Source organism: uncultured Bacteroides sp. (genome assembly GCF_910585845.1).
In the GTDB taxonomy this organism is placed as follows: Bacteria; Bacteroidota; Bacteroidia; order Bacteroidales; family Bacteroidaceae; genus Bacteroides.
In genome coordinates this window covers 1-57,671 of sequence record NZ_CAJUHF010000021.1, presented here as the reverse complement: position 1 = coordinate 57,671, position 57,671 = coordinate 1, and the positions used below count along the sequence as shown (strand labels likewise).

Sequence of the window (57,671 nt, the reverse complement as noted above, 5' to 3'; positions counted from 1 at the left end):
CATATTTATACTTTATTACTTACTATTAAGTCTTTAACATCAATATCAAGTAATTCTGAAATCCTCACAAGCGTATCAAGAGAAGGCTGCATCTTGCTGGAACACCATCAGAAAACCGTAGCTTCATTTTTACCGACCTGTTCAGCAAGCCATTTACCTGTTTTGCTGTTTTCAACTAATGCAACTTTTATCCTGTTTATCTTCTGTGATTCCATTTCACTTGCTTTGCTTGCTTATTTCAATACTTTGATGTTTGATACAAAGTTAATGCTTTCTATTAATATAGTCAAATGAATTCAGACCTTTAAAGAGAAGAAAAACAGAGGAATAGAACAAATCTTCCTTTTTAGTAGTACAAATATGTACTACTCTGAGTACTTATAAATATAATCAGTGACTTATTAAGTATAAAATAAAGCTGCTCTCGTGCAAAATCAGCTACCCTCCAAAAACAAAAATCAGATAGAAATCTTGTGATAACTATCTGATTTTCTTAAGAGCGGAAGACGGGGCTCAAACCCGCGACCCTCAGCTTGGAAGGCTAATGCTCTATCAACTGAGCTACTTCCGCAAATTTAGTGGGCAAAGATGGATTCGAACCACCGAAGGCGTAAGCCAGCAGATTTACAGTCTGCCCCATTTGGCCACTCTGGTATTTGCCCTTTTGCTCTCGAGAACTACTTCAAATCTCTCATTGAGTAGGTTTGTTTCTCAATTGCGTTGCAAAGGTACAACTATTTTTGGAAACTCCAAGCAAAATCGATCATTTTTATTGCAGTAATTGCACATTCATCACCTTTATTGCCTAATTTGCCCCCAGCGCGATCCTCGGCTTGCTCCATCGTATTGGTGGTAATCAGACCGTAAATGACTGGTATATTGCCTGTTGCGTTCAATTGGGAGATTCCTTGGGTGGCTCCCATGCAAACATAGTCAAAATGTGGCGTATCGCCCTTAATTACGCAGCCAATTGCAATAACTGCATCCACATTGCTGTATTCTATGAATTGGTTGGCACCAAAAATGAGTTCAAAACTTCCGGGGACAGTCTTTACTATGATATTTTCTTCTTTCGCACCATGCTTCTTCAACGTGTTCATTGCTCCATCTAAGAGTTTACCGGTGATGTTGAAGTTCCATTCGGAGACTACAATACCAAACTTCATCTCTTTGGCGTCGGGAACGGAATTAAAATCGTATTCTGAAAGGTTATGATAAGCTGTTGCCATAATTATATAAAGTTGATAAATTAACGAATTAAAAAGTTGAAATGGGGAAATCCCGAAAAAAGAAACGGATTACACGGACTACACGGTGGATAGTTCTGCCCGCGTAAAATCAGTGTAATCCGTTCCTCTGATATACTAGATATAAATTCTGATATACTATATATAAATAAGGTATATTATTTCTTCAGCAATTTAGCTTGTTCGATGTATTTGTCGATGTCCATAGCCTGGTATGAACGGAAATACTTATCCTTGATTTTGCTGTATGCTTTGATGGCATCGTCATATTTGCCCAGCTTGACAAGGATTTCTCCCGCCTGTTGCAGGTAGATGGGGCTAAGGGAGTTGTTGTCTGCATCGTCGGCTGCGCTCAGCAACATGGAGGCTGCTTTGTCCAGCTGACCCAGTTCGGCGTAGCAATTACCCATGGCGCCTTTCATGGCGGGGGCTACGATCTGGTCTTTTCCGTTGAAGCTGTCGAGGGCTTTCACTGCATTGTCATATTGTCCCAGGTGAGCGTAGCAAAGACCCATGTATGCTTTTGCCAGGTTGGCAGCTTTGGTTCCGCTATATTCATCGGCTACTTTAGCAAAACCTGCAAAGCCGATGCTGTCGCCATTCAGTGCTTGCTCGTAAAGATCTGCTTCAAAGTATTCCTGTCCTTTGAACAATGCAGCCTGCGCTTTTTCTTCGCGTGGTTCTACATAAAGGTTCTTGTACATCACTATACCGGCTACAACGATGATTACTGCTGCTACTGCGCTGATAATTCTCTTTTTGTTGTTGATAAGAAATGCCTCCGATTGTGTTAATGCTTCTTCCACATTCAGGGCTTCGTTAGCTTGCTTTTGTTCTGCCATTTTTATATATTCTTTTTGTTATTATTCTTAATTTAGCCATTTCGACCCGCAAAAATAACTTTTTTATGGGTACCAGCGAAATTTAGCGGCATCTTTTTTTCTATTACGGGGAAAAAGTCAAGAATTTCTGTTTCTGTCCGGCAGATACCTTCTTCTTCGTTATCAATTTGGAAAGTGTATGGTGTTACGTTGGGAAGGGGGATCTCTCATTGAAGAAAAGAGGATCTCTCGTTGAGGAAAAGTGATTGTGTCTTAGAGAAAACTTCATCTCGCGGCACGAGATACAAATCTCAGCACGCGAGATGCCCATCTCAGCAGCCGAGATGTATATCTCGTGCCGCGAGATGAAGTTTTCTCAGTGAAGGATACTCTTTTTGTCAGTGAGTGAAACTTCTTTTTTCGGTGAGTGAAACGCCTTTGTCAGTAAGGGGGACGGTTCTTGGGGCAGTGGGGTATCGGTAGACAGGCTATAGGAAAGGCTTTATGACTGAAGATGGGGCGGGTTATTTCATTCAAATCACTAAAATTTGGCGGGCTTATTTTGTTCTGCTTTCGGTTTGGCTTATCTTTGTGACTGAAATTTGTGTTGCTATATGATACTGAAACGTATATCCATACTCAACTATAAGAACTTGGAGCAGGTGGAACTCTCCTTTTCGCCTAAGCTGAACTGCTTCTTCGGGCAGAACGGCATGGGGAAGACGAATTTGCTGGATGCCGTTTATTTCTTGTCGTTCTGTAAGAGTGCGGGCAATCCGATTGACTCTCAGAACATCCGCCACGAGCAGAACTTCTTTATGATTCAAGGGCTTTATGAGGCTCCCGACGGTACGCCGGAAGAGATTTACTGCGGCATGAAGCGCAGGCAGAAGAAGCAGTTCAAGCGGAACAAGAAGGAATATACCCGCCTGTCCGACCATATCGGTTTCCTGCCCCTGGTGATGGTCTCTCCGGCAGATTCGGAACTGATAGCAGGAGGTAGTGACGAGCGGCGGCGCTTTATGGATGTGGTGATTTCGCAGTATGACAAGGAGTATCTGGAGGCATTGATACGCTACAACAAGGCGTTGCAACAACGGAACACGCTGCTGAAAAGCGAGACTCCGGTGGAGGAGGAGTTGTTTCTTATCTGGGAAGAGATGATGGCTCAGGCGGGAGAGATTGTTTTCCGCAAGCGTGAGGTGTTCATCAATGAGTTCATCCCTATTTTCCAGTCCTTTTATTCCTTCATATCGCAGGATAAGGAGCAGGTGGGGCTGACTTACGACTCGCATGCCCGTGGTGCTTCTCTGCTGGAAGTGATACGGGAGAGCCGCGTGCGCGACCAGATAATGGGCTATTCCTTGCGTGGCATTCATAAAGACGAACTGAATATGCTGTTGGGCGATTTTCCGATAAAGAGGGAGGGCTCCCAAGGACAGAACAAGACGTATCTCGTTGCCTTGAAACTTGCACAGTTTGATTTCCTGAAGCGGACGGGGGCTACTGTCCCGCTGCTTCTGCTGGATGATATCTTCGACAAACTGGATGCTTCGCGGGTGGAGCAGATCATCAAGCTGGTGGCTGGTGACAACTTCGGGCAGATATTCATAACCGATACCAACCGCGAGCACTTGGACCGCATCCTCCATAAGGTGGGCAGCGATTACAAGATGTTCCGAGTGGAGCAGGGTGCCGTAACGGAATGGGAGGAGGATGAAGTATGAAGCGTAATAATGCAGAACAGATAGGCGTGCTGATCCGCAATTTCCTGCGGCAGGAGAGTCTGGAGTCTCCGCTCAATGAGAGGCGGCTTATCTCTTCGTGGTCCGAAATACTGGGGCCTACCATAGCATCGTACACCCGCGAACTCTATATCCGCAACCAGGTGCTGTATGTGCATCTGACGTCCGCCGCCTTGCGTCAGGAGCTGATGATGGGGCGTGATTTGCTGGTGCGCAATCTGAACCGCCATGTGGGGGCGCAAGTCATTACCAACATCATTTTCCGATAGGGAGGCGGAGCAGATATTCCCCTCCGGTTGCAGTTCTTTCCTTAGTTTACTGCTTCGTGGCGTGCGGGCAACGGACGGTATGGAGGTGATAATTCATTTTCATTTGAGGGTTATGATTGTATCCATGCGGATGTCGAACGGTTCCGCAGGTACTTCGTCTACTAATTGAAACGGAAAACAGATGCCGGCTTTGAATGCCGTAAGCTGAGGAAGGAGTCGGTCGTAGTAACCTTTTCCCCGTCCCAGGCGGTTGCCCGTGGCGTCGAACGCTACACCGGGAATGACAGCAAGGTCTATTGCTGCATAGTCGGTGAAGAGTTCTCCGGTAGGTTCTTCAATATCGTATGCTCCTCTTTTCAGGTCTTCGGGGGTGGTGTAGATGCGCAGTTCCAAGGTATCGCCTGTGACAACCGGAAGCAAGATCTGCTTCTCGCGGCTCCACTTTCTGATAAATGCATGTGTATTCACTTCGTCTTTCAGCGAATAATAGAGGAGGACGATGTGCGCCGCCCTGAAAACCGGATGGGCTTCCAGGGCGGCAAGTATTTCAGCGGACTGAGATTGATGCGTAGTGGTCATTTCGTGCAGTTTCTTTAACTGCACCATACGCTTCCGCAGTTCTTTTTTCTTTTCCTTCATCTTTCGGTTCTTCTTTCAATGTCTCTTCCGGAACTTTGGGGAATGCTTCTCCATTCTTCAGGATTTCCAAGGCTTTTTGTACAGTGGCATCACTTTGATTGATATACTTGATGTAGGGTTCCCTGCCTAATATATTGTAGATAATGTTACCATATAAGTTTCTTTCCAATAGTTTGTAGGACTTGTTTATCAGTATATTGCGCCTTTTTACGCCTTTGCTGTCGGCAAAGCGTATGAACTGTTCCACGATGCCTTGCTGCCGGAGGTACTTCAGCATGTCCACTTCGTTGTCCAGTTCGTTCAGCTTGCTCCGGTTGCGATCGGAATATTGGAAGCTGAACTGTATGGTCAGGCCCTTGTTGAGCACTTCGATCAGGTAAGAGGAAGTTCCCGTCGTATCCTGCGGAACGAATACGTCGGGCATGATTCCGCCGCCGCCATAGACAGGGCGTCCCAGACGGGTGGAGTAGCGCAGGCTTTCGTCCAGCTTGATGCTGTCTTTCGAGAAGAACTCGCCATGTTCGTAGCGGGTGATCCAATCCATTTCGTATTTAGAGTCCTTTCCGTTCTTGTAGGGGCGCTGGATGCAACGTCCGGACGGTGTATAGTAGCGGGCTATGGTCAGGCGGATTGCCGAGCCATCGCTGAAGTCGATGGGTTGCTGCACCAAGCCTTTACCAAAGGAACGGCGTCCGACGATCGTTCCGCGGTCGTTGTCCTGAATGGCACCTGCAAAGATTTCGCTGGCGGATGCCGAACCTTCGTCGGTCAGTACCACCAAAGGCATCTTCTGGCAACTGCCTGTCCCGTTGGCGTAGTCTTCCGTGCGCGGATACTTGCGGCCTTGCGCGTAGACGATAAGCTGGCCCTCCGGCAGGAACTCGTTCACCATGCGTACAGCCGCTTCCATATAACCGCCTGTGTTTTCGCGCAAGTCGATAATGACTCCTTCGCATTTCTGATGGCTGAGTTGGGCTATCGCATTCAGTAATTCCACGTGAGTGGTGCGTCCGAACTTACTGATTTGGATGTATCCGTAATTGTCGTTGAGCATATATGCCGCGTCAATGGTGTTCTGCGGGATGTCTCCACGGGTAATCACGAAGTCCAGCAGTTCCTTCTCCGTAGCACGCTTGACGCTGAGTTTCACTTTTGTTCCCTTGGGGCCTTTCAGGGTGCGCATTGCTTTGGTGTTGTTCAGTCCTTTTCCTACAAAGAGACTGTCGTCCACCATGACAATGCGGTCGCCTGCCATCAGTCCTACTTTTTCGGACGGGCCACCTTGGACGACGCTGTTCACATGAATCGTATCTTCCTGGATGGTGAATTGGATGCCGATTCCACTGAAACTACCTTCCAGCTCAGAAGTCACCTCTTCCAGATTTTGTGCGGGGATATAGGTGGAGTGGGGGTCTAATTCTGCCAATATCTGCGGCATGGCTTTTTCCACAAGGTCTGTCATGTTGACGGTGTCTACATACTGGTCTTCGATAACCCGCAGCAAGGCGTTCAGCTTGTTGGAAGACCCGTTGATGATGCCCAGCGTGTTTCCGGCAAAATGCCTGGTGTAAAATGTCCCGATCAGGATTCCCATTACTACACTGATAGCAATGATAAGCGGGGTGAAGCGGGAAGAGTTTTTTGTACTCATGTTTTTAATGGTTGTTAGTTATGGACTACGAGCTACGAATGGTGGCTGCGTGTTCCTGCGTTTTTGTTTATTGTTTGTTTGTTTGTTTCTTTCTTTCTTTTCTTCTTTGTCTGTCGGCACAGGGCTTTACTGATTGTCTGCTGCTGGCTGACCGTTTGACGCTGCTATGTACACGACTTCGACGCCTGCGCGCGTCAACAGTTCGATACCGTCTTCCAAGCGGTATTTTTCGGAGTATACCACCCGCTTGATGCCTGCCTGGATAATCAGCTTGGCACATTCTATGCAGGGTGAAGCCGTGACATACATGGTGGCACCGTCGCTACTGTTGTTGGAACGGGCTATCTTGGTGATGGCATTGGCTTCGGCATGCAACACGTATGGTTTGGTGACGTTGTTGTCATCCTCGCATATATTCTCAAAACCGGCGGGCGTACCGTTGTACCCGTCGGAAATGATCATCTTGTCCTTGACGATGAGGGCGCCCACTTGGCGGCGTTTGCAATAGGAATTTTCCGCCCAAATGCTTGCCATGCGTATATAACGTTTGTCCAGCGCCTCTTGTTTTTCTTTATTAGAACTTTCCATGATGCTGTATTCTTAGTTACCGGAATTGCGTTGTGGAGCAAAAGAGATGAACATGGTGTTTGCTCCTTCCTTATAATAAATATATAGGTTCTTGTTGTCTCCGCCATATCTGTGGGCTTTCTTAAGCCCTTCGACGAATGCCTTGCCTAAATATTTGTCGTTGTCGTTTCCGGCGTTTTTTATCTCTAATGTCAGTTTGCGATTCTCTCCGTTGGCATTCCATCCACCACTGATCTTGGCGGAGGTTGCCCGTCCGGTGAATGTGCCTCCGGCGTTGGATCCGCCTAAAGAGGCGCCGTCAAAATTTAATGTATAATTCTCTCCTCTGATGGTCTCGAAACTCTTGATCCGTGCATTCTGATCTCCTTGCCAGAAGTCGTACATTTTATTCTGTCCTTCTACTGCAATATAGGTCATATACCACGTCTCTCCGGTGAAGATGTTGATCACGTCGTCCGACTGGTCGCATGCGCTCCATACGGGGGTGAGTAAAGTCACTATAAGTAAGTGGACATATATCTTTATTCTTCTCATTTTCTTATTCCATTTCTGATTAATAATGCATCGATAGTCGGTTCTTGTCCCCGGAAACGTTTGTAGAGCACCATCGGGTGTTCCGTACCTCCTTTGGAGAGAATGTTTTCGCGGAATGAGGCAGCCACTTCAGAGTTGAATATCCCTTTCTGTTTGAACAGAGAGAAGGCATCGGCATCCAGGACTTCCGCCCATTTGTAGCTGTAATATCCGGCTGAATACCCGCCGGCAAAGATGTGTGAGAACTGGGTGCTCATGCAAGCCTCTTCTACTGTCGGCAGAATCTGTGCCTTCGCCCATGCTTTCTTCTCAAACTCTTTCACATCGCCGTCGAACGGGGTGGTACGGGTGTACCAAGCCATGTCCAGCAGTCCGAAACTGAGTTGGCGCAGGCAGGCGTAGGCTACATTGAAGTTTGAAGAGTCTATGATGCGTTGCACCAATTCATCCGGTATCAGTTCGCCTGTCTGATAATGTCTGGCGAAGGTATGCAGAAATTCCTTCTCAGTAGCAAAGTTCTCCATGAACTGGGAAGGCAGTTCGACGAAATCCCAATATACGTTGGTGCCGCTCAGGCTTTCGTAGGTTGAGTTGGCAAACATGCCGTGCAGGCTGTGGCCGAATTCGTGCAGGAAAGTCTCCAGTTCACTGAAGGTCAGTAGGGCGGGCTTCTCTTTGGTCGGCTTGGTGAAGTTCATGACGATGGATACGTGCGGGCGGCTGTTTTCACCGGTCGCCTCGTCTATCCATTGGTCTTTGTACGAAGTCATCCATGCTCCTGAGCGTTTTCCTTCTCTGGGATGGAAATCAGTGTAGAGCACAGCAAGGAATTTGCCGTCTTTGTCGAACACGTCGTATGCGTTGACATCCTTGTGATAGACGGGAATGTCCGTGTTCTCTTTGAAGGTGATGCCATAGAGGCGGGTAGCCAGTCCGAAAACTCCCTCTTTCACCCGACTCAGTTCGAGGTAGGGGCGGAGCATTTCGTCATCTATCTGGAATTTCTGGTCTTTCAGTTTATGGGAGTAGTACGACCAGTCCCACGGCATGACCGTGAAATCATTGTCCTGCATTCGGCGTGCCAGTGCTTCCACTTCGGCATACTCCTGTTTGGCAGTCGGGGTATAGGCATCCAGCAGTTGGTTCAGCAGTTTGTATACTGCGTCGCTGTTTTCGGCCATACGTTCTTTCAGGTTATACTCGGCAAAGTTGCTGTAGCCCATCAATTGCGCAAGGCTCAGGCGGGTGTTGGCCAACTTCTTCACGATTTCCAGATTGTCGGTTGCGTCGTTGTGGCTACATTTTGTGTTGTATGCCATGTAAAGTTGGCGACGTAAGTCGCGGTTGTCGGCATACATCATGAACGGGCCGTAGCTGGGAGCCTGCAAGGTGAACACCCAACCTTCCACGCCTTTTTCCTGGGCAGTTTCGGCGGCTGCGTCGATGATGCTTTGGGGCAGACCGGCGAGTTGCGCCTTGTCTGTTAGAACCAGTTTATAGTCATTGGTCTCTTTCAGGTTGTTTTCTCCGAATTGGAGGGTCAGAAGGCTGAGTTCTGTGGTCAAGGCACGGTATTTCTCCTTGTCTTCTCCCTCAAGGTTCGCTCCGCTACGGATAAAACTGTTGTAGATGTCCTCCAGCAGCTTTGTCTGTTCACCGGTCAGGTTCAACTGTTCTTTCTGCTGGTAGACTGTCTTGATTCTGGCAAACAACTTTTCGTTCAGGGTGACGTTGTTGCTGTGCTCGCTCAGTAATGGCATGATCGTTTTTGCCAGTTCCTGCATGTCGTCGTTTGTTTCAGCACTGAGCAAGTTGCCGAATACGGTACTGACATGATTCAGCAACCGGCCTGATTTCTCGTAGGCTGCTATGGTATTGGCGAAGGTCGGGGCGGCAGGATTGTTGATAATCGCTTCAATTTCTGCATCGTGACGGTTGATCCCTTCGCGGATGGCGGGTTCGTAATGTTCGTTTTTTATTTTATCAAACGGAATAGTTCCGTGTGGGGTTGAATATTTCTCGAAAAAAGGATTTTGAGCCTGTATTATGTTCATAAGACACAGCAATATTATAGTTAGTTCTAATTTTATCATCTGATAAATAATCATAAAAATAATCTAACCGCAAAAATGCAAAAAAAATAGCTGATTCAGTGAAGAACCCGCTATATTTTAACAAAGTATATTATTCAATTGAGAGCCTGTTTAAATTCTGTTCAGTCTTCTTTTGAGAACTCTTTTTGAAGAAAATTTAAACAGACTTTTAAGGCGATTATAAAAAAACAGGCAATCTCTGCGGAGATTGCCTGTTTGTATGGTTGTTCAGATACTCTTCTGATTAGCAGTTAACAGATGCCATGTGAGCGATCAAGTCAAGAACCTTGTTAGAGTAACCGATTTCGTTGTCGTACCAAGATACAACCTTAACGAATGTGTCAGTCAAAGCGATACCAGCTTTAGCATCGAAGATAGAAGTGCGAGTGTCACCCAAGAAGTCAGAAGAAACAACTGCATCTTCAGTGTAACCCAAGATACCCTTCAATTCGCCTTCAGAAGCTTCCTTCATGGCAGCACAGATTTCTGCGTAAGTAGCAGGCTTAGCCAAGTTTACAGTCAAGTCAACTACAGAAACGTCCAAAGTCGGAACACGCATTGACATACCAGTCAGTTTACCGTTCAGTGCAGGGATAACTTTACCTACAGCCTTAGCAGCACCAGTAGAAGAAGGAATGATGTTGCCAGAAGCAGCACGACCACCTCTCCAGTCTTTCAAAGAAGGACCGTCAACTGTCTTCTGAGTAGCAGTTGTAGAGTGAACAGTAGTCATCAAACCGTCAGTGATACCGAACTTGTCGTTCAAAACTTTGGCGATAGGAGCCAAACAGTTAGTCGTACAAGAAGCGTTAGATACAAATTGAGTACCCTTAACGTAAGTCTTTTCGTTAACACCACATACGAACATCGGAGTGTCGTCCTTAGAAGGAGCAGACATTACAACGTATTTTGCACCAGCTTCGAGGTGAGCCTGAGCTTTTTCTTTAGTCAGGAACAAGCCAGTTGATTCTACTACATATTCAGCACCTACGGCATCCCATTTCAAGTCAGCAGGATTTCTTTCGGCAGTTACGCGGATTTCATTACCGTTAACAATCAACTTGCTGTTTTCTACGTCAGCTTCGATAGTGCCTGCGAATTGACCGTGCATTGTGTCATATTTCAACATGTAAGCCAAGTAGTCAACCGGGCAAAGGTCATTGATACCAACGATTTGAATATCGTTTCTTGTCTGAGCAGCGCGGAATACGAAACGTCCAATACGTCCGAATCCATTAATACCTACTTTAATCATTTTGTTTAAACTTTTAAGGGTTTTATAATATTTGTTCAAATATCTCTCATTTCGAGTGCATTTACGAGTGCATTTATTTTCGAAATGCGGTGCAAAAGTAAGAAAATGTTTTTATATTCGCGCTTAATTTTATAATTAAATAATAGAAAAGATGGGAAAAAGTTCATTTTTGCAGGATTTTAAATCATTTGCCATGAAGGGCAATGTGGTAGACATGGCTGTCGGTGTGATTATCGGCGGCGCATTTGGTAAAATTGTATCTTCTGTGGTGGCGGACATCATTATGCCGCCTCTCGGTTTGCTGGTGGGTGGCGTCAATTTTACGGATTTGAAATGGGTGATGAAGCCCGCTATGGTGGTGAATGGCAAAGAGATTGCAGCTGTCACGCTGAATTATGGTAATTTTCTGCAAGTGACCTTTGATTTTCTCATCATTGCCTTCTCTATATTCTTGTTCATCAAACTGCTGACGAAATTGACGAATAAGAAGAAAGAAGAAGCGTCTGCGGCACCTCCCGCACCTCCTGCACCGTCGAAGGAAGAAGTGCTGCTGACGGAGATCAGGGATTTGCTGAAAGAAAAACGATAAAAAGAACGAATTCAGGTATCCCGCTATGCCTGCTCCGTGTTAGTTTTATGTCAAGGCCGTGTCGACTCCAAATCTGTTCCAAGTGTATAGTATGGAGAAAACACGGCTTTGACATGAAAAAAAGGTCGGTAAACAGGGAAATGGAACAAATTGGCACAGGGGGGCTGGTTTCTGTCATGTTTTCCGGTGTATCAAGTGATTAATTTATTTGCAAATGTAGATTTTTGCCTTGTAATTCCTGATAATTCTCCAGTTTTTTCTATTTTTGCGGACTATTTTAAACTAAATTCATATCGAATTATATGCAGGAAAAGATTATCATTCTTGACTTCGGTTCGCAGACTACGCAGCTCATTGGCCGTCGTGTCCGTGAACTGAATACCTATTGTGAAATTGTTCCTTATAATAAATTTCCGAAAGGGGATGAAAGCGTGAAGGGAGTTATTCTCTCGGGCAGTCCGTTTTCCGTATATGATGAAAGTGCATTCAAGGTTGATTTGAATGAGATCCGCGGCAAGTATCCTATTTTGGGCATTTGCTACGGTGCACAGTTCATTTCGTATACGAACGGCGGCAGAGTGGAACCTGCCGGAAGCCGCGAGTACGGACGCGCACATTTGAGTTCCTTTGACAAGGAGAACGTGCTGTTTAAAGGTGTGAAAGAAGGCACACAGGTGTGGATGAGCCACGGTGACACCATCACCGCCATTCCTTCCGGTTTCAAGAAAATTGCTTCTACGGATAAGGTGGAGATTGCTGCCTATCAGATAGAGAATGAGCAGGTTTGGGGCGTACAGTTCCATCCGGAAGTGTTCCATTCGGAAGATGGCACACAGATGCTGCGGAATTTCGTGGTAGACGTTTGCGGTTGCAAGCAGGACTGGAGCGCGGCTTCGTTCATTGAGATCACGGTTGCCGAGTTGAAGGAACAGTTGGGCAATGACAAAGTTGTGCTTGGTCTGAGCGGTGGTGTGGATTCATCGGTTGCCGCTGTCCTGTTGAACCGGGCTATTGGTAAGAATCTGACTTGTATCTTCGTAGACCACGGCATGCTTCGCAAGAACGAGTTCAAGAATGTGCTGCACGACTATGAATGTCTGGGACTGAATGTGATTGGCGTCGATGCCAGCGCCAAGTTCTTTGCAGAACTGGCCGGTGTGGTAGAGCCGGAGAAGAAACGTAAGATCATAGGCAAGGGCTTTATCGATGTGTTTGATGCCGAAGCTCATAAGATTGAGGATGTGAAATGGTTGGCGCAGGGCACTATCTACCCCGATTGCATAGAGTCGCTTTCCATCACCGGGACGGTCATCAAGAGCCATCACAATGTGGGCGGTCTGCCAGAGAAGATGAATCTGAAGCTTTGCGAGCCGTTGCGTTTGCTGTTTAAGGATGAAGTCCGCCGCGTGGGCCGTGAGCTGGGCATGCCCGAACACCTGATTACCCGTCATCCTTTCCCGGGACCGGGATTGGCAGTGCGCATCCTGGGTGACATTACTCCCGAAAAGGTGGCTATCCTGCAGAATGCGGATGATATCTTCATACAGGGTCTGCGCGACTGGAAGGTGAAGGATGCAGACGGCAATGAAACTTCGCTCTATCATCAGGTATGGCAGGCGGGAGTCATTCTGCTTCCGGTGCAGTCGGTAGGTGTGATGGGCGATGAGCGCACATACGAACGTGCCGTTGCCCTCCGTGCGGTGACTTCTACAGATGCCATGACGGCAGACTGGGCACACTTGCCATACGAATTCTTGGGAAAAGTATCCAACGATATTATTAATAAGGTGAAAGGTGTGAACCGCGTGACGTACGATATTTCGTCAAAACCGCCCGCAACAATAGAGTGGGAATAATACGGTAGAAAGATAGAGAGATTATAGAAAGAAAGGCACTGTGTGAACGACTTCACGCAGTGCCTTCTTTCGTTAAATGCTTTCTTTTCGCTTTCTTTTCGTTAAATGCTTCTTTTCGTTAAATGCCTTCTTTTTGTTTTACGCTTTCTTTCCTCTTTTTATGCCTCTTCTTTATTACCTTTTTTATTACCACTTTTTTCTTTCCCACTTTCTTTATCCCCTTCTTTCTCTCCTGCGTCATTTTTCCCCCGCAGATAGACGGAAGGTGAATGTCCGAACTGCTTCTTGAAGCACTTGCTGAAGTAGAACGGGTCTTCGATACCCACCTTATAGGATACTTCCGCCACCGTATAACGGTTTTCGAGTAACAGCTCCGCCGCTTTCTTCATTCGGATGATGCGCATATATTCGTTGGGCGAATACCCCGTCACCCCACGCACCTTGCGGTAGAACGTAGAGCGTCCGAGGCCCATTATGGCAGCCAGATCGTCTACGGCAAACTGGCTGTTGCCGATCTGCTGCTCCAGTATCTCTTGCAACTTGGCGGCAAATTGCTTGTCTTTCTCCGACGTGCAGATGGTAGGCGCTACCATGTTGGGGTCGTCCGAGAATTTCTTCCGCAGTTTCTCCCGTTGGTTGATCAGCTGGAATGCTCTTGCCAGCAGCAGCTTGGGGTTGAATGGTTTGGTTATGTACGCATCCGCACCGCTTTCCACGCCTTTCAGGTGATTTTCTGCCGAGCTCATGGCAGTCAGCAGGATGATGGGGATGTGGCTGGTGTCGAAGTCATTCTTCAGTTTGCGGGTCACCTCGAAGCCCGTCAGACCCGGCATCAGTACGTCGCAGATGATGAGGTCGGCATCGTACGTACGTGCGCGCTCCAGACCTGAAAGGCCGTCGGCCTCGGTCTCCACGTCGAAGTAGGGTTTGAACTCTTCTTTCAGGAACTCGCGCACATCGTTGTCATCCTCTATGATGAGCAGTTTATAAGGATTGGATGTTGTCGCCTTTGCTTCTGTTTGGCTGATTTCCAGAAGGGCGGTCTCTTCTTTATGCTCTTCCTCATGCTTTTCCTCATGCTCATATTCTACCTTATAATCTACCTCATGCTTTTCCTTATGCTCTTTATCATGCTCATGCTTTTCTTCATATTCATGTTCATGCCCATGTTCATGTTTATGCTCATGTTCTTCTGCATACTCATACTTATGCTTATGCTCTTCTGCATACTCATATTCATGTTCATGCTCTTCTTCATGCTCATGCTCGTAGGGTTTTTCTTTCGGGAAAGCATTGTGAGGGATGAGGAAGTCTTTCTCTTCGTACGCGTCTGTGGTGGTGGGGAGGGAGACGGTGAAGACGGAGCCTCCGCCCGGATTTTCATCGTAGGTGATGGTGCCTTTGTGCACGTTGACCAGTTCGCGGGTGAGGTGGAGGCCTATTCCGGTGCTGTTGCTGGAGAAGTTGCTTTGCATGAAGCGCTTGAACAGTTCGCCCCGTTTCTCTTGGGCTATGCCGATGCCGGTGTCTGACACGGAGATGACCAGGCTCTTCTTCTCTTTGTCTACGATGGCGGAGAGGGTGACTTTCCCGTTGCTTGGGGTGTATTTGAAGGCGTTGGACAGTAGGTTGTAGACTACTTTGTCCAGGTTGCCTTTGTCGATGAACATCTTATGGAAGGCCGCTGAGGGCTGGAACCGGAAGTCCATGTTCTTGGATGCTGCCGTGTCTTGGAAGCTGAGGAATATCTCGTGCAGGAAACCCATGACGTCGGTCTCTTCGAGCGAGAGTGCCAGTTTGTTGTTCTGCATCTTGCGGAATTCCAGCAGCTGGTTGATCAGACGCAGCATGCGCTGGGTACTTTTGTTCATCACCTTCAGTGAGTTTTCCATCTCTTGGGGTATTTTCTCTATGCTCTGTATCTTTTCGAATGCACCTTGAATCAGGGTCAGGGGGGTGCGGAACTCGTGTGAGATGTTGGTGAAGAAGACCAGTTTGTATTCGGTCAGTTGTTTTTCCATCTCTACTTTATTGCGCAGGAAGTGGAAGTTGAGCACCAGTCGGTAGGCGATGTACAGGATGGCGATGAGGAGTACCGCATAGATGAGGAATGCCCATGTCGTCTTCCAGAAGGGTGGGGTCACGATGATTTTCAGTACGGCTTCCCGGTCGGCTGAGACGCCTGTGGCGTTGCATACTTTGACGTGCAGGCTGTAGGTGCCCGGTGGCAGGTTCTTGTAGGAGGCGAAGCTGAGGGGGGAGGGTTTGCTCCACTCTTTGTCGTAGTTTTCGAGGCGGTAGGTATAGGTGTAGCTGTTGCTTTCGGAGTAGTCGAAGGTGGTGAAATCGATGGTGAAGGAGTTTTGGAAATACTTCAGCCGGATTTCGTTGGTGTACATCATGGCGTTCTTCAGCGGGGAGTCTGTGTCTCGCGGGCGCATGGAGGTGCCGTTCACCTGGAGGTTGGTGAAGGTGACGACGGGAGGGGCGGCGTTGTGTTTCCTGATCTGTTGGGGGTTGATGACGAGTAGGCCGTAGTTGGTGCCGAACAGCAGCCGTCCGTCTTGGCTGATGCAGGCGCTGTTGTCGCTGTAGACGTCGCCCAGGGTGTAGGGCGAGAAGAAGAAGTTGTCGAAGGTCTGCCGTTCGGGATCGAAGCGGGAGATGCCGTATTCGGTGGAGATCCAGAGGCGGTGTTGATCGTCTTCGATGATGGCTTGTACCATGTTGTTCACCAGTCCGTTGTTGGTGTTGTAGTGCTTGAAGCTGAGTTGGTTGTAGTCTCCTTCGGGGTTGCACATGCTCAGGCCTCCTCCGGAGGTGCCGATCCAGATGCGTCCTTGGGTGTCTTGGTAGATGCTTTTGATTTCGTTGCTGCGCAGTTTGCGGTTGTTGTAGTTGTATATCAGGTAGTTGGTGGAGTCGGCGATGAGGGAGTCGGGCTGGAATAGGTATACTCCGTCGTTGTTTCCTACCCATATCCATCCGTTTCGGTCTTCGAGCAGGGTGCGTGTGCGTTGTTGTCCGAATCCTTTGTCGAAGAAGTGTCGGAAGGTGTATCCGTGTTCTTCTTTGCGGGCGAGGTCGAGTCCGCCGCCGAAGGTTCCTACCCACATTCGTCCTTTGCGGTCGCAGAGCAGGGTGAAGATGTTGTTGTTGGCGATGGAGGCGGGGTTTGTGTTTTCTCTGACGTACCGTTGTCCGCCTATGGAGAGTCCGTTGCCCCGGCTTCCCATCCAGAGGGTTCCGTCGTGATCTTCGGCTATGGCGTAGATGTTGGTGCTGAGTTGGCGTTTGTTTTTCTGGGTGCTTACTTGGGGGTCGTAGGTGTAGAGTCCTCCTCCTCGGGTGCCGATGCAGATGTCGTTGTTCGTCAGGCGGGTGAGCATCCTGACGGTGTTTGAGCGGTCGGATAGTGAGCTGGCTTCGGGGTAGATGCGCTGTATGCCTTGGTTGAGGATGGTGAGTCGGGTGACTCCGGCGTATTCGGAGCTGGTCCAGATGGTTCCGGAGCTGTCTTCGATGATGTATTGGAGGTAGTTGGAGCTGATGTGGCTGAAGCTGTCTATCTGGAATTCGAAGTGCTGGAGTTCTTGGGTGAGGGTGTCGTAGGCGAAGAGTCCGTTGCCGTAGGTGGATATCCAGATGATGCCTCTGGAGTCGTGTACGACGTGGTAGCGTTCCATGTCGACGTAGTTCAGCTTGTCGGGGGGGCTGAGGCGGAAGGTTTTGACGGCGCGTGTGCGGGCGTTGATGTATCGGACGTTGCCTGTGTGGTTGTATACCCAGTAGTTGCCGAGGTTGTCGGTGATGACGTTTCCGTTGGGGATGTCGAGTTGGGGTTGCCGGGTTGTGCGGTGGGTGTTCATGTTGAAGATGAATCCGCCGGCGGAGGTGAATATGACCCAGTCGTCGTCGAGGCGGAGGGTGCCGTAGACGGTGGTGGGGGTGGCGTTGTCGGGGAGTCGGGTGATGGGGGTGGCGGTGGGGGCGGCGGGTTCTTTCTTCGAGATGAGTCCTCGGCGGGAGAGGAAGAAGGTGGCTTGTCCGAAGGATTGGGCGGCGAAGGCGTCGTTGGGGTCGACTGTGATGGTTGGGGTGGCGGCGGTGCTTTGTCGGGTGTTGATTTGGGCTACGCCTTGGTTGGTTCCGATCCAGATGTTTCCCTGTTGGTCTTGGTAGACGTAGGAGACGTGGTTTGAGGGGAGGTTTCCGAGATCTTTCTTGTAGGCTACGGAGGTGAATTTGCCGTTTGCGTAGCGGATGTGTCGGCATCCGTTGTGGTTGTTCCAGAGCCAGATGTCGCCGTCGGCGGTTTCGAGTTTTCGGTCGTAGTGCTGGCGGTGTGCGTTGCATCCGGTGAAGTCGACGAAGCGTTCTTGCCTTGGGTCGTAGCAGTTGAAGTATTCTCCGGAGGTTTCTATCCATAGGAATCCGTTTCGGTCTTCGGTGATGGCGCGTGCGTGGTTGCTGGCCAGTGATACGCGTGTGTGTTCCGGTCCGTTTTCGGGCTGGAAGGTGACGAAGGAGTTGCCGTCGTAGCGGCTAAGTCCGTTCAGGGTGCCGAACCAGATGAATCCTTTACTGTCTTGGAATATGTAGCAGACGGAGTTGTTGGGCAGTCCGTCGGAGGTGGTCATGTGGCTGGAGCGTATCTCAACGGTCGCCAGTGCCTCCAAAAGGGGGAGGAACAGGGACAGACATAATAGGAGCAGGTGTTTTTTCATTTTTCATAGGTTATAGAACTCCGCAAAGATAGGGAAAAACTCAAGAAATTCAAAAAATCAAATAATCAAATAATTTATCAGCGCAGGAACTCGGAAACTCAAGAACTCGAAAACTCAGAAACTCACATAGTTTTCCTTGCCGACTATAACGCGTCGAAAAAAACGGCATTTAACATCGGTTGACGTTACGGGGCCGGATTGTTAAAATGGCCCGCTTCATCGCCGCCGAACAGAACAACGGCGAAGTGGATGAGAATCCTTTCGGATAACGCTTGCGGAGGCTGACTCAAAGGGGGATACCGCTCTCCTCGCAGAGCGCCACTGCTCTCTTTTCAGAGCCTCACCGTTTTTCTTTCAGAGCGTCACTGCTGACGGGGCGGTATCCCTCTAAAAAAACAGGGAGGGGATGTGCAGGAACTAATCCTGTCACACCCCCTCCCTTCTGGTTATGAGGGAAACATCCCCGCCTCTCAATCCATGTGGAACACTTCCGGCAGAGGTATGGTCACCGGCGAATTGTCTGGATTCACTTCCATGATGTCCGCCATATAGTCCCACCATTTCTGTACGATAGGATTGGCGCCCATATCCTGTGACGACTCTTCGCCTTTCGTCTTTTGGCATGCGAAGAGGATGTTGGTGTCTTTGTCCCAGTAGATGGAGTAGTCGTAGACTCCGCCGTCGGACAACATCTTCTTCAGTTCGGGCCAGATGGCCGCATGTCTTTTTTCGTATTCCTTTTCGAAGCCCGGCTTCAGGAACATCTTAAATGCTTCTCTTTTCATGATACGTTATGTTAAAGGTTGAGTTTCGCAATATTAAAAGCTAAGTTTCGCAATATTAAAAGCTAAGTTTCGCAATATCAAAGGTTAAGCTTCACAATATTAAAAGCTAAGTTTCTCAATATTGAAGGTTAAACTTCTCAATATTGAAGGTTAACCTTCGCAAGCGGAACTTGGGTGTAACTTGAGTTATTGATTGTCGGAATCCGTCACGCTGAAGATAGGCTCCGTAGTCTTCTGCTCGGTAGAGTAGTACTGGATGGCGCTGTCGTTCATCTTCGGATGCTGCTGGTTCAGCAGGTTGATCATCTCAGCCCCAGCCCAAATGACAGGCCCGTACCCGTGTGCAGCATACACGTTGATTGGACGGTAGTAGTAGAATGCCGGGTCGAACGCCATGCCCGTACCCACGCAAGTGCCTTCCACCTGTCCTTCCGCATTGATCTGCGTGGACACGGCGTGCCAGCCCAGCTGTGCCACCGGACCGTAGGCAAGCGCATCCAGCCAACCCTTGTTGATGCCGTGAGCCAAGCAATAGACATAGATGGCGGTGGCAGAGGTCTCCAGATAAGAATCGTTACGGTCGAGCAACTGGTGCCAGAAACCCTCTCCGCTTTGGCAGGCAGCCAGCCCGCGCACGTGTTCGCGGTAGAGACCCATCAGTTTCTCACGCTGGGGATGGTTTTCGGGCATGACGTCCAGCACCTCGGTCATGGTGAGCAACGCCCAACCGTTGGCACGTCCCCAGTGAAGAGCCGGATGGTCCTGCATGCTCTCCACCCAGCCGTGGCGGAACAGCTTCTTCTCCGGAACCCACATCCGCTCTGCAAACTGGAATACCTGACGGATAGCCTCGGCCAGATACTTCTGCCGGTTCTCCTTTGCCAACTGAGAATACCACGCAACGGGAGGAATCCCCATAAACATGTCGTCCAGCCACAGCGTGTTGAACTGAGGGCGTTTGCGGGCAAAGGTGCCGTCGGCAAGACGGTATTCCTTGTTCAGGATGAAGTCCAGGTAGTTGTCTATCAAGGGGTAGAGGTTGAGGGAGTTGTCCTGTATCTGTGCCTTGATCATGGCGGCGCAGACTGCTCCGGCATCGTCGAGGGCGTGCGGGGTCAGGATCTGTTTCATCTGCGGGTCTATCTTGCCGCTCTTCTCGAACATTTCGCGGAAGTAAGGAGCCACTTCCACCAGAAATTTGAAACGGTCCGTCACATACTTCCTGTAGGCGGCGTCTCCAGTGGCCTCGGCAGCCGCCAGCATGGCCGAATAGGTGACGCCCCACTCATAGCTTGCCAGGCGGAAAGCGCCGCGCTCCAGTTGCGCGTCGTCGGGCATGTTCTTGTAGTCGGTGACCTGTTTTCCCGTCTTCTCGCTCACCACGCGCGTGGGGGTGTTCTTTTCCAGGTAGTGCAGGACGCGGTCGATGTCTTTTTTCACTTCGTCGGTAGAGAGTGCCTTGTAGGGCACCTTGTAGGCGGGTTGCAGGAGGTGCAACGGGGTGTTCGAATCGTTTATGACTTCTTTCTTCTTTTGGGCATAAACGCTGATGCCCGTCAGTAGCAGGGCACCTGTGATGCAGAGTGTTTTGATGTTCATATTTTTTTTAATGTTTTTGGGCTGCCGATGTGTTGTTCGGCAGCCGGATTATTGTCTTTTTGTTTGAGTCTCGCCAGCGGATACTTTGAGTCTCGCCAGCGAAACTTGAATCATTTAAAGGTATATCCCCTGAATTTCCCCTTCAGGTCCGGACCGAAATAGAATCCGGGCTGTGTGGGCTGGTTGTATGCCACGTTCTGCGTGGCGATGCTGATGCGGTAGACCGGGTCTTCTAGGAACGTGTGGAAGCGGTAGTCGGTCGCTATCGGCGATACATAGAGGCGGAGCGATTGGTTGTCCTCCGAGCGTAGGAGTACCTCCTCGCGCCAGTCGCCGATGAGGTCGCCTTGCAGGCAGGGATTGGCCTTGGTGCCGTTGTTCGATGCGGCTCCGGTGAAGGTGGTCAGCTTGTGGCACGTGCCTGTCTGCCAGTCATATTTGGATATGAAGTTCTTGTCCAGCAGCTCGCGCAGCAAGTCTCCGTCCCACCATACAGCCATGTTGACCGTGAAGGTTTTGATGTTAGGGTTTATCACTTCACCTTTGATGTTGCGCAGTCCCTTCGATTCCCATGACCACATCTCTACACCGAGATTGGTCGGGTCGATGTCTGCCGCCATGCAGCGTCCCACGTCCGTAGGGCTCTTCACCTGGAAGAGCACTTCGCCTGTGGCTGCATCGCGGAAACTTGAGCCGTCTCTTTTGTTCTCGTGGCAGTCCCATACCTGGAATCCCTTCATGTCGGGGGAGAACTTGGTCAGGTGTATGGCGTCGCCGTGTCCCATTTGGGTGGAGTGGAGTCCTTTGCCGTTGTTGTCGATAGCGCAGGAGCCGTAGATGATTTCGTCGCATCCGTCTCCGTCTACATCGGCTACGCGGAGGTTATGGTTGCCCTGTCCGGCATAGGTGCTGTTGCCGGGAGTGTTGCTGTCGAATACCCAGCGCTGTTTCAGCTCCTTCCCGTCCCAGTCGAAGGCGGCGAGTACCGTGCGGGTATAGTATCCGCGGCACATCACTACGCTCGGATGGATGCCATCCAGATAAGCCACTGCCGCCAGGAAACGGTCGCTCCGGTTGGCACGGTCGTCTCCCCAGTCTTCCAGTCTGCCACGCTCGGGGACGTAGTTGATGGTGCTCATTGCCGCACCTGTAAGCCCGTTGAAGACGGTGAGGTATTCGTTGCCTGTCAGGATGCGTCCTTGGTGCTTCACCGGCTTGCCAGGCTCGCGGTAGTCGGCAGTGGCGTCACCAATCACCTTGCCTTGTCCGTCAACGGTACCGTCGGAAGTCTTCATGACAATCTCGGCACGTCCGTCGCCGTCGAAGTCGTAGACCATGAACTGTGTGTAGTGTGCGCCTGCGCGGACGTTCCGTCCCATGTCTATGCGCCACAGTCTCTCGCCCGTCAGGCGGTAGCAGTCGAAGAATACGTTGCCCGTATATCCGTCGTGGGCATTGTCGTGTGCATTGGAGGGATCCCACTTCAGGATGATTTCATATTCCCCATCGCCATCCACGTCGCCGATGGAGGCGTCATTGGGCGTATAGGTGTACTTCTGTCCTGCGGGAGTCGTGCCGTCTGCCGGTACATCCAAGGGGATATTGATATAGCCTATCGGTGCTTGGGCGGGCAAGGTGTAACTGCCCTCTACGTTGCCTGTCTCCACTCCGTCCACTATCGGTCTCACGGTATAGGTTACGGCTTTTTTGCCTTTATAGGTATCGCGGTAGAATGTGCCGGTATGGGCATCCACTTCTGCGAGCTTCTTTCCGTTGCGATAGATGTTGAAAGCGGTGTTCTCCGGATCGGACGAGAGATAACGCCAGGAGACGACCACGTCAGAGGGAGTTTCCCGAATGGCGACTACGCCTCTGCCCAGTTTCTCTTTTTGCAGCTTGGAGTAGTCGTAAGCCGGGGCATTGGCTGCATTGCGGAAGCGGTCGTAAGTGACGTTCTCTTCCACCACATTTTCAGTGTGCTGCACGTTCTTGATGAATTTCGTGACCTCACCCACATGTACGTTCTTGATGGATACGTTTTGGGTAGGCAGTTTGGCATCGCCTTTCAAGTCGTAAATGGCCTCTGTCCGTTCGCAAACGATGTTATTCATATACAGACCGTCGATCTTTGTGATTCGTTCTTCGTAGGTCGGTACCTGGTTTCTCCACTGGTACAGCACGTCTGTGTCCACTTCCATTATGCGCTGCATTTTCCCCGCCTTAACGTTCTCCATGTGGATATTTTCTATGAATCCTCCCCGTCGGTGGTTGGTCTTGGCAAAGAACAGACGGAAGACAGAGTCGGGGGCGGCACAGTCGTGCATGTATACGTTGCGGATTCCGCCTGACATCTCACTCCCGATGCCCAGTAAGGTATGTCCCTTTATGATGTCGCAGTTCCGGATGACGATATTCTCACAAGGCGTTTCCAGACGCCATGCATCTTGGTTGCGTCCGGCTTTGATGACTACGGCGTCGTCTCCTTGGTCAAACTTGCAGTTCTCTACCAGGAAATTGCGGCTCATCTCCAAGTCTACGCCATCGTTATTATGTCCGTGGGCACGCACATCCAGATTGCGTACGATACCCCCATCGCACATGTAAAGGTGAATGGTCCAGAACGGACTTTCGCGGATTTTGAACTGATCCAGCAGTACGTTCTTGCATCGGTTGAAGTGTATCAGATGGGGCCGTAGGTTGTTCTCGCCTTTTGCCATCTGCCTTTCTTCAACAGGGACGTTGGTCGAGGCCATCGTGTATAGCTCGGCCAACGCATTCATGTGTGCTTGTGGGCGTTTGAACCATTTGCGCCATGTGTCCATTATGGGTTGGAGGGTACCGGTTCCGGTGATGGCTATGTTTTCGCAATCCAAAGCATAGACCAGCGGAGAATAGTTGTAACATTCCATACCTTCCCATGAAGTCATGACGGCCGGTAGATAATCTTGCGGATTATCCGTAAACCGCAGTATGGCGTTTTCTGATAAATGCAGATTTACATTGCTTTTGAGGTGGATAGGACCGGTAAGCCATTCTCCGGCAGGAATGACTACCCGTCCGCCACCGGCACGGTTGCAGGCGGCAATGGCACGGGCAATGGCCTTGCTATTGTTGGTCTTCCCGTCGGCTACGGCACCATACTTGTTGATGGGGAAATCACGGGCAGGAAAAACATATTCCTTAATCGGTTCCATCGGAAAGGGCGCACTGACTGTTACTGTCTTATACACTGTCTTATGTTTGGGAGCAGGCATGGCGCCCGACAGCCCAATAACGGCAATCGTAATGGCTGTAATGCTTGTAATGCTTTTTAATGTTTTCAAAAAAGTTATTTTCATGATATTATGTTATTTCATCATTTGCAAAAATAGGGTAAAACCTAATGCGTCTCCATAGAATAATATACAATATACATGGAATTTCGTACAATTTATTCATCCATCGGGATGACTTCCTGCATGTATATGGCATCAAGGCTCCAGAGGGCGGCGTCATTGGTACTTATACTCTTACATTCATCCAACGGAGCCGGAACTACCGGAGGAAACAATGTCGTGATGACGAAGGGTGGGGCAGGTGTGTGCTCCAACCGGGTGAAGAGGTCTGTCCAAGCCTCTTTTGCTATCTGAGGATTGCGGGTGTGGTAGGCTGCATATCCCAACAGGCGCGAAATACGGAAACGGTTATGAGATATTTCCCATGCTTTTTGCTTATAACGGACGGCAAGGTCCAGCCATGCACTGTTCCATTCGGGCAGGTTTATCATGCAGAGCATCTCATTCATGATTTCAAATCCTCCCATAATGGTCATCAGGTGGTTGGTGCTTTCCAGCTTAGGGTCGCATTCGGAAGTTATTATGCCCGTAGCCGGATCGAAACCGAGCGCCTTGGGACCCGTAAAAATGCGGTTGGGCAATGCTGCGATGCTTTTCATTCCGGCTATGATTTTATCACGGTAGGCAATGTTGCCGGTACGTTCCCACTCGGTCATCCAATTGCCTGCATAAGCCAGCCAGTCGGGACCGATACGTAGGCGTGCGGGGGCTGTGCATGGATATTCACTTCGAGGTTGCGCCAAACGCATGGGATCGAGGGTGTATAGTTTCTGTTCGGCATCTTTTACTTCGGTCATCAGGTCACCACATCGTTCATCGGTGGTGAGATAGTAATAGAAGCGGTTCCAGGCAGCTTGGCTGATGCGTGCCTCTTTTGCCCCACATCCCCAGTGGCTGACATTGTGACGGCTACCCAAACCGGCATTGGGACCAATATGGTATACGTCTACCTCGGCCGTATGGCGGGTCATGGCTTCTGCCATACGCCAGATATCTGCATCTCCTGTACGGAGAAAGTTGTACCAAAGCCACATATTGGATGCTAATTCTGTATTGTCCCAAGCAAATCCACCGATATCATAGCGCCATGTGTGGCGGATAGGGTCGTATGCATGCATGACATCGCCATAGTTCCAGAACCCGTACCATTTGTTTTGTTCGATAGCTTTGTTGTAGAAATTAATATAGGCATCCAGCCTGTCTTCTACGCGGGTACGGAATGGAGTACTACGGTCGGGGAGGCTCCATACACCAAAAGCTTGTTTGGCATGCAGGTAATCGGGAGTAGGCATTAATATGCCTGGGATGGAGAACTGTTTGGCACAATCGGCAAATGCTTCTTTTCCGCTGTATCCTCCTTGTGGGATTAATGTCAGCGTAGTGGTACGGGCAATGCCGTAGGGAGTACTCATGCCTTCCTGAACATCTTCGTAGCTGGCATTTAAGTCGTGTGCCACATTATCGTAGTGTCTTAAGTCCATCGGCTCGGCATCGGGACTCCAGAGCCAAGCGGTGAGGGAGGCTGTCGGAGTTTTGGTTTCAGAGATTTCGATGGAAGAAGGATAAGATTGCCAGAAGTCATGCAGACAGATACCTAATCCGCCCGTAATGTCACCGGCAAAGGCATAGCCATTGCTGCGTGTACCTGAAAAAGTTCCTATCCAAGGATTGTTGTCATTAGCACGTTTACGAATAGAAAATGCGTCTGCTGTGAGTTGCGACAAGCGATAACTGTTCCATGATGCCCAGTTGTCGAGTAAGGAACGATTTTTCTCGTCGAATGCTTCATAAGGTGGTATACGCTTGCCTTCCATCTGTTGCTGTTGCAGTGACGGTTCCTGAACGTTATTGGTTGCTTTCTTCTGGTTTTCTTTCTGTGCTTCCTTGTATGTTTCTTTTTTCTGTGCTGCTCCCAATGTCAGAATACGGCGTCCTACCAGTGGCTGCACCGGTTCGCTCCACACTCCGCCATCGGCACACGAGAAGGCGACATGGCGGTTGTAGAGTGCTTCGCGCATAGGAACATCGAAACGGACACCTAAAGCGCGGATAAAGTCTTTGTCTTGGTTGTCATCGAATACAAAGCTATGTACCATCTTTATCTGTTCACTGCCGTCATAAAAGTATAGGCGAACAATAAAAGGTAACCATTCGCGTCCATCTTGACTCTTGTGTACGCCTTCCAGTTTTACAAGAGTGCGTATTGTGCCTGAACGTTCTACTATAGCGGATTTCAATTCACTGGTATAGTTTGTAAAAGAAACCTGCGTGGTATTTTCTAATATAGGGTCACTTTGGGTATTGCAGATCAGGCGGGCTTTCTCGCCGACTTTTATACCTTTATATAATAGACTATCTATTAGAAATTCTCCTTGTCGTGGGATGTAAGCCATAATCGTTCCTGTTTTTATTCGGATGCTCTGAGGCGTTTCTGTAACGGAAACAGCTGCCTGTCCGGTCGATTTTATTGTTTTAGATTGGGCTTTCTGCTTTTTCCCTGTCTTCTCAATCCATAATTTTTCTGTACCGGCAGGAACCACACCTGCTATTCCGCTCCATTTGACAGAACCATCTTGCCAGTATGCCAGTGGCCAACTATCAATCGGGATATTCTTATTATCAGCCGTTTTTAATGCTAAAAGGTTTTCGGGAAATACCTCTCCTTTATTGAAAGGTACGCCAAAACTTACAGGTTTATCTTGTCCGGGAGTATCGCCAATCCATTGCAAAGGAACGGCAGAGATATCCTGTGACGAACACTCATAATGAAAATTGGCAATACGGGTACGCGACAAGGTGGTCCGGAAGCCGAACCATCCTTCTGTCAGAGGTTCGGCATCCTTGAAGTCCACCAGACGTTCGCCGTCTATATAATAACTAACCCTATTGTTCTCGTTTGTAATCTTGATGTGATACCAATGGTTCGGTTTCAACAGGTGCTCGGCATCGGTATATTCCCTTAAGATGGTGGGGCGGGCTTGAGGGTCGGTAATACCTGCCTCATTGCCGTCGTAACGGCGGAAGCGTGTTGTCGTATTATGATTGCCGCCATATCCCAGATAATAAAGTTGCAAGGAATAACAATTCAGAAATATTCCGCTACGCCACTTCTCACGTTTCCATAGGTTATCGGGATATTGGGGGTCAGAAGCCATCCAGAAACAGTTTAAGTCGCTGGTACGGTCTCCTTCACCTTCGTTGACTACACAGGCATCATATTCGATAGTCACTTTACCGCTCATTTTCTCCTTTCTCCAGAGAGTCAGTCCTTTGGGAGATACAATTTCGGCTGTATCTCCTTGAAATATTACCTTATAATCGGGAGATTCCGATTCAACTTTCCAGTATTTATTAAACTGGCGGGCATTCAAACCGGAAACTTTATTATCCTGCGCTTTTGAAGTAAGGACAGCTGACAGGAACAAGAATAGAAATAGTTTTTTCATATCATATTGTTTTAGTTCTATCACAGAAAAGATAGTTTCTTCGTGTCTTTTGGAGCTTCTGTGATAATTTGAATTTGTTGGCGGAATTAATCCTTTTGGGTGTATTGATGCTAACGCACTTTCATACTGGTATGAATTAATTCTGCCAACAAATGTGTTTATTCTTATTTCAAGAAGTCTTTTAGTGTACAGTCGGTAGCTTTTAGCCCTTCTACAATACTTTGAGCATTCATACGGGCACCTTTCAGAGAGGTGTGAGTGTGGTCACGATTGAAAAATTCTCCTACCGTACGCAAACCTTGGTTGTAGCCTATATCTTGAAGTTTGTCTCCTGATATTTTATTCAAATCGATAAAATAGGCTCCGGTTGCTTTGGCTGCTTCGTGTGTCCATTTGCCAAAAGAATTGGTGTTGCGTTCTATCTGACCACCATCAAACTTATTGCGGGGGGTATGACTCAAGACGATAGGAATAGCTCCCTTTTCTTTCGCATCCATGATGAACTTACGTAGATACCAGTCGAAAGAGTAGATAACCTGATAATTACCGGTTTTCTCCATTTTGAAGACTTTGCTCTCGTTTCCCGAGCCAGGCAATTCTGCACGTGCTTTTCCTGTGTTTATTTCGCCTGCGTCATTGTGTCCGAACTGGATCAACACAAAATCGCCCGGTTGAAGTGCATTGTATATCTTGTCCCAACGTCCTTCATCTAAATAAGTACGTGCGCTGCGGCCTGCTTTCGCATGGTTCTCTACTGAGATCTTGTCTGTATCAAACAGTTCATGGATCACGCTTCCCCATCCCCACATGCCATTTTCATCCTTGTCTTCGTTCTTCACAGTACTGTCTCCTACGGTGAACAATACCGGACAACCTTTCTTGCGGGTAGCTCCTGTAACGGTATCTTTTTCTACCGGTTTCAGATAGCGTGCCAATTCCAAGCCTTTATAGTTGCGGATGCCTTCAGCTGCTGATTCGGCATTGACGCGTGCACCGAAGGCACTGGTGTGGATGCGGTCCAGATAGAACAGGTATTTTACTTTCTCTTTGCCGAATTTCTCAAACTTACATGCTGAAATCTCATTCAAATCAATGAAGGGTACTCTGGCTTTTTTTGCCACTTGCTTGGCCCATAAACCGAATGTCTGGTTCACACGGGTTACGATTGTGCTGTCCGCATCGTCCCAAGCATTACGAGGGGTCAGAGACATCAAAATCGGGTGGGCACCCTTCTTCTTGACATCATTGATGAAACGGCGCATATATTCTCCGTAGGTATATACGGTTTCTTTGACGCCTGTTTCTTTAATGGTCACATTCAGGCTATCTTTTCCGATACCGGGGATGGAAGCGCGGGCACGGCCGCTGTCGTATGGACCATTATCGTTATGTCCCAATTCGATGATAACCCAGTCTCCTTTGCGTATGCCTTTCAGCACATCAGGCCATAGCCGATTATAGAAAGTGCGGCTGCTGGTGCCTCCCAGTGCATGGTTCTCTACCGTTATTCTGTTTTCATCAAAATATTCGTGTGCAAAATATCCCCATCCCCATTGACCGTTGTTTCCGTTGCCTAATGTGCCGGTACGCATGGTTGAGTTTCCAACGAGAAACAATACAGGGTTATCGCCTTTACGGCTTGAACCTGAGACGGGGCGGGCAGAACGCGCCACATTTAAACTATCAAGTGTGTTGTCTATTACTTGATTTACATCTTTCATCGGGTTAGCTATCTGATTCTGGGCATAGATGTCAAGTCCTATTCCGGCAGCTAACAAAAAGCATAAACAAAGTTTATTTCCTTTCATGACATTTATAGTATTTTTCTTTATCGTTATCAAATCTTCTACAAAATTAAGGCGAACAAATGGACAGGCAAATAGAATATTATCCATTTCCCTGTCTATTCGTACAGTCAAGGTACATATATACGCTTCTGAGGGATAGCAAGGCTAAAAACTGCTATGTGGCGGCTGGTTATATGCCACATTCTGCCATGCTATCGCCAATCTGTATTGACGGTCATTCATCCATGTGATGCGCCTGTCGGCAGCAGGTATTGTTGTAGAATAAATGTGTAGCTCTGTCTGGTCTTCGGAAGCCCAGATAACTTCTTCGCGCCAATCTCCGAGAATGTCGCCCGACAGACACGGATTGCCTTTGGTACCATTGTTGGAAACAACTCCTTCCGCCTTTAATAACAAATCTGTGCTTTCTGTCTTCCAGTTCCATTTGCTGATGGAGACATGATCCAGTAATTCTGCCAAGGGGTCGGCATCCCAGTAGATAGTAAAGTTGCAAGAGTTGGGTTTCTGGTTGCTGATGAACTCTCCAGTGTCTCCTCGCCTCAGGCCACCGACGTTACACCAACATTCCGCACCCTCATAGCGTGGGTCGATATCAGCTGCTACTCCGCGTCCGGCATCCTTGCCTAAGCCGTCTTGCCAGATAATCTCTCCGGTTGCACCATCGAACATGGCTACGGCAGGAGTGCGTTTGACGATGTCATTGTCGCCTTCATTCTCATGTACGCCGAAGACCTGCATGCCTTGACGGGAAGGGATAAAACGTCCGGCATGCAATGCATCTCCATGACGTAAACCAGTAGAAAACAGTCCCTTGCCGTTGTGATCCACGGTCATGGCTCCTACACAGATTTCGTCGCAACCGTCTCCATCAAAATCTGCTACGGTTACACTGTGGTTTCCCATACCCGAATAGGCTTCCCATCCCGGTGTTGCACTGTCGAAAGTCCAAATATGTCTCAATGAGCCGTTGGTAAAGGTCCATGCAGCAACAACGGTTCTTCCATACCATCCTCTGACCATGACAGGCGAGGGCGTTTTTCCGTCCAAGAAGGCGACTCCGGCAGTAAAACGGTCGGAGCGGCCTCCTGTATTGTCATTGCCACAATTTCCGCCAATGCCTCCCCAACCGTCTAAAGGATAACGTGTCGGGATATATTCTTTCGTATCCAGCTCTTTTCCAGTACGTCCTTCGAAGACTGTGAGATATTCAGGACCGTTTACTATTTTACCATATGTAGGACTTTGCTTATCCCATGTTCTCCAGTCAGCTTGGGCGTCGCCTATCCGATGCCCGAGTCCGTCTACAGTACCATCTCCCGTTTTGCAGCAGACTTCCGCACAGCCGTCTCCATCGAAATCGAAGACCAAGAAATTGGTCGTAGCGGCTCCAGAGCGTATGTTGGGACCCAGGTCGATGCGCCATAGTCTGGTGCCGTCTATCTTGTAGGCGTCCAAATAGGTGTTACCAGTGAAACCGCGTTGGGGAGGACGTTTGGAATTCGAGGGATACCATTTCAGAATAATCTCATACTCCCCGTCACCGTCCAGATCGCCTACACTGCAATCGTTGGCTGTATAGGTGAATCGTTCGCCGGCTATTTCTCCGTCCTCCGGTTTACTGATGGGAATACTCAGATAGGGGGTACGTTTCTCATCTTTCAAGCGTGTCCACGTAGTCACTTCTCCATTCGTTGCCTTTAAGATCCAACGGTTGTCTACTGTGTAGTCTACTGTGCAGTCCAAGAAATCGGAAGTCTTTTCTATTGGCTTCTTGTTTAGCTTTACTTCCGTACCTCCGTTGGAACTACGGTATAGGTCAAACTGTAAATCGGGAGCATCGGCTAAGGCCATTCGCCAACTGAAATACATTCCGTTTTCTGTAGGAATTCCGATCAGTCCTCTTGAAAGTTTTTCTCCGCTATAAGGTTGGGAGAAAGCGAATAGGCTTCCGACAAGCAGAAGTATATTCATTATAATCCAGTGTTTCATCTGTCAGTATATAAAATTTTATTTGAATGTAGAAATATCTACCATCATCAGGTTCAGCCTCTTTCCATTGGTGAAATGTCCGGATTGGAACAGTACTTTCGTACCGTCAGGACTGAAACTTGGATGGGCGTGGTCGGGCTTCATCTTCGTGTCTGAGACTAACCAATGGCGTTCGCCAGTCTGTACATTGATCAGCCATACATTTCCTCCGAACGTATCTCCTGCCGCCCATCTGTTGTCACGGCTGGCATTGCAATGCCAGAAGCCTCTTCCAATCAGTTGGTTGTCGATCGCTTGACGGTCTTTTTCCATTTCCACTTGACCGATCAGTTCTACATCGTCGGTTCGCAGATTAATGCGTGCAATACCGCTTATTTGTTTGCGGAGGCGTGGTTGGAATCCTAATATGTTGAAATAGACATAATCTTTTGTCGCAAAGGTTTCGTGGGTGACCCAGTCTAATGGTGTTTCCTTGTAGAGGGGCTTGAAAATTGTTCCATCTGCCGTACAGAACCACATACGCTGATGGGCGTCGCCTCCTGTTTCGTTACAGAAGACGATTTCCCCAGGAGTAAAGCGGCTTGCCTGTATATGTCCGGTCTTGAACTCTGTGTCGATCACCTTGGTCACTTCTCCTGTGTTGAGGTTCATCTTGCGGATTCCGCAGAGGGTGGGCTTGATTTTTATAGGCTGATTGCTTTCGGGCAGGAAAGCATTCTTCATCATGCGTTCCTTCTCCTCTTCTGTACCGTCGCGTTCGACGGTGATGTAGGCGTAGTCGTCATTGCAATCTACAGCATATCCTCCCAGTCGTCCCATTTCTGTGGGGAATGTGCCGATGAAGGTCTCATATTGGGCAGGCTTGCCGACCTTTCCTTTGGCTACGTCAGCAAAGAACTTATCCAAGTCCATCACGTACATATTCCAGTCCTCATTCTCTTTGCGGCTGATGAACATACGGTTTGTCTTATTGGCGAGGAAGACGTTACCCAGATTTTTGCCTTCTGTGGCTTGGATGATCTTGCCTGTGGTCATCTCTATGAAATAGATCTGCGTAGGGGTCCATTTCCTTTTCTCTCCATTGGGAAGGACGCTCTCCACCTCTTTGTCGTTTCCGCGACTGGAAGACCTGAACAACAGATATTTTCCGTCTGCTGTCCATATCGGGTCGGTCTGATAAAGAAAACGGTCATGCTTTGTGGTATCGGTCAATATCGTGATGGTATTGCCGGTCGAACTATCTGTATAAGTTTGCATTTCCGATGCTGTGCATTTCCCGAATTGGGCTGATGCCACTTGGCTAAAAGCCGAGAAGAAGGTAATTGCTAAAAAAGTATCTCTCATAGCCTGTCTATTTTTATTTGATACGGCAAATTTATGCGTTACGACAGGAGTTGCAAATAGAAAATAATCCATTTACATGGTGAATTGTACATTTTCCTTGGTAATTGCAATTCAATCCTGTCTGATTAAAAACAAGATTACCCCCGCTATAGCTACTTGTAGCGGAGGTAATCTCTCATTTTGGGGAACTTTTATATGTTCCTCTTTTCCCAATAAACTATTGTTAATCTTGCTTGCTAAGCCGGATAGGCTTTAAACTTTAATATCCATAGTTCTGATAAGCCTTCTTACCTGCTTCATCCAGAAGAACGTTGTTTTCATCTGTATAAAGGTCGATGGTAGCTTGTTTGAAAGGCTTCAACGTATGATAAGGCTGCAAGAAGCCAAGGCCTTTGCGATCAACTAACGCACCGTCGCTGACTTCATTGTCGGCTACCGGCCAGTATTCAGGACCTTGTGGCAGGGTAGAAGCAGTTTTGTCATGGTACAGGATACGCATGTACTGCCATCCGGAGTGGTGCAACCAGTTGTAATATACCATCTCTTCCATGTTAAACTCACGGGCTACCTCGTTCAGAATGTAGTTCTGGAAGCGGTCAGCTTCGCTCAGGCTACCTCCCAAGATGTTCTGTTCAGGATACATTTCTGCCTTTGATGCAGCAGAAGCTCCGTCCCATGCCGCAGCGGTGATTGTCATCTTTGAAGAGCAGTCGGTTGCTACTTCGTATGGGTACTGACGTTCTGCAGTAGTCAGGTTCTCCCTGCCCGGATACAGGCGTGCGATGACTTCTGCACGTTTTTCACCCGGCTTGTAGGCGGCACGCTCACGTACCTTATTAATATCAGCCAAAGCACGTGCATAGTCTCCTTTCAGTCCGTATGCATTGGCACGCATCAGATAAGTTTCAGATACGCGGAACAAAGGCACATCGCGTCCTGAGTTATAGCTGTTGGCTGTCTCACGGTCGGGATCGTCATACTTGCGAGTAGAGGGCTGAAGCTCTTTAGCCATGGCAGTCAGACCACCATGAGCCTTGGTATTCAAGTAATGATTGGAATCTTTTGTTCCACGAGTGGGGCGGTAATAGTATTTATCACCTTTCTTTACCCATGTTGCGAACAGATAGAAAGGTTGTGCTTCTACTTCAAGGCTATCGATAGCTGTTTCTTTGGTGTTCTCCAGATAAGCGAATGCCAAGTCTCCGCTACCCATCTTGTGTTCACCGGCAACAGCCTGGCGTCCACCCCATGACGGACGGTCGTAAGTAGGCAATATATGTTCGTTGAAGAAAGCAGCCTGCTCAGCAGTCCATGTATAAGTTCCGTTCTTAGAATCGTTGTAAGCGTAATAGTCGCCGGCAGGCAAAGCCGTTTCTGCTTCTATGCGGAATGACTTCTCGAAACGGGAATCCACAGTCTTGTCTGCAAAAACATTGAAGCTGAAATCGTTCGGATGAGCTACAGAACTACGTCCGCGATAGCCGTACTGGAACACTTCATTAGGAATACCCCATTGAGCTACCATATAAGCTGTAGAAACGAAATATTGCATACGGTTGGCATAACGGCCGTTACCTCCGTCACCAGTAGGATAGCCATATACGCAAGATAATACGATTTCAGGACTGTTTTCACCACTGAAGTCTCCCTTCTCATGCTTGAAGATCAATCCATAATCATCGTTCAGTCTATAACTTCCATCCTGATCCAATACATAGTTTGAGTAGTAGATACAAGAGTCGAGGTCGGCAGTGCCGGTTCCTTTGTACAACATACCCAAATAGGATTTGTCGTTCGTATTGTCGATCGTACCGTTTTCCTTACGTCCGTAGGTACTGTTTCCATATCCTTGACCCATGTGGCGGTAGAGGTACAGTTTGGCAAGGAAATGAGCGGCAGCTCCTTTGGTAGCACGGCCAAATTCGGCTGCTGGCATGTTGCCTGCAGTCGGCAATTTGTCGAAAGCATAACGCAAGTCTCCAATCAGCTGTGCATAGGTTCTTTCTGAAGATTCGCGGGTAAAAGCGAAGTTAGAAGGCATTGCGGCTGTATAGGTACGCGGGAAATAGATATCCCCGTAGAATGTATTCAGCACGAATACGCAGTAAGCACGGTTGAAAAGAGCTTCTGCCTTGGCGCGTGATGCTTCGGCTTCACCGGTATATTTTCCCAATGCTTTTCCTTCATCGATAGTCTGGATCACACGGTTACAGTTGTTGATGGTAGGGTAGTAACCCAGCATGTTTCTTGAGTTTTCTGCAGCCAGACCATCCATGTGGTTTGCCACATTAGCAGTGGAATTCCATGCTGATGCTGAATAGTTGGCGTATGTGACAGTAGCTGCCGTCATATTGTCCAATCCCAGATAGTAGGTCCACGGCCCTTGTTGGTATTGTGAAGCCTGACGCAAGGCATCGTATGTGGCAGTTACCAGCTCTGCGAATCCTTTTTCAGTATTAAAATAATCCTGAGTGATGGTAGCCACCATCTTTTCTTCAAGAAAACTGTCTGAGCAGGAAGCCATCATAAGGCCTGCCAGAGAGAGTGAAATATATTTCTTTAATTTCATAATTTTCAACTGATTTAGTTATTAATTAAAAACCAAGGCGAACACCGATCACGTAACTGCGGGTAAGCATTGTATTATTCGTCTGGCCACCGATAAAGTTCGTATCGTTTGAACTTGTGCTCCATCCGGTTGTATCATCAGGGTTGATACCAGCTTTAACCAGTTCGCCACCCCAGATGAATGGGTTCAGCACTTGTGCGTAAATCTGACATTTGTTTGCACCCACTTTCTGCAAATATTTCTTAGGCAAGTTGTATGACAGAGAAATATTACGCAGAGCCACCATGTTTCCTTTGGTGTAGTTCATGTAAGCACTGTAGTCGGTTACGCCGGAATAAGTACCACCACTGTATTGGATGGGATATTTACCGCCTGGGTTCTCAGGACTCCACATGTCTGTTTCTACACGGCGACCCAGAGTTTGGAGAAGTCCGTAATAAGTGCCTCCGAAGCGTCCGTAGATGAATGCGCTCAGTTCCCAATCTTTGTAAGTAAAGGTCGTTGTGAAACCGCCTGACCACTTCGGTGACCACTGACCGATGTGTTTCTTGTCATCATCGTTGATTACGCCAGCACCGTTGTTTTCGTAATAGATGGTTTCGGTGTGTGATACACCTTTACTGTCTGTCCATGTGATTTCTTTAGAAAGTGCGCCTTCTGTTCCGGCAGGTACCTCTACCAGATTCTGGTCTTCTATCATAGCCATACCAGGCTTCATTTTTAGACCGTTAGCCTCGTAGAAACCAAGCATGCGGAGGTCTTCGTCTGTGTTCTGCCACAGGCGTGAGTATTTGTACACCCATACATCGTCAATAGGACGGTTGATGAACCATTTGTTAGCTGTGTCATCCACTTTACCGTTGGCGAGCTCTACGATCCAGCCCTTGTTGGTAGAAATAGAGAAATCAGTAGTCCATTTGAAGTCTTTGGTATCTACGTTCACCGTAGAAAGTGTGAATTCGAAGCCACGGTTGGCTGTCTTACCCACATTAGTACGGATGGAAGTATAACCGGTGATACCCGGAATAGCCTTTGACAAGATCAAGTCGCTGGTGCGTGCCTCATAGTATTCGATGCTACCGCTGATACGGCTCTTCAAGAAAGCGAAGTCGATACCCAAGTTGGTAGATGCGGTCTTTTCCCATCCTAAACCGTAGTTGGGTAATACGTTGGCTTTCGCTCCGTTGGATAGTGTAGTCGAGTTACCCGGACCGAAGAATTTACCGGCAAAATCAGCTGTCATAGAACCAGAAGTCTGATATGGGCTTACGGAAGCATTACCTGTGACACCATAACCTACACGCAGTTTGATTTGGTCAATCCAGTTGACGTCTCTCAAGAAAGATTCCTCGTTAACTTTCCATGCCAAAGCTGCTGACGGGAAGAAATCCCACTTATGACCTACTGCCAGTACGGAAGCACCGTCCCAACGTCCTGTCACGGTCAACAGATAGCGGTTCATCAAGCTATAGTTCAAACGTCCCATAAATGAAGTACGGGTCTGTTCGGAGAAAGAAGAGCCGATACCGTTTTGTGTACGATCTGAGTTAGCAAGTCCGTACCATATAGCAGTCGGGAATACGCATTGGTAAGCACGATAACTCAAACCTTCGCTACGTGATTGTTCGGCAGACTGCATCAGAGTAACCCCGATGGTATGGATCTCTTTCAAGGTTTTGTTATAGAAGATCATGTTCTCCAAAGTCCATGACGTACGTGTGCTGTGGTTGTTGTATGCTGTATTTGGATTATTTGCCGTATTCTTGTGCGGATTGGTGAAGTTCTCTCCATAATAAGAACCAACACGGCTATTACGGAACTGTGCACCCAGGTTGGTACGCCATTTCAGACCTTTCAACGGTTCCCAGAATCCACCGAAGTCCACTTCTGCGAAAGAACTGAACAATACTGTAGTAGCACGGGTTTCGTTGGTAGCCTCGTTGATATCCACCATCGGGTTGAACTCCAGACCGCCGGCAGAACCTTTGATGGCAGTGCCGTTTTCATCGAAGGCAGGATAGATGGGCAGCATGTTCAGCGCATAGCTGTAGATATCCTTTGCAACGGTGTTGGCAGAGTTGTTCAAGATACCATAGTTCTGGATAGAGTGGTTGGCATTCAAACTCATTCCGGCCTTAAACCATTTGGTCGGAGTGATTTCTCCACTGACTTTGGCTGTATAGCGCTTGAAATCCTGGTCTTTCAGAGCAGCTTCTTGATCCAGATAAGCCAAAGAGAAGTAGATGTTTGATTTGTCTGTTCCTGCTGACAGAGACATCTGATGATTCTGCGTAATACCTGTGCGGGTTACCAGATCCGTCCAATTGGTGGTTGGGATGGCCGCAGCATTATAAACAGGAACTCTGGATGCATAACCTTTGGCAATTTCTTCGGGAGTAGCATCACGCATTACATAGTTGCCATTTGCATCTCTCTGCCATGCTGCATTGAAGTAGGGTGCAGCTTCTGGAGTGTTACCCAAGTCGAAGATGTTGGCAATCTGGTTCGGATCTGGTGCCGTGCCGTATTGACCGGGGTAGTTGTCTGAGTTGATCAACTTCTGCATCTGCCAGTCTACGTATTCACCAGAATTCATCCAGTCGGTCATAGAGTGGATTTTAGAGAAGGTGATATTTCCGGAGTAAGAAACACTAGCCTGGCCTGTTGTACCTTTCTTTGTAGTAACCAAAACAACACCATTGGCACCACGCGAACCGTAGATGGCTGTTGCGGATGCATCTTTCAGAACCTCCATAGACTCGATATCATTCGGGTTCAGGTCGTTGATACCACCGGCAGTCAAGGGGATACCGTCAACTACGTACAACGGGTCGTTGGAGTTGTCGATGGAGCGAGTACCACGAATACGAACGACACCCACTTCACCAGGACGGCTATTGGTCGTGATTTCCACACCAGCTGCCTTTCCTTGCATAGCTTGCAGTGCATTTTGCACGGGGCGTTCTTCTATCGTAGCCGATGTTACGCGGGTCAGGGCACCAGTCACATCACTTTTTTTCATCGTACCATAACCTACTACTACAACTTCATCCAACATTTCACTGTCTTCAACCAAAGTGGCATTGATAGTGGATTGTCCTTTCACTGGGATTTCCAAAGTTTTGTATCCCACAAAACTAATCTGAATAATTCCGTTGGCCGGAACATTCTGAAGAATGTATTTACCGTCAATGTCGGTAATAGTACCATTAGTAGTGCCTTTTACGAGCACACTAGCACCAATTACGGATTCCCCTGTGTTGTCAAGCACAGTACCCGATACAGTTTTACTCTGTGCGAAAGCCCCTATGGCTAACACAGAAAACAAAGCGACGAAGAACAGCCGCTGGAACTTGTCCAGCAGACTCAACAGATTTGTATTCTTTCTGCCTTTCATACTTTAATTATTAAGTTAAACAAAAGTTAGTTCGCTATCTTTTTCAGGAGAAAAAAAGTTTTCCCACTTGTGAAAAAGTGTTGCAAATATAGTATCGTATTTTAAATTGGCGGATGTAAAATCGTGTCAAAACATGGAAAAATCTGTCTTTTTAGCGGGAAAATAGTATCAATTTTTGTAAGTAAAATCAAAATGAATAGTCTCAGTATCATTTAGATTATTAGAAGCCGTTTTATCTTTCCACTATCCTGTCTGTATCGGGGAGGAATTTGGAGCGGAAAATATCCATGATTTCTTCTGTCTATAAGGATGACGAAAACTTGGGTAGATTATGGAGTTGATATGGAGCAGGTGGAGATTAGAATAGAAAAATGGTTCATACGATATTTCGAGTGATACGGTAATCTATCTCCTGTGGAACGCCCACTTGTAACATTGGGAGCCGTAGTACGAGTAAAAAGCTGCCGCATTTGTGTCCGATTCCCGTGGGGTTTGTCGACATGTTGCCCCGCATCTGTCTGGAAAACCCCACGAGAATCGGACACAAAGCCCAGGGCAATCCGACAATTTGGAATTTAGAATTGATAGCTAATGAGTTAGCTAATTAATAGATTAACAATAAATGGTTTATCCGATATTTCGAGTGATAGATTACCGTATCACTCAATGGGCTTTCAGTCCGCGGATGATAAAACGAATAGAAAAGGCACTATCACTCCAAATGCTGAAAGAACCAAAATGAATGATGGACACTCAACCATGTCTAAAATGATACAGAGAATGCTTATTTTGATTTTATTCGCTACGCTTCACCTTACTTTTTTACTGAAAAAGACAGGATTTTCCATGTTTTGACACGATAATACATTCTCTATATGTTCAATTGTTTATACGTTTGCAACGTTGTTTCACGGTTAGAAGTATCTGTTTGGCCGATGAAAACGGAAAATTATTATTGTTTAACTTAATTTTATAAGTATGAAAAACAGCAAGAATCAAAGTCTGTTGAGCCGCATGAGTATTTTTCATCGGCTATTTTTCATTGCTCTTTTCTCTGTTTTCAGCCTTGGGGTTGTAGCGCAGACAAAGACGGTGAAGGGTACTGTTATAGACGGTACGGGTGAACCTGTTATTGGAGCCAGTGTATTGGTGAAAGGTTCTACAAACGGAGTTATTACTGACATTGACGGTAATTTTACTCTTCTTAATGTTCCGGAAAGCGGAACTATCCAAATCAGTTTTGTGGGGTATAAGACGCAGGATATTTCTGTAGCTGGAAAGTCGTCTCTTAAGGTAACGCTTGCCGAAGATACGGAAATGCTGGACGAAGTTGTGGTTGTAGGTTACGGTGTTCAGAAGAAGAGCGACGTGACAGGAGCATTGGCACGTGTGGATAGTAAAGAGCTGAATGCGAAGCCGGTAAGCAACGCTTTCGAAGCATTGCAAGGTAAGGCTGCCGGTGTGGATATTACTTCCAGTCAGCGTCCGGGTAGTGTAGGCGATATCCGTATTCGTGGTAACCGTTCATTGAATGCTAGTAACGCTCCGCTTTATGTGGTGGATGGTGTGCCTTTGAGTGCAGGTGGTATCGAGACTTTGAATCCGCGCGACATTGAGTCTATTGACATCTTGAAAGATGCTTCTTCTACGGCTATTTACGGTGCACGTGGTGCCAACGGTGTTGTGTTGATCACGACGAGGCGCGGAAAAGTCGGAACATTTGCTATGAATTATTCAGGAACAGTCACGTTGGAAACCCTGAAAGACAAATCGCCTGTTATGAGTGCCAGTGAGTATATCACTTGGAAACGCTGGGCACATTATAATAATAATCCTGAGGCTTATGTACCTGGTGATGCACCGACTTACGAAAATGACCAAAAGATTTTTGCAGGTGACACTTACGCTTTGAAAAATGTAAATAGGGGCTGGGAAGGTGGTTCCTGGAATGGTTCCAATGTGGACAATACGGATTGGACTGGTATGGTTACGCGTACAGGTGTTACTCACGAACATACATTGAGTGCCAGCGGTGGTAGCGAAAACCTGCAAGGTTCTTTCTCTTTCGGTTACTTGAACAACAAAGGTACGCAGAAAGGACAAGAGTACGAACGTTTCAATTTGGCTGCAACCATAGATGTTACACCCAAACCCTGGGTGAAGATCGGGGCTTCAATCAATATGTCGTATGCGGACCAACAGTATGGTGTCGACCGGCAGGCGGGTACCAACAACGGTCCTGGGGATATTTACGGATTGGCCAAAGCTATTCCCCGTTATGCTGTACCTTATGATGACGAAGGCAATGTGATTACTACTCCACATACCGAATCGCGCACTTATACGGTGATAGATGAGTGGAAAAAAGTGTCCGATGACCGTGAGAACTATCGTGCGTTGGCAAGTTTCTACGCCCAGTTGGATTTCGGCAAGATGTGGAAACCGTTGGAAGGGTTGAGCTATAAGTTTGCTTTCGGACCTGATTTCCGTTACAACCGTAATGGTATTTTCCGCGACAGTTCATCGGCATCACTCGCCGGTTCGGCAAACTATGCAAGTTGGGGGTCAAACCGTTACTTCTCATGGACATTAGATAATATGATTCTTTATAACCGCCAGTTTGGCAAACACAATATTGGTGTGACTTTGTTGCAGACAGCTTCGAAGAACAACCACGAAAGTGGTTCGATGAATGCTTCGGATATTATCGTACCCGAAATGTTGTGGAACAACATGGGAATTGTCGACATTACACAATCCCGCTATAAGGCCAGTATGGGAACCGGGTTGACCGAAAGCCAAATGGCATCTTACATGGCTCGTATAAACTATTCATTCAACGACCGCTATCTTTTGACTGTATCAGGACGTTATGACGGTTCGTCTGTATTGGCAGAAGGCAATAAGTGGGACTTCTTCCCATCGGCTGCATTGGGTTGGCGTATCAATCAGGAAGAGTTCATGAGCGAGTTGACTTGGATTGACAATTTGAAACTGCGTATTGGTGTCGGTACGACGGGTAACTCTGCTGTTAGTCCTTATGGTACTTTGGGTGGTATCTTTACAGGATGGATGCCGTTCTCTACAGGCAATCAGATGATTTTTGTAACTAACGAGCCTTATTATGTAGATATGTCGAAGAAGGCAAACATGATGTCCAATCAAGACCTTTCTTGGGAAAAGACGACGCAGTGGAACTACGGTATTGACTTCGGATTCTTGGGAAATCGCATCAGCGGTACGGTAGATATTTATCATTCCAAGACGAAAGACTTGTTGATGGCAGTAAATATTCCGACCCTGACCGGCTATCCTTCTACTATGCAGAACATTGGCCAGACTAAGAACTTCGGTGTGGACATTTCGCTGAATGTGACTCCTGTACGTACTAAGGATTTTGAATGGGTATCATCACTCAACGCGGCTTTCCAGAAAGAGGAAATCGTGGAATTGGCCAATGGCAAGAATGACATGGTCGATAACAAATGGTTCATCGGTCAGTCTATTGGTGTTTTCTATGATTATGCTGCTGATGGCATTTGGAAGGAATCGGATGCTGCAGAGATGGCAAAATGGAATGAAAATGGAAGCAAATTTAAAGTCGGTATGGTGAAACCGGTAGACCAAAACGGTGATTACAAACTGGATGCCAACGATGACAAGGTGATATTGGGTAATACAACTCCGCGTTGGACATTGGGTTGGACAAACTATTTCACATGGAAAGGTCTTGAGTTGGGTATTGAACTTTACGGTCGGTTCGGTTATATGATTTCAACAGGCGGTGAAGCGCAGGCCGGACAGTTCCAGCAGCGTAAGATTGATTATTGGACACCGAATAACCCAAATGCTGAATGGCAGATGCCTATCTATGGTTCGGGCGATTCTTATGCAAGTTTGTTGGGATACAAGGACGCTTCTTTCCTGAAACTGCGCAACATTTCTTTGGGTTATAACATTCCGGCAAACATTTGCAAGAGAATTGGTATCAACTCGTTGAAGGTGTATGTTCAGGGACGTAATTTGGGTGACATTTATTCGTCTGTTGATTATATTGATTTGGATATGGGTACATCTTATTATAATCGCGGTGTTACATTCGGACTGAATGTAGGTTTCTAATCGTTAATCTTTCAAACAAAAAATAAGTGATATGAAAAATATTAATAATAAAATATTGTCAGGTATTCTTGTTGCCTCAATGACGCTTGGTACGACTTCATGCGGCGATGATTTCTTGAAGGAGAATGCAAACCATACAACAACGGATGCATTGCTTGAAACAGGTTCAGGGGCATTGGCTATGGCTGCCGGGCTTTACGGTAATTTGCGCTGGCATTTTGGTTATGAATGGGCTTATGCCATTACGCTCTATGGTTGCGATGAGTTTTCAATGGGATCGGATGAGACCTCTTTGGGATGGATGGATTATAATACGGCTGAGTTGAATCCCGCTGGTTCCTCACGTCGTAATCATCCTTCGCCCGCTGATTTATGGAATGAATTGTATTATGGTATTGCAAGTTGTAACTTGTTACTGAAAAAGGCTCCTCTTATTACCAGTGAACAAGACCGTAATTCGGCTATGGGTGAGGCTTACTTCTTGCGTGGATACAATTACTATCGGCTGTTCTGCCAATACGAACGTTGTCCATTGCAGTTGGAACCCATCGATGTCAGTGCCGGTGTTCCGCGTAACTTTAAACTGGCAAGCGGTGAGGAGGTATTGAACCAGGTCATTAGTGACTTGGAGAGTGCTTACAATCTGCTCCGTACGGATGACTGGCGGGGAGCTGGTACTTGGACCAAATATACGGCTGCGCACTTCTTGGCCAAGGCTTTGCTTTATCGTCAGAGTGAGCGCTGCACATGGAAAGACAAATATCCTGCTAAGGCTGATTTGGATCGTGCCATCAAACTTTGCGATGAAGTCATTGATGCACGTGGTATAGAAAATGATTACAACAACTTGTATGCAAACTGGACGGGCGTGGATTGTGCCATAGAAAAATCAAAAGAGATTCTGATGTCAGCCTTGCATAACGATGCTTCGACTACGGCAGGTCGTTATGGAAATCGTACTTATAATTACTTCTCTTCACAGTTCAATACTTATTCTGGTGGTTTCGTTCCTCGTGGCCAGTATATAGGTGAAATGGACTTCCAGCGTTGCCGTCCTACGGAATATACTTATGCCGTGTTCGACAATGTGAACGACTCGCGTCTGTGGAAGACATTCAAGACTGTCTACGGTATCTGTAATAATGTGGCAGTACCGGACTATGTAAACGCTGAAAATGCTCCGAAACTCGGCGACCAGGGTATTCTTTTCTTGTTGAATAAGAAGAGTGATACGCGTTTCCACAAAGAGGAGTTTGGTCGTGCGGGTGTAGAACATACATTTGTCAATCCTGAAACCGGTAAGTGGGTACCCAACGTTGCTCCTATTTATGCCGATGGCGAATATGTGATGAATACTTATGGTACGACAGCACCCAATCGGGCCAATATGTATTGTGCTATAAACAAGACTGCTGATGGAAGCCGTACCGGTGAGAAAGGAGATGCACATCGTGACATTACGATGGCACGTGTAGGCGAAACTTATCTGGTAAAAGCGGAATGTCAGGTTCGTAACGGTGATGATAACGGAGCGTTGGCTACTATTAACCGGTTGCGCAAGCGTGCTGAATGGAAAGAGAATGAAGACCGTGAATATTATGTGGATGGTACGATTGCTTTTAAGAGCAATTCGACTGCTTCGGGTACTACCGTTAAGAAAAACACAGATGCTGATGGAACAAAAATGACCAATATGAAAGCATTTGAGTATTCATTCATCCAGAAGAACTCTTATGTACTTTCTACAGGCGTTGAATGCCCGGAAAGCGGTTGGGATGCATCTGACCTTCAGATAGCAGGTTGGGACAGACTGCCTGCTGAAGATCAAGCTGTATTGGATGCAATGGGGTTGAGTAGTAGTAGCTTGGAAGGCAAAATCAACTTTATCTTGAACGAACGTACCCGTGAATTGCTGGGTGAATGGAACCGTTGGGATGAATTGAGCCGTACGAAGACCCTTTATAAACGTGCTAAGTTGTTTAATCCCGAAACGCTTTACATCCAAGCTTATCATAACTTACGCCCTATTCCTCAATCGTTCCTCGATGGTTTGACCAATGATAGTGGCAAGCCATTAACGGATGAGGAAAAGAAAGCAATGCAGAATGAAGGATATTAAGGTTGATTGAATAAGGATTGTACAGATTCTGAAACGCTCTTTATATAGGGAGCATGTTTAGGGAAATGAGAGCCGGTTCGCTAAAGGGGACCGGCTCTTTTTAGTAAGTATGCCTAGTGTTGGTGGATATAGATCGATCTCTCAATCGGTTAGTATCTTTTTCCTGTATTCCGTAGGTGTGAATCCGGTACTCTTTTTGAAAGACTTGTTGAAGTGGGAAATGGTGTCGAATCCGCATTCGGTACTGATCTGCGAGATATTCATGTTGTCCAAGGCAAGGAGTTTGCAGGCATATCCGATACGCATGTCCGATAGGTAATTTTTCAGGGTTTTCCCGGTCTTGCTTTTGAAGAAACGGCAGAAGGAGGCAGGTGACATAGCAGCCAGGCAGGCGATTTCATTCAAATCCATGTGACGAGTGTAATGCTGGTTCAGATAGGCGAGAATTTTGTCCAGGCGTGAGTTGCCTTGCATTTGCTCTATTTGATCCGACGGGGGAAAGATGATTTTGGTACTGATTTCGGTCATCTCCTTGAATAAATGTAGGATAGACAGGATTTGCTCGATGCCGGATGTCAGCGGAATAGTTTCAAGCAAATCAACAGCCCTTGCCGAACATCCGGCAGGGAAATAAATTCCGTTTTGTGAATCATCCAGCAGTTTTTTTATTTTTGTGAACTGGATGTAATGGCGTATGGAATACTGCATGAAGTCGTGTTCGAACTGAATAATGGTACCTTGAGTCCGGAGACAACTGTCATCAGCATAATAAGCGTCATCGTTCTTCATGTAGTGGGGCAGGTTGGAGCCGATCAGGACGAAGTCCCCTGCCTTGAAGCTTTCCATATTATTGCCGATAAAGCCGGTTCCAGTGCCCTCTTTGAAGTAGATGATTTCATATTCGGCGTGGAAATGCCAGGGATAGGTAAAACGGGCATAGTCGTAGAAACGTGCCTTGATGGGCGATGACTCCGAAATGGGGAGTTGCTCGTTTATCAATTGACGAGTGACAGACTTCATAAATGGCAAATTTAGAGTTATTCTTTGCAAATATAGGAAAAATGTGACATGGGGCAATTCGTTACTTTTGCAAAAAGTTAGAATTAAGTAGACTGAAACATAAATTGTTTCTTAATCAATAAAAGAATAACAAAGATGGAAAAGACTTGGAGATGGTTTGGCAAGAAAGACAAGATTACGCTGGACATGCTTAGGCAGATTGGCGTAGAAGGCATTGTGACAGCTTTGCACGATGTGCCCAACGGTGAAGTGTGGACCGAAGAGGCGATTAGTGATTTGAAGAAGTACATCGAATCCTATGGTTTGCGTTGGTCGGTGGTAGAGAGCCTTCCGGTATGTGAGGCAATCAAGTATGTAGGACCGGAGCGCAGCCGGCTGATAGAGAACTATAAAGTCAGTCTAGCAAATTTGGGTAAATGTGGTGTGAAGACGGTTTGCTACAACTTTATGCCGGTGATTGACTGGATACGTACGGACTTGCAGCATCCATGGGCCGACGGTACGTCTTCCCTCTATTTCGATCGTATCCGTTTCGCTTACTTCGACCTCTGTATCCTCAAGCGTGAAGGTGCCGAGAAAGACTATTCTGCCGAGGAGTTGGCAAAGGTGGCTGAGCTGGACAAGACCATAACCGAAGCCGAAAAAGACGAGCTCATTGACACGATTATCGTGAAAACGCAGGGCTTTGTGAACGGAAACATCAAGGAAGGGGATAAGAATCCGGTGAATATTTTCAAGAAACTGTTGGCTTTGTATGAGGGTATCGACCGCGATGCGCTTCGCGAAAACATGCGCTATTTCCTTGCAGCCATCATGCCTGTGTGCGAAGAGTATGGGATTAACATGTGTGTGCACCCTGACGACCCACCGTTCCAAGTGTTGGGATTGCCTCGCATCGTGACGAACGAGGAAGATATTGCCTGGTTCCTGAATGCGGTGGATAATCCGCACAATGGGCTGACTTTCTGTGCCGGTTCGCTCAGTGCGGGTGAGCATAATGATACGCGTGAGTTGGCAAAGAAGTTTGCCAAGCGTACCCATTTTGTGCATTTACGCAGTACAGCGGCTATGCCGGGCGGTAATTTCATCGAAAGTTCTCATCTGGAGGGACGTGGGCATCTGATCGACCTTATCCGTATCTTCGAAAAAGAGAATCCCGGACTGCCTATGCGCGTGGATCATGGACGGATGATGCTGGGAGACGAGAAACAGGGATACAATCCCGGATATTCATTCCACGGCCGTATGCTGGCATTGGCACAAGTGGAGGGAATGATGGCAGTAGTGCAAGACGAACTTAAAAATCAATAATTTAAAGACGAAACATTATGAACGAACAATTCAGTATTGCAGGCAAAGTGGCAGTGATCACCGGTGCCGGTGGCGTGTTGGGTGGCAGCATTGCCAAGTGTTTTATGCAACAAGGAGCCAAAGTAGTGGCTGTGGACATCCGTCAGGAGCAGTTGGACAAGCGTGTAGCGGAACTGAAGACGTATGGTGAGGATGTCATCGGCATCGTGGGCAATGTATTGGATATTGCCAGCCTCGAGAAACTTGCCGACGATATCGTGGCGAAATGGGGACGTGTGGACATTCTGCTGAACATCGCAGGCGGAAATATGCCGGGTGCGACTCTTGCTCCCGACCAGCACTTCTTTGATATGGACATTTCCTGCTGGGAGAAAGTGACGAACCTGAATATGAACGGAACCGTATATCCCTCTTTAGTATTCAGTAAGGTGATGGCTAAACAGGGTAAGGGGTGCATTGTGAATGTTTCTTCTATGGCTGCTTACAGTGCGATCACCCGTGTACCGGGTTATTCGGCTGCCAAAACGGCTGTTGCCAACTTTACCCAGTGGCTGGCAAGTGAGCTTGCCCTGAAATACGGTGACGGTATTCGCGTGAATGCCATTGCGCCAGGCTTCTTCATTGGCGACCAGAACCGTGCGGTGCTTATCAATCCTGATGGTTCGCTGACGGACCGTAGCAAGAAGGTATTGGCAAAGACGCCGATGAAGCGTTTTGGGGATATCAACGAACTGAATGGTGCCGTGCAGTTCCTGTGTAGTGACGCTGCCAGCTTTGTGACGGGTGCTTTGTTGCCGATTGACGGTGGTTTTAGTGCCTTCAGTGGGGTATAAGGCTGGATATCATTAGGGGAAGGTGTGTCAAAACGTCTTTTTTAAGAAAATTCCCTCTGTCACAGCTATTTGTGACAGGGGGAATTCTTTCAATTTGGGCATTATGGCACACCTTCCTTAAATTAATACTGTAGCAGAAAACTTTCCGCCACTTTCAGGAAGCGTTCGTGTCCTTTCTTGTTCAGATGAGCTGTATCTTTGGCTCCTTGGAAATAGATTTTTCTGAAAGTATCGCTTGCGGCATAGATACCTCCTTGGCGGGCACAGTCGAAAATGGGAATGCTGTAATTGCCGCATACTTCAAGCATGGCGTCAACCACCTTTTCCGAATCACTTCCCTTGAAGTCTTTGCAGGTCCATCGGGTGAAGAAGAAGATCTTGGCCGTAGGGTACTTCTCAACAAGCCCTTCGCAAAGTATGGCCAGTTTCTCTTTGAAGTTGTCTATACCTCCGATGGAGTCCAGTTTGAAGGCATCGTTGTGTCCGCCGATTACGACAATATAGTCCAGACTATCCGCCATCTCCTTATACCTTATATACATAGCTTCTCCCCAGCGGGGGCTGGAATAGGCTATGCTGTTTCCGTTTCTTCCGTAGTTGAGGTACTCCATGCCATGCTTCCGGGCGAAGGCATAGTGCCAGGTATTTTCAACGGGTTCTTTATGGTTCTTTACGTAGCTGTCTCCGATGACGGCTATACGTTTGCCTTTAAGCCCATTGGCGGACGGGCAAGTGTCCGTGGTCTGTGCATGGCCGATGAGGGCAGGCAGACAGGAAACCATGAACAGCAGTTTTCTTAAGATTGGTTTCATTTTCATGACTTATTGGATTTGTTTTTATGACTTATCGGATTTGAAAGATTTGTGTTACAACGTATCTGTGACGATGATGTCCGGTTATTTTTGTATAGAGAATACCAATACTCCGGCAGTAGGGATGTCGGTCGTTCCAATGACTGCCTTTGCTCCTGCTGGAAGTGTAAACGAGTAGGGCTTATCGCTATAATTCAATACGATGCCCAGTCCGTTGCGATACTCCATAGTCACGCCGTAGGGCAGTTCCATAACGGGGATATTCAGTTCGGTATACAACTTTCTTAGTACATCTTTTTCCAGACTACCGTCCGTACTGTCGATGCCTACGTAGGTGATGCTACCTTTACCGAGTTTGCGGGTACTGATTGCTGTTTTCCCTTCATAGAATTCTTCGATATACTTACCCCATGACCGACATTCCTTGCTTGGTTTCAGAATCTCTCCCCAAGTGTTCCAGGTATATTCTTTGCCGTCTATGACGTATTTTCCGGGCTCTTCGGGAAGGAGCAGATCGTAGAACTCTATTTCATCGCCTGTCAGTTTGCTGATCATGGAACCAAAGGGTGCTTCGGGCAGGCGGCCGTAACGGTCTTTCTGTGCAGTACGGCAGGTCAGTATGAGGTTTCCACCCTGTTTTACGTATTCAGTCCAGCGGTCTACGAGCGCCTTGTCCGCCATTTGATAGGCGGGAGCAATCACTACCGGATATTGCGCCAGGTCTTTACTCTCATTGATGATGTCTACCGGGGCACCGAAACTTTTCAAGGCACGGTAGTATTTCTCTACATGCGCCATGGTGTTCCAGGTGTGGTTCTGTTTTTGTCGTTCTATACTCCATGCGTTTTCGTGGTTGAAGAGGATGGCGGTGCGGCGTGCCATATAGTCGTCAGGCTTTACGTCACGGGCTTTTGCCAGTGTGCGCAACTGCTTGATTTCCTTCATGAACTGTTCAAACTCCCTTCCGCCGGGGGTGACGGTCGTACCGTCTGTGTTTACGATGCCATAGTGGTATTGTTCCGTCCCGTAAAGCGGCTGTCGATAACGGTAGGTACATGTGAAGTCGCTCCCACCGGCAAAGACGCTCCACAGCCACAGGCGTACAGCGCCGGGCAGAGGTTGTGGGTTGATGCTTCCCCAGTTCACTTGTCCCGGTTGGAGTTCCATCACTCCGTAAAAGCCTTTTACGGGGCGGAAGAAATCGTTGGCAAAGGCGATGCGCAGCGGGTTGCCTACGCGATATCCGCGACGACCGATACCTTCGTTGTCACCATAGACCATATAGCGTGTGTAGCTGGCAAAATCGAGGTCGGGGCTGCCTCCGATGTGCCCTTCGGCATAGTTGGGGATGTAGTTTGTGGTCACCCATTGGTTGCGGGCATGCTTTTTGATAAGCAGGCATTGCTCGTTCAGGAAATCATTTGTCTGCTTGGCGGCAAAACGACGGTAATCCAGAATCTGGTGGTGGTTCATGAACATTTGCGCGGTCTTGGGCAGGGTGATTTCATCGAAGGAGGAGTAGACTTCGCTCCAGAAGGCTGTGCCCCAGGCATCGTTCAGTTCTTCGATATGGTTGTGGTATTTATCTCTCAGGAACTGGCGGAAAGCGGTCTCCGCAGCGGGATTGTAATCAAATTGTACGGCGGGTTCATTGTCCAATTGCCATCCGATGATGCGCGGGTCGTTGCCGTAGTGTTGTGCCAGTTTCTCTATCATCTTGTAGGATAGTTCCCGATAAAGAGGCGATGCGAACGAGGCATGTTGGCGTGCACCGTGGTCGAGTATGGTTCCGTCTTCATGCTTAATCAGGATTTCCGGGTACTTGCGGCTCAGCCAAACGGGTGGGGTGGCGGTGGAGGTGCACATGATAACCTTCAACTGATATTTGGCGGCAAGGGCAACTGCCTTGTCCAGCCAGGCAAAGTCGTATTTTCCTTCTTCCGGTTCCAACTGTGCCCAGGCAAATTCGGCAAAGTGTGTGAACTCGAATCCCAGTTCGTGCATTTGTTTGAAGTCTCGTTCCCATTGTTTTTCGTTCCAGTGTTCGGGATAGTAGTAGGTACCTGTCAGGGTAAGATCTTTGTCGTCGAACCATGCCGGTTGGGCAAAGAGTATTCCGCCCATCAGGCAAGCGACAAGCAAGGTGATAATCTGTTTCTTCATGGATCTTTTTTTTGATGGATTTATATAATAGGTACAAAGGTATGCGGACAGTAAAAAAAAGCCTATGGAAAATAGTACAAATAACTGCAAAATTGAGCTTTTTTAGATGAAATTCCATGTAAATGGACGTGTTTCCATTCGTTGAGATAGTCAAAAGGCTTACTTTCGCAACATATTTTTTATGAACGGAATAGAACAGTACTATGAAGAGAATTTCTACGATAATATTGCTATTGGCTTTTGCATGGGCAGGACTGAAAGCACAGATGCTTCCTTTCCGTTTGCCCAATGGAGCAGGCACTTTCCGCTTGGGGATAGTGGTAGGTGACGAAAGTCGTTGGCTGGATGAGTGTGAACTGGAAAAAACGGGAGACCGGACATACATGATTAAGGATACATTGTTAGGAAAAGGTAAGATTAGATTAGCAACATGCCTTCTTACGGATACTAAAGGGTTGTTAGTAGAGGTTTCCGGCTCCCGTTTACCGGAAAATCTCTCTTTGTGCTGGGCTTTTGGGGCGTGCAATGAAGATGAAACCCTTTTCGGGCAGGGGGCTGCAATCTCACCACAGGCTTGCAAGGATAATGTATTCAGTGATGAACTGAACGCTTTCACTGTGTATTATGGTGCAAGTATGGCTTTGCGAGGTATACAGGGGATAGCACCCATCGGTTCGGAACTTCGTTTGTCGGATGCACACCAACAGGCATCGCCGCTCCAGTTGTATCACTCCGGAAAGAAGACGGATGCTCCTGTCATTTCCTCCCTTTACTCTTGGGATGCGAAAGAGAAATGTTATTTCTGTTTCTACAAGCAAAATGCCAAAGCAGACTATAATTATTTTATGTTACCGGAACTATTTGAAAGGGAGAGTAAGAAATGAAACGTTTGATGTTGTTCGTGTCAGTTTGTTGTTGGATGCTTGCCATGCAGGCAGCTGTCCATAATGTGAAAGACTACGGTGCCAAAGCCGATGGGGTAACCATTGATTCACCTGCCATCAACCGTGCTATATCCGCTGCTGCTGCCGAAGGGGGTGGGACGGTATATGTTCCGACTGGTGAGTATGCCTGCTATTCTATTCGTCTGGCAAGTCATATTCATATCTATTTGGAACAAGGTGCTCGCATCATAGCTGCTTCTCCTACTCCTGATGCCGGATATGATGAGGCGGAACCGAACGAACACAACCGTTATCAAGACTTCGGGCACAGCCATTGGAAGAATTCCCTCATTTGGGGTATCGGGATAGAAGAGGTAACCATCAGCGGACCGGGGCTTATCTATGGCCGTGGGCTGACCCGTGAAGAAAGCCGTCTGCCGGGAGTGGGAAACAAAGCTATCAGCCTGAAGCTTTGCAAGAATGTCACATTGAAAGATTTCTCTATGTTGCGTTGCGGACATTTCGCCCTGTTGGCTACGGGAGTGGACAATCTGAGCATCATCAATCTGAAAGTAGATACCAACCGTGATGGTTTTGACATTGATTGTTGCAAAAACGTACGCATTATGGGGTGCAGCGTAAATTCTCCTTGGGATGATGCCATTGTGCTGAAGGCCTCTTATGCCCTTGGTTATTTCAGGGATACGGAAAATGTAACGATCTCCGACTGCTATGTCAGTGGTTACGACCGCGGCACCATGTTGGATGCCACGTGGCAACGCGACGAACCACAGGCTCCTGATCATGGTTATGTGACAGGACGTATTAAGTTCGGCACGGAATCCAGTGGCGGCTTCAAGAATATTGCCATTACAAATTGTCTGTTCGAGCGTTGCCGTGGGCTTGCCCTGGAAACGGTAGATGGCGGACAGCTGGAGGATATTGTCATCAGCAACATTACAATGCGGGATATAGTGAACGCTCCTTTCTTCTTGCGGCTTGGTAAGCGTATGCGCAGCCCTGAGGGCACTCAACCCGGAACGATGAAACGTATCCTTATCAGTAACATTAATGTGTTTAATGCAGATTCCCGTTATTCTTCCATCATCAGTGGCGTGCCGGGAGCATTGATTGAAGAAGTTACTTTCAGCAATATCCATATTTATCATCAGGGAGGCTATACGGCAGAAGATGCTCGGCACATTCTACCTGAAAATGAGAAAGTTTATCCGGAACCGTGGATGTTTGGTACGATTCCAGCTAAAGGATTTTATATTCGTCATGCAGCGGGTGTGACTTTTGATAATGTGCATTTCCATTATCAAAAGGCTGATACTCGTCCCCTGTTTGTGACGGATGATGTATCGGGATTGACCTACAGGAATATAACCGTGGATGGTAAAGAATATATGAATTAATACTAAACTAATAATTGCATCATGAAAAAAAAATTAGTAGGAGTTTTTCTCCTGATGAGTCTCATCTGCGCAAGCATTAGTGCGCAGGAATTACCTGACAAGAAAGAGACGCTCAAGACTTTGGTAAAAGTGAATGATTATTTTATGAAAAAGTATGCGGATTATCGTACTCCGTCTTATCATGGTGTCGTACGTCCCAGCAACATCTGGACGCGTGGCGTTTACTATGAGGGATTGATGGCGTTATATTCCGTTTTCCCTCGCGAGGAATACTATGATTATGCTTATCAGTGGGCGGACTTCCATAAATGGGGAATGCGTAATGGAAACACTACACGCAATGCCGATGACCAATGTTGCGGACAGACTTATATTGATTTGTATAATATGTCTTCCGAACCGGAGAAGATCAGAAAGATCAGAGCTTGCATGGATATGTTGGTCAATACTCCGCAAGTGAACGATTGGACATGGGTGGACGCCATACAAATGGGGATGCCTGTCTTTGCCAAGTTGGGAAGAGTGACGGGAGAACAGAAATACAATGATAAGATGTGGGAAATGTACAGTTATTCACGCAACGTACATGGCAAGAACGGTCTTTTTAATCCGAAAGACGGATTGTGGTGGAGAGATGCGGACTTTGTTCCTCCCTATAAGGAGCCGAATGGCGAGGATTGCTATTGGAGCCGTGGCAATGGTTGGGCATATGCTGCATTGGTACGTGTCTTGGAAGAGATTTCGACCGATGAACCCCATCGTGCTGATTATATCAATGACTTCCTTGCAATGAGCAAGGCTTTGAAAAAATGCCAGCGCAAGGATGGTTTTTGGAATGTAAGCCTTCATGACGAAACAAACTTTGGCGGAAAAGAGACGAGCGGTACGGCACTGTTTGTTTATGGCATGGCTTGGGGTGTACGTAAAGGTTTGTTGGATAGAAAAGAATTCCTTCCAGTGTTGCTGAAGGCTTGGAATGCAATGGTACAAGATGCTGTTCATCCGAATGGTTTTCTGGGTTATGTGCAAGGTACGGGCAAAGAACCGAAAGACGGTCAGCCGGTGACTTATGACAAGGTGCCCGATTTTGAAGACTATGGTGTAGGTTGCTTCCTGCTGGCTGGAGCGGAAGTATATAAACTGAATTGAGTTTAGAGCCTGTTTAAATTTTCTTCAAAAAGTTTTTTATTCAGCTTCTTTAGAGTTTCTTTTCGGTCTGTTTTCCTCTTTTTATTCGTCACATAGCCCGCTATGCTCCTCATAAAAACAGAAAAACATCCTCAAAAAGAACTCTCAAAAGAAGGCTGAACAAAATTTAAACAGGCTCTTAGCTATAAACAGTTTTCATAGATTATAGTATAATTGGTTCGGTTAATCAATTAGGAGGAAGGAAGGACTGTGAAGTCGTTCCTTTCTTTTCTTTGTAAAACGAAACTTGAATAACTAATAAAAACGATATGAAACAATTTGTAAAATTAATGATTTTAGGTTTGTCGCTTGCTGTAAGTGCAGGAGCGCAAAACTATAAGTTCGATTTCACTTCGGGCAAGAAAGCGAAAGACGGTTACGTCAAGGTAACGCCCGATGACCGTTATGATGAGGCGAAAGGATATGGTTATGACTTGACCGCTTCTCCTGACGGTAAAAGCAAGGTCCCTTTTTTCTTCTCGATCACCGTTCCTGATGGAAATTATCGTATTACGGCTGTTGTCGGTAGCAAGCGGAGTGCGGGAGAGACCACTGTGAGAGGGGAGTCGCGCCGACTTTTCTTCGAGAATGTAAAGACCAGGAAGGGAGAACTGCTTCCTTGTACTTTTACGATCAACAAGCGGGACAAACACATCTCAGAAAAGGAAGACGTACGTATCAAGCTTCGCGAACGCAGTAAACTGAATTGGGATGACAAACTGACTCTGGAGTTCAACGGAGATGCCCCCCAAGTGTCTGAGCTGATTATTGACCGTGTGGAGGATGTTCCTACTGTTTTCCTATGTGGAAATTCCACTGTCGTGGACCAGGACAACGAACCTTGGGCAAGCTGGGGACAGATGGTGACGCGCTTCTTCACCGATAGTATTTGTTTTGCCAACTATGCCGAATCCGGTGAGTCTGCCAATACCTTTATTAGTGCCGGACGCTTGAAGAAGGCTCTGACACAGATGAAGCCGGGAGACTATATCTTCATGGAGTTCGGACACAACGACCAAAAACAGAAGGGACCCGGTAAAGGTGCGTTCTATTCGTTCATGACCAGTCTGAAGACATTTGTAGATGAGGCACGTGCCCGTGGAGCGCAGCCGATATTGGTAACGCCTACTCAGCGCCGTAGCTTTGATGAGAACGGCAAGATTAAGGATACCCACCTCGACTTTCCGGATGCGGTACGCTGGTTGGCGGAGAAGGAGAATATTCCTTTGGTAGATTTGCATGCCATGACCCGCATATTATACGAAGCAATGGGTGTGGAAGAGTCTAAGCAGGCTTTTGTGCACTATCCTGCCAATACTTATCCGCAGCAGACTAAGCCTTTGGCAGATAATACCCATTTCAATCCATACGGTGCTTATCAGATAGCCAAATGTGTCATCGAAGGAATGAAAAAAGCCGGTTTGCCAATTGTCAAGTTCTTGCGTGCAGACTACGAAGGATATAATCCTGCCCAGCCGGATGTGCTCGAAAGTTTCAAGTGGAATGATAGTCCGTTTACGGAGCTTGAGAAGCCGGACGGTAATTGATAGGAAAGACGTAAATTGATTGTTTTAAGGTTAGGTCCCTATTCGGATAGATTGATATGGTCCGGATAGGGATTTTTTCGATGAAGAACATTACTGATAACTCTCAATTCTCCACTCTTTAATTCTCCATTCAAATAAGTTTTTCTACATTCGGAATCACGATTTCCCCTCTGTGGAGCGTCAGTAATCCCTTTTCCTGCATCCCGTTCAGGGCTTTCGATATGCTCAGCCGTGTGTCGTTGAGGATATCGGCAAGTACTTCCATTTTTATTTTCAGTATTTTTTTTCCTGATAAACGTTCGATATGCGAGAGTATGAAGTCGGCAATGCGTGTTTCGGGATTTCCGATGGTTTTATTCCATAGGCGGTTATAGTTTGTCTGTGCCCGGTTGCTGATGATGTTCATGTAATTAAGCCGGAAGATTTCGTATCGGAACAAGTGGCTCATTACAAATGTTTTGCTGATGGTTACGGTGTGCACCTCAGTCTGTGCTATGTAAGTAGAGACATAAGAAGTGTTCATACCAAACAGCGATTGCGGTTCTATCAGATAGGGAGCTTGGAAGAACTCCATGATAGAGTAGGAATTATCGTTGGAAGAGGTGGAGGAAGCGATTTCTCCGTTTAAGATAAATATCAGTTGTCTGCATGCTGTATCTTTTTTTGCTAAGATTTCTCCTGCCTTATGTTTGGTGAAGTGCAATTTTACTTTTCCCAATATGCAGGTGAAATCCTCTTGAGCGAGTCCTTGGAATAGCGGCAATTGGAGTAAGGTGTCATACATCGTTTCCATAATCTTTATCAACTTTCTTGTTTGAAAACAAATGTAGGCATAATCGCTATTTACCGTGAATACTTAGCTTCTCTTTTTGTTTTTTTTATTATTTCTTAAACGTGCTATTCATTCGGTGGCTGAATTTTGCAAAATGTATAAAAATCGATTATATTTGCAGAAAAAATAAGGAAGTATATGTTTTCAGCATTTAATTTTCAACAGATGATAAGCGCTTTTATCGTGCTATTTGCAGTGATTGACATCATTGGTTCTATACCTATTATCATTAATCTGAAGGAGAAAGGTAAGGACGTGAACGCCATGAAGGCTACGTTGATCTCCTTTGCTTTGCTGCTCGGTTTCTTTTATGCGGGCGACATGATGTTGAAGCTCTTTCATGTAGATATTGAGTCGTTTGCCGTTGCCGGTGCGTTCGTTATCTTCTTGATGTCTTTGGAGATGATTCTGGATATAGAGATTTTCAAGAACCAAGGTCCTATCAAGGAGGCTACTTTGGTACCGCTGGTCTTTCCGTTACTGGCGGGTGCGGGGGCATTCACCACTTTGTTGTCCCTCCGTGCGGAGTATGCCAGCATCAACATTATCATTGCTTTGGTGCTGAATATGTTGTGGGTTTATTTTGTGGTCAGCATGACGGGACGCGTGGAACGCTTTTTGGGTAAAGGTGGTATCTATATTATCCGCAAATTTTTCGGTATCATTCTGCTGGCTATTTCCGTGAGATTGTTCATGGCGAATATTACGCTGCTGGTGGAGGCGCTGCAAAGATAGTCCGTATTCTAAGTATGTTGACATAAATGGCTAAGTATGTTTACATACATGGCAAAGTATCTTAAGAGACTTTGCCATGTATCTTAAGATACGAATAGAAGAAGTGGTTATGTATCCGGAAATATGGAGTGGCTAAAGTTCACGTTTGTGTCGCTAAACCTTAGCTTTGTCATGCTAAACCTTAGCTTTGACCAGATAGAAAGTTTGTGTACATGGCTACTACTATAAACCGTGGTGAATACGCGGAATCGGTGTACCGGATACGACAAACCACGGGCGGGAATACTGGTAAATAAGTTTCTCTTCTACTACAAGAAGTTTCACCATAAATATTTGTGTATTATGTGATTAACGGATGGGTGAAAGATGTGAGGGATGAAATAGGGTATTTATCGGTTCTT

General features: G+C 47.2%; 36 protein-coding genes, 2 tRNA genes and 1 pseudogene (1 of these 39 running past the window's edge). 13 read left to right on the top strand and 26 right to left on the bottom strand.

Features of this window, described 5'->3' with window-relative positions:
• The 6 genes and pseudogenes from QZ323_RS07940 to QZ323_RS07915 all read right to left on the bottom strand — a co-directional run.
• A protein-coding gene (locus tag QZ323_RS07940; protein WP_294634063.1) for a DUF3791 domain-containing protein crosses the window boundary here: on the bottom strand, nt 1-3 show its beginning. Its footprint begins 222 nt before the window's first position; 3 of the gene's 225 nt are visible here — the first part of the coding sequence; its start codon is at nt 1-3; its stop codon lies beyond the left edge, outside the window.
• 2 nt (nt 4-5) lie between these two features.
• Nucleotides 6-215 (bottom strand): annotated as a pseudogene (locus QZ323_RS07935) (helix-turn-helix transcriptional regulator).
• 283 nt (nt 216-498) lie between these two features.
• Nucleotides 499-571: transfer RNA gene (locus tag QZ323_RS07930), tRNA-Gly, on the bottom strand.
• Nucleotides 572-579: 8 nt separating this feature from the next.
• Nucleotides 580-662 (bottom strand) — tRNA-Tyr (locus tag QZ323_RS07925).
• A gap of 72 nt (nt 663-734) precedes the next feature.
• Nucleotides 735-1,229 (bottom strand): 6,7-dimethyl-8-ribityllumazine synthase, encoded by a 495-nt coding sequence (gene ribH / locus QZ323_RS07920; protein WP_294634062.1) that lies wholly within the window; start codon nt 1,227-1,229, stop codon nt 735-737.
• 176 nt (nt 1,230-1,405) lie between these two features.
• Nucleotides 1,406-2,089 carry a tetratricopeptide repeat protein gene (locus QZ323_RS07915; protein ID WP_294634061.1) on the bottom strand — a complete coding sequence of 228 codons (684 nt, stop codon included), beginning with the start codon at nt 2,087-2,089 and terminating at the stop codon, nt 1,406-1,408.
• A 593-nt stretch (nt 2,090-2,682) separates the two neighbouring features.
• Between QZ323_RS07915 and recF the strand changes: the two genes are divergently transcribed.
• Both recF and QZ323_RS07905 read left to right on the top strand, forming a co-directional pair.
• The gene (gene recF, locus QZ323_RS07910) at nt 2,683-3,795 is read left to right on the top strand and encodes a DNA replication and repair protein RecF (protein ID WP_294634060.1); all 1,113 of its coding nucleotides are present in this window, start codon (nt 2,683-2,685) and stop codon (nt 3,793-3,795) included.
• Nucleotides 3,792-4,082: a DUF721 domain-containing protein gene (locus tag QZ323_RS07905; protein ID WP_294634059.1), complete on the top strand. Its 291-nt coding sequence runs from the start codon at nt 3,792-3,794 to the stop codon at nt 4,080-4,082. The genes recF and QZ323_RS07905 overlap by 4 nt, the downstream gene beginning before the upstream one ends.
• 99 nt (nt 4,083-4,181) lie before the next feature.
• Here the strand turns inward: QZ323_RS07905 and QZ323_RS07900 are convergent, their stop codons facing one another.
• From QZ323_RS07900 to gap, 6 genes are all read right to left on the bottom strand, one after another.
• Nucleotides 4,182-4,721, bottom strand: a complete 540-nt coding sequence (locus QZ323_RS07900; protein ID WP_294634058.1) for a 5-formyltetrahydrofolate cyclo-ligase — start codon at nt 4,719-4,721, stop codon at nt 4,182-4,184.
• On the bottom strand, nt 4,630-6,372 hold the full coding sequence (locus QZ323_RS07895; RefSeq protein WP_294634057.1) for a S41 family peptidase: 1,743 nt from the start codon (nt 6,370-6,372) through the stop codon (nt 4,630-4,632). The genes QZ323_RS07900 and QZ323_RS07895 overlap by 92 nt, the downstream gene beginning before the upstream one ends.
• Nucleotides 6,373-6,498: 126 nt before the next feature.
• Nucleotides 6,499-6,960: a dCMP deaminase family protein gene (locus QZ323_RS07890; RefSeq protein WP_294634056.1), complete on the bottom strand. Its 462-nt coding sequence runs from the start codon at nt 6,958-6,960 to the stop codon at nt 6,499-6,501.
• Between the two features lie 12 nt (nt 6,961-6,972).
• Complete coding sequence (locus QZ323_RS07885; protein WP_294634055.1) at nt 6,973-7,494, bottom strand: DUF4847 family protein; 522 nt, start codon at nt 7,492-7,494, stop codon at nt 6,973-6,975.
• A complete protein-coding gene (locus QZ323_RS07880; protein WP_294634054.1) occupies nt 7,491-9,548 on the bottom strand; it encodes a M3 family metallopeptidase in 2,058 nt (685 codons plus the stop codon). The genes QZ323_RS07885 and QZ323_RS07880 overlap by 4 nt, the downstream gene beginning before the upstream one ends.
• Nucleotides 9,549-9,831: 283 nt before the next feature.
• The gene (gene gap / locus QZ323_RS07875) at nt 9,832-10,842 is read right to left on the bottom strand and encodes a type I glyceraldehyde-3-phosphate dehydrogenase (protein WP_294634053.1); all 1,011 of its coding nucleotides are present in this window, start codon (nt 10,840-10,842) and stop codon (nt 9,832-9,834) included.
• A 151-nt stretch (nt 10,843-10,993) separates the two neighbouring features.
• Between gap and mscL the strand changes: the two genes are divergently transcribed.
• Together mscL and guaA are read left to right on the top strand one after the other, a co-directional pair.
• On the top strand, nt 10,994-11,431 hold the full coding sequence (gene mscL / locus QZ323_RS07870; RefSeq protein WP_294634052.1) for a large-conductance mechanosensitive channel protein MscL: 438 nt from the start codon (nt 10,994-10,996) through the stop codon (nt 11,429-11,431).
• A 302-nt stretch (nt 11,432-11,733) separates the two neighbouring features.
• Nucleotides 11,734-13,287 carry a glutamine-hydrolyzing GMP synthase gene (gene guaA, locus QZ323_RS07865; RefSeq protein WP_294634051.1) on the top strand — a complete coding sequence of 518 codons (1,554 nt, stop codon included), beginning with the start codon at nt 11,734-11,736 and terminating at the stop codon, nt 13,285-13,287.
• 158 nt (nt 13,288-13,445) lie between these two features.
• Here the strand turns inward: guaA and QZ323_RS07860 are convergent, their stop codons facing one another.
• The 10 genes from QZ323_RS07860 to QZ323_RS07810 all read right to left on the bottom strand — a co-directional run bounded on the left by QZ323_RS07860 (nt 13,446) and on the right by QZ323_RS07810 (nt 38,286).
• Nucleotides 13,446-18,014 carry a hybrid sensor histidine kinase/response regulator transcription factor gene (locus tag QZ323_RS07860; RefSeq protein WP_294634050.1) on the bottom strand — a complete coding sequence of 1,523 codons (4,569 nt, stop codon included), beginning with the start codon at nt 18,012-18,014 and terminating at the stop codon, nt 13,446-13,448.
• A 470-nt stretch (nt 18,015-18,484) separates the two neighbouring features.
• On the bottom strand, nt 18,485-18,799 hold the full coding sequence (gene rhaM, locus QZ323_RS07855) for an L-rhamnose mutarotase (RefSeq protein ID WP_005853508.1): 315 nt from the start codon (nt 18,797-18,799) through the stop codon (nt 18,485-18,487).
• A 186-nt stretch (nt 18,800-18,985) separates the two neighbouring features.
• Nucleotides 18,986-20,398, bottom strand: a complete 1,413-nt coding sequence (locus QZ323_RS07850) for a glycoside hydrolase family 88 protein (protein WP_294634049.1) — start codon at nt 20,396-20,398, stop codon at nt 18,986-18,988.
• 110 nt (nt 20,399-20,508) lie between these two features.
• Nucleotides 20,509-23,736 (bottom strand): glycosyl hydrolase family 28 protein, encoded by a 3,228-nt coding sequence (locus tag QZ323_RS14455; protein WP_363174850.1) that lies wholly within the window; start codon nt 23,734-23,736, stop codon nt 20,509-20,511.
• 92 nt (nt 23,737-23,828) lie between these two features.
• Nucleotides 23,829-27,179, bottom strand: coding sequence for a DUF6250 domain-containing protein (locus QZ323_RS07835; RefSeq protein ID WP_294634048.1), 3,351 nt, complete (start codon nt 27,177-27,179; stop codon nt 23,829-23,831).
• 164 nt (nt 27,180-27,343) lie between these two features.
• The gene (locus tag QZ323_RS07830) at nt 27,344-28,987 is read right to left on the bottom strand and encodes a rhamnogalacturonan acetylesterase (protein WP_294634047.1); all 1,644 of its coding nucleotides are present in this window, start codon (nt 28,985-28,987) and stop codon (nt 27,344-27,346) included.
• A 144-nt stretch (nt 28,988-29,131) separates the two neighbouring features.
• Nucleotides 29,132-30,958, bottom strand: a complete 1,827-nt coding sequence (locus QZ323_RS07825) for a rhamnogalacturonan lyase (RefSeq protein WP_294634046.1) — start codon at nt 30,956-30,958, stop codon at nt 29,132-29,134.
• 36 nt (nt 30,959-30,994) lie between these two features.
• Nucleotides 30,995-32,320 (bottom strand): oligogalacturonide lyase, encoded by a 1,326-nt coding sequence (locus QZ323_RS07820; protein ID WP_294634045.1) that lies wholly within the window; start codon nt 32,318-32,320, stop codon nt 30,995-30,997.
• Nucleotides 32,321-32,579: 259 nt separating this feature from the next.
• Nucleotides 32,580-34,889 carry a RagB/SusD family nutrient uptake outer membrane protein gene (locus tag QZ323_RS07815; RefSeq protein ID WP_294634044.1) on the bottom strand — a complete coding sequence of 770 codons (2,310 nt, stop codon included), beginning with the start codon at nt 34,887-34,889 and terminating at the stop codon, nt 32,580-32,582.
• Nucleotides 34,890-34,914: 25 nt separating this feature from the next.
• Complete coding sequence (locus QZ323_RS07810) at nt 34,915-38,286, bottom strand: TonB-dependent receptor (protein WP_294634043.1); 3,372 nt, start codon at nt 38,284-38,286, stop codon at nt 34,915-34,917.
• 978 nt (nt 38,287-39,264) lie between these two features.
• Here QZ323_RS07810 and QZ323_RS07805 point away from each other — a divergent pair.
• On the top strand, nt 39,265-42,408 hold the full coding sequence (locus tag QZ323_RS07805; protein ID WP_294634042.1) for a TonB-dependent receptor: 3,144 nt from the start codon (nt 39,265-39,267) through the stop codon (nt 42,406-42,408).
• A 31-nt stretch (nt 42,409-42,439) separates the two neighbouring features.
• Nucleotides 42,440-44,527, top strand: a complete 2,088-nt coding sequence (locus QZ323_RS07800; protein WP_294634041.1) for a RagB/SusD family nutrient uptake outer membrane protein — start codon at nt 42,440-42,442, stop codon at nt 44,525-44,527.
• Nucleotides 44,528-44,668: 141 nt separating this feature from the next.
• Here QZ323_RS07800 and QZ323_RS07795 read toward each other — a convergent pair whose 3' ends face one another.
• Nucleotides 44,669-45,547 (bottom strand): AraC family transcriptional regulator, encoded by an 879-nt coding sequence (locus QZ323_RS07795; RefSeq protein WP_294634040.1) that lies wholly within the window; start codon nt 45,545-45,547, stop codon nt 44,669-44,671.
• Between the two features lie 135 nt (nt 45,548-45,682).
• Between QZ323_RS07795 and uxuA the strand changes: the two genes are divergently transcribed.
• Together uxuA and QZ323_RS07785 are read left to right on the top strand one after the other, a co-directional pair.
• Nucleotides 45,683-46,858 carry a mannonate dehydratase gene (gene uxuA / locus QZ323_RS07790; RefSeq protein ID WP_294634039.1) on the top strand — a complete coding sequence of 392 codons (1,176 nt, stop codon included), beginning with the start codon at nt 45,683-45,685 and terminating at the stop codon, nt 46,856-46,858.
• A gap of 17 nt (nt 46,859-46,875) precedes the next feature.
• Nucleotides 46,876-47,691: an SDR family oxidoreductase gene (locus QZ323_RS07785; RefSeq protein WP_294634038.1), complete on the top strand. Its 816-nt coding sequence runs from the start codon at nt 46,876-46,878 to the stop codon at nt 47,689-47,691.
• 122 nt (nt 47,692-47,813) lie between these two features.
• On the opposite strand, the gene QZ323_RS07780 is transcribed toward QZ323_RS07785, so the two are convergent.
• Both QZ323_RS07780 and QZ323_RS07775 read right to left on the bottom strand, forming a co-directional pair.
• The gene (locus QZ323_RS07780; RefSeq protein ID WP_294634037.1) at nt 47,814-48,503 is read right to left on the bottom strand and encodes an SGNH/GDSL hydrolase family protein; all 690 of its coding nucleotides are present in this window, start codon (nt 48,501-48,503) and stop codon (nt 47,814-47,816) included.
• 84 nt (nt 48,504-48,587) lie between these two features.
• Nucleotides 48,588-50,627 (bottom strand): beta-galactosidase, encoded by a 2,040-nt coding sequence (locus QZ323_RS07775; RefSeq protein WP_294634066.1) that lies wholly within the window; start codon nt 50,625-50,627, stop codon nt 48,588-48,590.
• Nucleotides 50,628-50,869: 242 nt separating this feature from the next.
• Here QZ323_RS07775 and QZ323_RS07770 point away from each other — a divergent pair, with 242 nt between their 5' ends.
• From QZ323_RS07770 to QZ323_RS07755, 4 genes are all read left to right on the top strand, one after another.
• A complete protein-coding gene (locus tag QZ323_RS07770; RefSeq protein WP_294634036.1) occupies nt 50,870-51,550 on the top strand; it encodes a DUF4450 domain-containing protein in 681 nt (226 codons plus the stop codon).
• Entirely contained in the window at nt 51,547-52,968 is a 1,422-nt protein-coding gene (locus QZ323_RS07765) for a glycoside hydrolase family 28 protein (RefSeq protein WP_294634035.1), read from the top strand. The genes QZ323_RS07770 and QZ323_RS07765 overlap by 4 nt, the downstream gene beginning before the upstream one ends.
• A gap of 21 nt (nt 52,969-52,989) precedes the next feature.
• Nucleotides 52,990-54,117, top strand: a complete 1,128-nt coding sequence (locus QZ323_RS07760) for a glycoside hydrolase family 88 protein (RefSeq protein ID WP_294634034.1) — start codon at nt 52,990-52,992, stop codon at nt 54,115-54,117.
• 308 nt (nt 54,118-54,425) lie between these two features.
• A complete protein-coding gene (locus tag QZ323_RS07755) occupies nt 54,426-55,703 on the top strand; it encodes a rhamnogalacturonan acetylesterase (RefSeq protein WP_294634033.1) in 1,278 nt (425 codons plus the stop codon).
• A gap of 130 nt (nt 55,704-55,833) precedes the next feature.
• Here QZ323_RS07755 and QZ323_RS07750 read toward each other — a convergent pair whose 3' ends face one another.
• Entirely contained in the window at nt 55,834-56,496 is a 663-nt protein-coding gene (locus tag QZ323_RS07750) for a Crp/Fnr family transcriptional regulator (protein ID WP_294634032.1), read from the bottom strand.
• Nucleotides 56,497-56,673: 177 nt separating this feature from the next.
• Here QZ323_RS07750 and QZ323_RS07745 point away from each other — a divergent pair, with 177 nt between their 5' ends.
• A complete protein-coding gene (locus QZ323_RS07745; RefSeq protein ID WP_294634031.1) occupies nt 56,674-57,270 on the top strand; it encodes a MarC family protein in 597 nt (198 codons plus the stop codon).
• The last annotated feature ends 401 nt before the right edge of the window (nt 57,271-57,671 follow it).

What these genes read in the sequence shown, in the direction of transcription:
- ribH (WP_294634062.1), bottom strand. Translation starts at nt 1,229, where the DNA reads ATGGCAACAGCTTATCATAACCTTTCAGAATACGATTTTAATTCCGTT.
- QZ323_RS07915 (WP_294634061.1), bottom strand. Translation starts at nt 2,089, where the DNA reads ATGGCAGAACAAAAGCAAGCTAACGAAGCCCTGAATGTGGAAGAAGCA.
- recF (WP_294634060.1), top strand. Translation starts at nt 2,683, where the DNA reads ATGATACTGAAACGTATATCCATACTCAACTATAAGAACTTGGAGCAG.
- QZ323_RS07905 (WP_294634059.1), top strand. Translation starts at nt 3,792, where the DNA reads ATGAAGCGTAATAATGCAGAACAGATAGGCGTGCTGATCCGCAATTTC.
- QZ323_RS07900 (WP_294634058.1), bottom strand. Translation starts at nt 4,721, where the DNA reads ATGAAGGAAAAGAAAAAAGAACTGCGGAAGCGTATGGTGCAGTTAAAG.
- QZ323_RS07895 (WP_294634057.1), bottom strand. Translation starts at nt 6,372, where the DNA reads ATGAGTACAAAAAACTCTTCCCGCTTCACCCCGCTTATCATTGCTATC.
- QZ323_RS07890 (WP_294634056.1), bottom strand. Translation starts at nt 6,960, where the DNA reads ATGGAAAGTTCTAATAAAGAAAAACAAGAGGCGCTGGACAAACGTTAT.
- QZ323_RS07885 (WP_294634055.1), bottom strand. Translation starts at nt 7,494, where the DNA reads ATGAGAAGAATAAAGATATATGTCCACTTACTTATAGTGACTTTACTC.
- QZ323_RS07880 (WP_294634054.1), bottom strand. Translation starts at nt 9,548, where the DNA reads ATGAACATAATACAGGCTCAAAATCCTTTTTTCGAGAAATATTCAACC.
- gap (WP_294634053.1), bottom strand. Translation starts at nt 10,842, where the DNA reads ATGATTAAAGTAGGTATTAATGGATTCGGACGTATTGGACGTTTCGTA.
- mscL (WP_294634052.1), top strand. Translation starts at nt 10,994, where the DNA reads ATGGGAAAAAGTTCATTTTTGCAGGATTTTAAATCATTTGCCATGAAG.
- guaA (WP_294634051.1), top strand. Translation starts at nt 11,734, where the DNA reads ATGCAGGAAAAGATTATCATTCTTGACTTCGGTTCGCAGACTACGCAG.
- QZ323_RS07860 (WP_294634050.1), bottom strand. Translation starts at nt 18,014, where the DNA reads ATGAAAAAACACCTGCTCCTATTATGTCTGTCCCTGTTCCTCCCCCTT.
- rhaM (WP_005853508.1), bottom strand. Translation starts at nt 18,799, where the DNA reads ATGAAAAGAGAAGCATTTAAGATGTTCCTGAAGCCGGGCTTCGAAAAG.
- QZ323_RS07850 (WP_294634049.1), bottom strand. Translation starts at nt 20,398, where the DNA reads ATGAACATCAAAACACTCTGCATCACAGGTGCCCTGCTACTGACGGGC.
- QZ323_RS14455 (WP_363174850.1), bottom strand. Translation starts at nt 23,736, where the DNA reads ATGAAAATAACTTTTTTGAAAACATTAAAAAGCATTACAAGCATTACA.
- QZ323_RS07835 (WP_294634048.1), bottom strand. Translation starts at nt 27,179, where the DNA reads ATGAAAAAACTATTTCTATTCTTGTTCCTGTCAGCTGTCCTTACTTCA.
- QZ323_RS07830 (WP_294634047.1), bottom strand. Translation starts at nt 28,987, where the DNA reads ATGAAAGGAAATAAACTTTGTTTATGCTTTTTGTTAGCTGCCGGAATA.
- QZ323_RS07825 (WP_294634046.1), bottom strand. Translation starts at nt 30,958, where the DNA reads ATGAATATACTTCTGCTTGTCGGAAGCCTATTCGCTTTCTCCCAACCT.
- QZ323_RS07820 (WP_294634045.1), bottom strand. Translation starts at nt 32,320, where the DNA reads ATGAGAGATACTTTTTTAGCAATTACCTTCTTCTCGGCTTTTAGCCAA.
- QZ323_RS07815 (WP_294634044.1), bottom strand. Translation starts at nt 34,889, where the DNA reads ATGAAATTAAAGAAATATATTTCACTCTCTCTGGCAGGCCTTATGATG.
- QZ323_RS07810 (WP_294634043.1), bottom strand. Translation starts at nt 38,286, where the DNA reads ATGAAAGGCAGAAAGAATACAAATCTGTTGAGTCTGCTGGACAAGTTC.
- QZ323_RS07805 (WP_294634042.1), top strand. Translation starts at nt 39,265, where the DNA reads ATGAAAAACAGCAAGAATCAAAGTCTGTTGAGCCGCATGAGTATTTTT.
- QZ323_RS07800 (WP_294634041.1), top strand. Translation starts at nt 42,440, where the DNA reads ATGAAAAATATTAATAATAAAATATTGTCAGGTATTCTTGTTGCCTCA.
- QZ323_RS07795 (WP_294634040.1), bottom strand. Translation starts at nt 45,547, where the DNA reads ATGAAGTCTGTCACTCGTCAATTGATAAACGAGCAACTCCCCATTTCG.
- uxuA (WP_294634039.1), top strand. Translation starts at nt 45,683, where the DNA reads ATGGAAAAGACTTGGAGATGGTTTGGCAAGAAAGACAAGATTACGCTG.
- QZ323_RS07785 (WP_294634038.1), top strand. Translation starts at nt 46,876, where the DNA reads ATGAACGAACAATTCAGTATTGCAGGCAAAGTGGCAGTGATCACCGGT.
- QZ323_RS07780 (WP_294634037.1), bottom strand. Translation starts at nt 48,503, where the DNA reads ATGAAACCAATCTTAAGAAAACTGCTGTTCATGGTTTCCTGTCTGCCT.
- QZ323_RS07775 (WP_294634066.1), bottom strand. Translation starts at nt 50,627, where the DNA reads ATGGGCGGAATACTCTTTGCCCAACCGGCATGGTTCGACGACAAAGAT.
- QZ323_RS07770 (WP_294634036.1), top strand. Translation starts at nt 50,870, where the DNA reads ATGAAGAGAATTTCTACGATAATATTGCTATTGGCTTTTGCATGGGCA.
- QZ323_RS07765 (WP_294634035.1), top strand. Translation starts at nt 51,547, where the DNA reads ATGAAACGTTTGATGTTGTTCGTGTCAGTTTGTTGTTGGATGCTTGCC.
- QZ323_RS07760 (WP_294634034.1), top strand. Translation starts at nt 52,990, where the DNA reads ATGAAAAAAAAATTAGTAGGAGTTTTTCTCCTGATGAGTCTCATCTGC.
- QZ323_RS07755 (WP_294634033.1), top strand. Translation starts at nt 54,426, where the DNA reads ATGAAACAATTTGTAAAATTAATGATTTTAGGTTTGTCGCTTGCTGTA.
- QZ323_RS07750 (WP_294634032.1), bottom strand. Translation starts at nt 56,496, where the DNA reads ATGGAAACGATGTATGACACCTTACTCCAATTGCCGCTATTCCAAGGA.
- QZ323_RS07745 (WP_294634031.1), top strand. Translation starts at nt 56,674, where the DNA reads ATGTTTTCAGCATTTAATTTTCAACAGATGATAAGCGCTTTTATCGTG.